This window comes from Aeromonas sp. QDB03 (assembly GCF_027707985.1).
Classification (GTDB): domain Bacteria; phylum Pseudomonadota; class Gammaproteobacteria; order Enterobacterales; family Aeromonadaceae; genus Aeromonas; species Aeromonas hydrophila.
Genome location: NZ_JAPCJG010000002.1, coordinates 854,832 through 910,419, shown reverse-complemented (window position 1 = coordinate 910,419; position 55,588 = coordinate 854,832). Strand labels below are relative to the sequence as shown.

The window sequence follows — 55,588 nt, the reverse complement described above, 5'->3', positions numbered from 1 at the left end:
GGTGGTACGGCTCGGCTGAGGGTGTACCAGGCTGATCCCTACCAGCCCGAAGACGTGCGCAAGGCGCAGGTCAACCGCATAGCCAATGCCTACCGGGCGCTGTCCAAGCTGCCTTTGCATCCCAACATCGTGGCCGCGCGGGATTTCTTCCCGACCGATGACGACAGATCGTTCATACTGATCCTGGACGATGCTCCGGGTCAGGCGTTGACGGTGCACATGGCTCGGCCCCAGTTAGCGCTCACGCTGGACCAAAAGTGGCGTGTTGCCAAAGACCTGTTGGAAGCCTTAGTTCATGCCCATCATCACGGGGTTGTGCATCGCAACCTAACACCGGGTGCGATCTTGATTGGCCAAGATGGCACGACACGCATCACCGATTTTGATTTCGCCAAGCCCGGCGTGGACCGCAGCCGGACGATTGCGACGGACATTGTTGATTTAGTGGAGAAGGCCTATGTAGCGCCCGAGGCGTTCCGGGAGCCGGGTGCCGCATCGACCTCATCGGATATCTTCTCCGCAGGGGTTATCCTTTACGAACTATTCACCGGAGAGCGACCATTTGCCGGTGAGCCCACCACAGTGTGGGATCGGGCCGGGGAGTTCCTCCACAAGCCCTCAGCACTGCGGCCGGAATTGAACGAGGCCTTTGACGCTTGGCTGCAGAGCCTGTGCGCTTTTGATGAGCACCAGCGGCTGACCGCATCGGCAGCGCTGGCTGCTTTGAATGGTTTGCTGCAACCCGTGGCGCAAGCAGCCAGCCAAGCTGCAGAGGCACCGAAGCCCGAGGTCTTTGAAGTCGATGATGCCCAAACCGACTACCTGAACTTGACGGCAGGCCATCGCCTAACCCACAAGTTCATCGTGGAGAAGAAGCTCGGGCGCGGTAGCTTCGGAGTAGTCTACAAGGTGATCGACACCTTGGGTGATGTGGCGCGTACGGTGAAGCTTATCGTCAGTGACCGGCACTCTACCTTGGAGCGCCTGAAGAAGGAATACCGCCATCTGGTGCATATCCCCGAGCACCCTCATGTGGTGCGTGTACTGGATGCGGATGTTATTCCAGGGCGCGACATCCCCTTTCTGGTGTTTGAGTTCGTGGAAGGTGCCGATGTCGGCGACATGATCCACGACCGCCTGTTGTCCCCCGAGGATGCGTTGGAGTTGGGCAAGCAGGTGATTGAGGGCCTGGTGCACCTGCATGCGCAGGGCTTCCATCACTGTGATATTAAGCCGCGCAACATCTTGTGGACGCAAAAGGGCGCCAAGATCATCGACTTCAATGTGTCGGTACGAGCTGACGACAAGGAGTCACGTGGAGGGGGCTCGCGGCGCTATCTACCGCCGGACTTTGACCCGGAGGTCATTCCGCACAACAGTGAGCGCGCGGACCGGGACTTGTATGCGCTGGGCCTGACCTTGTATGAGGCATTGACGGCCCGCTACCCGTGGGATACGACAGAGCCCCCCATCAATAAGCCTGCGCCCGACCCGCGCGAACTGTCGGGCTTTGCCGACCTAGCGCCGGAGCTGGTTAACGTGCTACTTAAGGCCATCGCGCCTCGCAGGTCAGAGCGTTTCCACGCAGCTGTTGAATTTCGCGATGCGTTGGCAGATTTGCGCCATGCTCGTCGAGTGCAGACTGTTAGCCTAGCAACCGTGGTGACGGGTGTGAGCAACGGGCAGCCTGCCTTGGCTAAATCGGCACCTAACTCCAACGCATTCGTTTCACACCTGCTGACTCTTTACAGCCAAAGCCGCCGCAGCAATGCCGGAACGCGGGGCATGGACGCACTTGGTTTCTCTGCCTATGTGGACACCGCGCTGGACCGGGCCTTATTGCCTGCTGTACTGCAGGGTGAGTTCCGGCTTGTGCTGATTTCAGGCAACGCAGGCGATGGCAAGACTGCCTTCTTGCAACGGCTGGAGAAAGAGGTCGAAGCCCGAGGCGGGGTTGTCAATCGTGGTTTGGCAAACGGCAGCGAACTGAGCCTGGAGGGAAATCACTACCTGATCAACTACGACGGCAGCCAAGACGAGGGCAACAAAGACAACAACCAGGTGCTGCTGGACTTCCTAGCCCCGTTCAAGGGCAACGACACAGGGTCCTGGAGGCCACAAGAGACGCGACTGATAGCGATCAACGAAGGCCGCTTGGTGGACTTCTTGGCCGCACATGAGCGGGACTTCTTGGCACTCACGGCCCTTGTTAGACGTGCATTTTCTACCGGAGAAGCTGAATTAGGCGTTGCGGTAGTGAACCTGAACCTGCGTAGTGTTGTGGCCGATGCGGAAGGCGGATCGATTCTGGAGCGCACGCTGCGAAGCATCGTTCGTCCCGAGAACTGGTCCGCATGCGAGCAGTGTGACTTGAAGGACAGCTGCTACGCCTTGCATAACGCGCGCAGCTTCCAGGATGAGATCGCCGGGCCGCGCTTGTTAGAACGCCTCAAGACGCTTTACACGATGGCACACTTGCGCGGGCGTTTGCACATCACCATGCGCGACCTGCGTTCAGCTCTGTCGTTTATGCTGATTGGCAACCGCGACTGTGGTGAAATTCATGCTCTTTACACCTCGGGCAAGCACGATGACTTGGTGCGCAGCTTCTACTTCAACAGTTGGATGGGAGGCGGGCAAGCCACATCAGACCGGCTCTTGACGCTGCTGAGCGATCTGGATATAGGCCAGCAGGAAGATCCCCGCTTCGACCGAGGGCTGGACTTTGTTCAACCTGATGACCGTGCTCTGTTCCGCTTCGAGCGCCGAGGACAGTTTGACTTCGAGGTGTTGAGGCGCCTGTTTAGTGATCTGCCGCGTGGCGTTTCTGACTTGTCAGTCCGCCAACGGGCACGTAAACATCGCGAGTATGTGACTATGGCACGCCGCAAGCATTTCTTTGAGCGGCGTGACGCCAGCTGGGAAAAAATGCTGCCCTATCGCTCCGCCAAGCGCATGGTGGAGATTGTTCGAGGTGAAATGCCCATCGATGAGCTCACGAGTGAAATCCTGCATGCCATCAACAGAGGGGAAGGGCTGCTGCACCCAGAGCGACTTGGAGCCAGCCTAGCCTTGCAGTTGCGGCAGGTCGAACACGGTACGATACGCAGCTACCGGCTCTTCCCTGTGGAGGGTTTTGGGCTTCAGGTACAAGACTTTGCAGCTAAGGCTCGCTTCGTTGAACACCTGCCGACCGGTCTACTGCTGAAGTACCAAGGCCAGGGCTCAGGTGCCATCAGCAGCGAACTGATCATCAACCTCGATGTGTTCGAAATGCTAGTGCGCCTGAATCAAGGCTATCGGCCTAGCGTTGAAGAGATGCAGGGTTTTTATCTCTGTCTCGGTGTGTTCAAGAACAGCCTCAACGCACAGCCGTACCGCGAAATTTTGCTGACCACCACGGGGCACGACTTCTACCGCTTGGCCCGCCATGACGATGGGCGGGTGGAGATGCGATTGCTGCACGGACCGGTGGCTGGTGCGCGCCAAGAAGAAGTCGCAGAGAGCGGCTCTAGGGGGAACTGATGGCATTGCAGAAAAAGGACAGGGAGTTCCGGCTCCCGAAAATCAGCTATCTCGACTTCAAGATGATTGAAATGGATCGGGTGCTCACGGGTCTGTTCGAGCGCTTGGAGCATGGCGGCTACCCGAGCGTTTTCCGCGACAAACGAGAACTGACCGTGGACAAGTTCGTCGATGACATCCTCGATGCCCGCGACAAGTTCTTGGGCTTCACGCAGCATCGAGACATAGTAGAGCGTTGGGTGGAAACGCATCTGATGGACATCGTGAACCGCGGCAAGAAGAACGCTGCTGTGGCGGGGCCACGCCCTCTGCACGGCTACACCTATCGCTTTCGTAATCCGAAGCACTCGCGTGACTACGGGGCTGCACAGCATCTCTATCAGATGCTGCATCACGCACGCCACCTCGCAGGCCACAAGGCCATCGAGCATCTCAAGGGCTTTTTCTTCGACGGGTTCGACAAGCTCACGCGAGAGCTGAACGACAAAGCGCTGACAGACATAGAGACGGCGACGCTGCTGCATTTCTTGTCGCAGAGGAAAGACACGGCAGACACGCGCGCTGGCGGAGATCGGTTCGCACCAGTGTGCATAGGCTCAGCCGATCTGATGGCCGAAGACATTCAGCGACTGTTGTTCTACAAGCCTTTCATGCCGCGCTCGGTGATGGTGGAGTACCTGAAGGTGCTCTTGTCGTTCCACTTGGCGCTGTACCACCTTCGTCTGCTGAAGCTACTGCCTGCCTGGCAGAAGCTTGAGGGAGCCAACTCGCTGTGCGCCGAATCTGCTTGCCCCATGAAGCCCCGTGAGCAACGCGAGCCTCAGGGGGACTGCCCCTACAAGCTGGGACTGTTTGTTGATTTGTCAGGTAGCGCAGAGTCCGCAAGCGCAGCACTGGCTGAGCGCAGCGCAGATGGTTACTACCGGCGCATTCCAGGATTTGTGCGAGCGTACTTCGTCGCCAAGAAGTTGGACGAATTTTCTGAACACCTCGTTCGGCGAGGCAAGCTGATTCGGCCCTTGAATTCCGTGTTCTCGGTGAGAGAGTTGTATAGCCTTCAAGGAGAACCGTTTGAGGAAGAACGGGACAAGTTCTTCGGTGAGCGCCTGGCTGGGTTGCTGGAATCTTTGTCCGAAGGTGATGCAGGCCTGGATACAGAGGTCGAGGCAATAACAAAGATGGGATTATCGGACTTTGAGACCTACATCGAGATTCTGGTGGCTCTGCGTGGTGCCTTCCACCGGAAGTACATCATCGAGTCGTTGGACGCGACGATGCTGAAGAACAAGTCGGGGGCGCTGCTTGCTCAGACCCGCGCGCGAAATGCGCCTCGGCGATTTACTTTGGAGAGCCGCCTGCTGGAGGTGTTGCTGCAGATCGCAGTGTTGAGGCCAGGTGGAGATCTGGGTTACTTCACCGGCGAGATGCGGATCGATGACCTGCTGTCATTCTTGCGCGAACGCTATGGGCTGTACATCGATCAGCTGCCGCTAGGTGAGGGCTCACCGACTATTGACGAACGGAAAGCCCTGCGCAGCAATGTGCAGGCATTTACCGGACGCCTGCGCGAGATTGGCTTCTATCGAGATTTGTCTGATGCTTACGTGACCCAGACAGTGGTGCCGCGCTACACGATTGCAGAACGAAATGAAGGAGCGTGCTCATGAGCCAGGGATTACGTGAACTCACGAGTCAAGAATTGAACGCTGCACTGGAATCTGTTCTGCTTCCAAAGCTATCTCATCTGCTTGCTGCCCGCGAGCTTGGGCATTGCATGCGGGTCACCGACTTGGATCGGGAGCTGATGATCCGTTTGGCTGGTGGTTTGCGGGCTGCAGTGCCGTCAGCGAACGTCGTAGTGTTGGCGGATGAGAGCTTGCGAGTGATGGCGCCGGACATGGCCGTCAGCAGCACCAAACTGGTTGAGTTGCGGAACCCGCTTCCAAACGATGAGCTTAGACCTCCGTTGCTGGTGTTCGTGCCGAATGACCTACGCGCCTCAGCGGAAGATTCATTTGGGGTTGCCACGTTCGAAGAGATTCCCATTGATGGCGCTTATGCAGAGCTGAGCGGACAGTTGCTTGCCCAAGTTCCTGCCAACTTGCGCGTGGCCGTAGAGGCCTGCTTGAGCGAGTTACGGCGGCGTGAATCCCGGTGGCGGTATGCAGATGACGCTGCCGTAGCGCGGTACCTGCTCACTTGCCAGGTCAATGAGTTTGATCCGGACGCCATGGGGGCTGCGCTGTTTGAGCTTGCTCTGGTGCCAGACTTTGAATTGTTCCTGCATGCAGAGAGCGCGCCAATACGGGTGGCTCGCAACCGGGAGTGCGTTGAGCGCGTGACATGGTCGACCAAGACGGAGCGCGTTCGACCACTTGAGCTGGGCTTGCTGGATCCCGTGTTCTGCAAGCAACTGGGTGAATTCTTTTTCCGTATCGGCGTATCCAATCCCAAGGAGTGGACGCAAGCCATCGTTCGCGACCGTGTGAATTGGCGACTTGCGTTCAATAAATGGTTGTTCGAGGACGGAGGTGTTAATCCGGACGCGATCTACATAGGCGATGTCGCGCTGCCTGACCTGCCTGTGGTGAAGGATGATAATGAAGATCCCCGCTTGACCGAGTTGATCGGGCATAAGGTGCTGCCCATCTCAAAGACCGGGCTCAAAAAGTTCAGTGTCTCTTTCCGTGTTGACCCTGTGCCTTCCAAGGTCGAAGGGTTGTCAAGGTTTGTAGCGGAGGTTGTGTCGCGAGACAACGGGCCGACAGGTTTGCGTAGGCGTAAAGCAGCTTGGACCAAAGGAACCGACTCCGGCACGATTGCTTTTTCTTCGATTGGTAAGATCGACTGGGAAGAAGGCTGGCACTACGTGCGTGTGTATGCAGAGACCGAAGACGGTGAACGCATTCCTCTCGCGGACGGAGAAGGCAATCCTATTCAATTCAATGGTGATTTATCTGAGGTGTATGCCAGCTCTAACGAGAGTGATCTCTTCTACGTGGTCACTGATGATGAGGTCGAGGTTGAACCACCACAGCGTGCAGTTCCGCGTGAGGCGAGCTTGATGCATGCATTGCTGCGTGCACGCTTTGCGGCCGTAGCCCAGGATCGCGATCCTGATACCGTTACTGTTACCGGTTGCGGCTGGGTAGAACGCAGTAGCAAGGCCACGGCCAGCGGAGAGACCTTGGAGATTCGCCTGGGTAAGGAGGGTAAGGCGAACGTCTTGGTGTCCAGCCGATTGGCTGACTTGGAGCGAGCGTTTTTAGAAGACCCCGAAGGTCTCAACCGTTTAAGGTTTTCGATCAGTGCTTCGGGTGTTGCAACACGATCCACTACGTCGTTTCAGTGGCCAGTCTCAGACGAGGTTACTCGGTTTCGAGAGGCGCGGGAGACATTGTTCGCCGCTGTACTGAAGGGGGACCAACGGCTGATCATGCAGGCCAGCGATCTTCTGTCCCTTCAGGAGCCGGCACAGAACTATGCCTCCGCCTATCTGGCTTGGATCGACGCAGTGCTTGCTCGTACCAGCTCCACAGAGACGGCCGTTGCGCGGCAAGCTATGGATGAGCTTCGCTATGCGCTTACCATCGATTCGGTGGCCCTCGTGTTGGAAGACTATCAAGGCAGGCGCCGAGATGCTGTTCTGCTGGGGCCAACACATCCGTTGCGTGCCAATTGGCACGTCACGTGGAGCCATCTCGGGCAGGCTTGGATGGAGCAGAGCCGGTCTAGCAACAAGGAGTTCGTAGTCCCCACACGCGACGCGGTGATCAAGCAGTTGGCGCCAGCTGCTTTTCCTCCAGTCGTTCCTTTCGGTGAGGAGCTGGGACGGACAGCGTTGGCTGTAGACAACATCAACCCGTTCTGGTCTTTGTACGCAGCGACCGATGAGAAAGATCCTCGTGGACTGATTGGGGAGGTGTGCGCTGCTCTTGGCCTACCAGAGCCAGCCATCGGTGGTGCGAGCATTGATAGTGCTTATCTTGCCGCGCGCGTGCAGCGTTATCTGGTCCAGCACCCATATGTTGAGACGCTGACGATCAACGCTTTCAATGCGGGGCGCGCCGGTGCGTTGGCCGAGGTGTTGCTGGCACTGCAGCGACATCCTGAGTTCGCCGATCTGCGTTATGACATCCGGCTCTTCGTGCTTGATCCGGGAGCGCCCTCGACCGGGGAAGCTTTGCTGGAACTCTTGTCGCCGGACTCGGGAACCAGCGCAAAGGAGGCTGATGCTTTTTCGACGCCGACCAGCAGCCATCTGCACCCCAAGCTGCGACTGGCCATTCGTGCGATCAAGGAGTTCCGTGAGGACCCGGATTTGCATGCTGCGCACCTCTCCTTCTTGTTCGATCTGTTCCCGGCAGAGGAAATTCGAGCAGTTGATGTTCAAGGCAGTGATGATTCGTCGTTTGTCCATGGACTGGTTCAGCCCTTCGAAGTGGATTATCTGGAGGACGAGCAGTCCATCACTTGGCTACGTCGTCCGCTTCATGGTGTCGCACAGCCGCTAGAGGGGGCAGAGGCGTTATCCGACCTCATGGGGGGCGTGTCCCGTGCGGTTTCGGTCGCTGTGGCGACGCTTGCTCGCAGTCAATACCTACCACATGCACGTCCAGTGGTTGCGTTGAGCTTGTCCGCAGATGAGCGCGCCATGCTTCATCAAGTGCATGAGGTCAGTGACTGGGTGCTCACGATTGATCGGAACTTGGGAATCGAGTTCTTTGACCATCGCAGACATGCCACTCGGCCAGACTACTTGATCGACCACTCGCCTGACATGGCGAACGCGATGAGCCATCGTTTGGCTATTACATCGAGATCTGTTGCAGAGCTTGAGTCTTTGCTGATCCCGATCTTGAGCGAATACGGATTGCCCAACACGGGTCGACATGCCTTGGTAATGCTGGATCAGCTTCGCTCGTTGTCTGGACGGCTGGCTTTGAAGCTACTGTCCTCATCTTCCCAGCGGGCTGAGGCTATGGGTTTGGCGCTTTCGCGCTTGTTCCTCGAACACCAGGGCGTTTTCCAGAACCAAGTCGTCGTGCCGTTAGACGCACACTTGGAGCTGTACAAGGCGTTGAAACAAAGCGCTGAGGAAATGGGCGATGAAGTCAGCTTCCGGCGGACTGACCTTGCCCTGTTCGATCTCGATCCAGCAAGCCGTGTAGTGACGTGCCGGCTGGTCGAAGTGAAGTGCTACAGCCAGGTGGGCGATGTGGCTGCATACGCGCAGTTGAAGGCGTCAATCGCGGATCAGATAGCTCAGTCCGAGCACGTATTGGCCTATCACTTCGACCCCAAGATGGCTGATGTAGATCGGCCTGACCGCCCTATAAAGAATCGAGATCTTGCTGCGCTGCTAGGCTTTTACCTAGATCGCTCTGAGCGCTACGGCGTGGTCTTGCCAGAAGCAGCTGAAGAAGCCCACTACTTCCTGCGACGTCTCGATGAATACCCTTACACCCTGCAATTCACGCGAAGTGCAGTGGTGTTTGACTTCAGCAAGCCAGGTACTGAGCCCGCCGAGCATGAAAACGGCATCGAGTTCTATCGGATCGGTAGTGATTTGATCCGACAGTTGGTTGAGTCGGCCGTTACTGACACCGAAACAGTGGCCAGTATCCAGTACTCACGCTCTACCGACACAGTGAGAGAGGTCACGCTGGAACTGCTTCGTCGCAGGGAGTTGGCACCGGCTGTCCCCACATTTGAAACGGCAGCCTTCCTTAGCCCACCACGGGATCGAACGCTCGCTTGGGACGACCGCCCGAGGGAAAGATTAACGCAACATGAGGTGGCTTCCAGCGTGCCCGTGCGGGAGCTGGAACCAACCACCTTGGCTCAAACGAATTCGAGGTCAATTGACGCCGGACAGGCTGCAAGCCCTGACACATTACTACCGTCTACAGACGCGTCGGGTTCAGATACGACCACGGAACAAGTGCCCTCACCAGTTCTTGTTACGGAGGAGGTGGCTCCCCAGAATGCGTTCGCTACACGGTCGCAGTCTCAAGACAGCGAGGCTACCGATAGCCGAGTGGCCTACGACATCATGCTTGGTACCACAGGAGCAACACCTCAGTACGGCCTGATTGGCGAAGTGTCTGGACGCAAGGTGGCACTTGACCTCAATCAGACCCACACCATCAGCCTGTTCGGCGTTCAGGGGGGTGGGAAGAGCTACACCTTGGGCTGCGTGGCAGAGATGGCTTCGCTGCAGATCCCTGGTATCAACTGCCTGCCCGAGCCGCTGTCTACGGTGATTTTCCACTACAGCCCGACGATGGACTACAAGCCTGAGTTTACGTCGATGGTGGGGGCGAATTCTGTGGAAGATCAGGTTCGTGCGCTGAAGGAGAGCTATGGCGCGGAGCCAAAAGCACTCGCAGATGTCTTGCTTCTTGTTCCAACAGACAAGATCGAAGAGCGTCAGGCCGAGTACCCAGACATCGAAGTACGGCCTTTGCAGTTCTCTGCATCAGAGCTGAAGGCTTCGCACTGGAAGTTTTTGATGGGCGCCGTAGGCAATCAAGCCACCTATATCCGCCAGATCATGCGCATCATGAAGGCGATGCGTGATGACATCACCCTTGAGGGCTTACGTACGGGCATCGACGCATCATCAGTTCCCGAACACCTCAAGGAGTTGGCTCGGATGCGTCTCGATTTAGCCGCTGAGTATATCAATGACGGCACATCTCTTACCGAGGTTGTGAGACCTGGTCGACTGGTCATCGTCGATCTACGAGACGAGTTCATTGAGAAGGACGAGGCTCTCGGACTGTTTGTTGTGCTCCTGCAGTTGTTCGCTGATGCCCGGATAGATGGGCGCAGCTTCAACAAACTGGTGGTGTTCGATGAGGCTCACAAATATATCGAAAGTCCCGATCTGGTTGCAGGGCTCATCGAGGTTGTACGAGAAATGCGGCACAAGGGGGTTAGTATCATGGTGGCGAGCCAGGACCCGCCATCAGTGCCTGTTAGTCTTATTGAGCTTTCAAGCCAGATAATCATGCATAAGTTTAACTCTCCTGCTTGGCTGAAACATATTCAAAAAGCCAATGCCGCTCTTGGTAACTTGACTCCAGAACGTATGTCTCTCCTTAAAGCAGGGGAAGCCTATGTGTGGTCAAGTAAGGCCTCGGATGATTCATTCTCACGAGGTGCAATTAAGATAAAGTGTCGGGCCCGAGTTACACAACATGGTGGTGCAACAAGAGTCGCAGTTGAGGAGCTAACAACATTAAGCTAAAGGCATGGTTGAAATATATCTGGTGATACTGCACCAGCTTGTTGCGTTCAACGCCAAAAAAATAAAACCACAATTAAGGCCCACCAGAGTTGGTGGGCCTTAATTGTATGACAACCTAAAGGTGAGGACTCACTGTAAATGCCCTCGTTCTGCCAGCGACACCACTCCCTCAGTACCGACGACCAGATGATCCAAAATCCGGATATCCACCAGTGCCAGGGCATCCTGTAGGCGCAGGGTGATCTCGATATCTGCCCGGCTGGGTTCCGGGTATCCCGATGGGTGGTTATGCGCCAGCATCAGGGCGGCAGCATTGTGGTGCAGTGCCCGCTTGATGACATCGCGGGGGTAGACGGTTGCAGCGGACAGGGTGCCAAGGAACAGCTCCTCGTAGGCCAGGATCCGGTGTTGGTTATCGAGGAACAGTGCCGCAAAAACTTCGCGCTCCCATGTTTGCAGCAGCCCTTGCAGGGCTTGATGGGCCAAGTGTTTATCGGTAATAGCTTCGCCCTTGGCCAGTTTCTGCCGGGCAACAGCTTGGGCGATGGTGAGCAGGTCATCGTCGGTGACAAGGTCAGTCACCCGGTAGGTGCCGGGGGTCTCCCCGGCGATCAGTTTGTGATGCAACATGATTAGGCTCCATACGCCATCGCCCCACCGCATTGGACGCGACAGGGTAGGCGAGGTAGTTGGTTAATTGGTTATTGCATGGGGTGTGACCGCAGGCTTGGTTGGCGGTGTTCAGGCCGCCAAGGTGTGTAGTCGTGCAGCGGAATGTGGTAACTGGTGGCTAGTAGGGTGCCGAACTGGGTTAGCCAGCGGTGATCCGGGTGGGCGCATAGATTGCACCAGTGCATCGCCCCGTTCATTTTCATAGCGCAGGTAGAGGGCATAACCGTCCACCGGCTTGTCTCGGTCATGCACAGCTTCAATCTGACCATCGTGCTCAAGATAAACCTCCAGCTCGATGGCGATCACGGCGTTAATCATCTTCGCTCTCCTTGTCCGGGATGGGGTCACTTTCCACGGCATAGCCGCGGTGGATGCAGATGCGCTGTAGGTCAGCCAAGAAGCTTGCCAGTACGCGGGGTTGCTCGGTGAGCGGCACTGGCCCTGCTTTACAATGCCAGAAGCAACTGCGTTTGGGGTCGATGCAGATCTCATCTCTAGGTTGGTTCATGGTGTGCGAGTCCTCCGCATTGGTGAGGGTGAGCAACTGCCACTGTGCCCCAGACCAGCGCACTTGTAAGGTGACTGTGCGGGTATGTGGGCGATCCGGTGTCAGGTGAAGCAGCCAACGTTGACCAATGTGGGTGGGGGTTAACTTGGCGCTCGCCGCGACGTGTCCCAGCCACTGACGGGAGTAGTGGGAAAGCGCTAATTCTTGGATCATTGTATCCTCCTAATCTCCTGCGACCGTGACGCTGAAGCATTCCAACCGGCAGTAGGCAATGAAGTTGCGTTGCCAGATATCGAACAACTCCCGCGCTTCGGCCAGTCGCAACGGTCCCCAGCCCAACATGGTGTGTTCCCCATCGAGGAAGTTGAAATCGAGCTCCTTGCAGAGCTCAGCGTTTTGGCCCTGCCCCTGGTAGCTGAAGTCGGTGACGTAATCGAACAGCCAGCCATCGAGCCCACGAATCAGGCGGATCTCAACTGGGTGCACACCGCCTTGTTCGACGCTGTAGCCGGGGTTGCGAAAGTTGAAGGTCAGTTGGGTTAAGCGCTCAATATTGAGCTCGGTTTTAGCTATTTCTTGGTCGAGCAGAACCAGCAATGCTTGGTCAACGGATAGGGCAAAACCGTCCCGGAAAAAGGGAATAGTCATGGTGTTTCCTCATTAAGTTCAAAGCAGGGGGAACCCCCTGCTTTTGCTTTGAAGTGATGGATCAGTCGTTTAACCAATCCCATAGTTTGCTGACGCCATAGGCAGCGACAACGCCCACGGCAAGGGGGGCTAACAGCGGGGCAGCGGCAATACCGGTAACGGGCACCACGGTCGCAGCGGCGCCACTACTGCCAGCAGTCGTGGCCAGCGTGCTGGCAGCAAGTCCTGCTGTTGCACTGGTGGCCGCTTTCCCCAGCGTATGGCGAGCCACTTCGGCTGCCACTACGGTTGCAACTGCGGTCTGCAGCAGCTTGGGGGGACGGGCAAGTCCTTCGATGCACCAGGTAACAAATTGCTCGCCACTGGCAAATGGCTGGCCTTGTGCACCTTCGCTGAGCCGTGCGTAGGCCCGCGTCAGACACTCCTCTCGACTGAACAGCCGTTGGGCATGGGGCTTGACCTCAATGACGCCGTGTTGGCTGAATTCAGTCAGGGATGTCCGCGCCAGTTGGCCTGAGTGCTCTCCTGTAGGGGATGGAAGACAATGAATGACCTGGTCATGGCCAACAAAGATCCCGTGATGGCGGCCTTCAGGTTGTGGTGCAACCAAGTGATCGCCAATAATGAAATGTCGTGTCATGGAGTGATGATCCTCATCAAGGGTTGGAAATGAAAAAGGGCGTCACCGTAATGGTGACGCCCTTTGGCTTTGTTTTTCCTGAGCGGGCTACTTGCCGCTCACGGTGATCTTCAGTGGTTGGTAAAACTTGGGGGTGAAGGTGGAGATGGGGAGCCGGGTAACTTGGTTATGTGCAAAGACCTCGGTCGCCTGAATAATGGCGATGGATTTGGCTTGCTCAACCTGTCCGCAATCAACTTCCGTAAAACCACCACCATAGCGTGTGGCGGAGCTCCCGCCGAAGGGTTCAACCTCCAGCGTCGATTCGGCCAGGGCCTTGCCCTTCTTGTCATTAAACTGCAGCGAGATGTACAAGTGACCAAACTCATCGACTCCACCGCTATCGAGGGAGAAGTGGTACGCACAAACGCCTTGGTTGGCGTAGACAGTGTCAGTGTGCTGGATAGCGAGGTAGCGCTGATCTTGGGCGACACTGGCCGATGTCCATAGTAATCCAGCAAACAGTGGTAATAAATGGTATTTATTCATGTGATACATGGTCGCTCTCATTTAAGGTGCCGACACTCCACTGGTGTATGCTTAATTCAGATAAGGAACGCAGCTTTATGTTTAACATCCGTTGGATGTATCATTGTTGCAGTGCATTAATAATCACACTTGATTTTTTCAGGAAGTTTTACCATATCTTTATCTACATATATCGTAACTTTCTCCGAGTCATCTTTAAAGGTTATCTGAGATGCTTGAAACAATGCATTAATCGCCGTATCCCATTCTGCTTTGTTGCTGGCTTTAATGGATATATTCTTGTCATCAACATTTAAAACAGAGACTCTTTTAAGTTCCAATGAACCATTATGATAAAGCGATATTTTTCCATGTTTTAAATCCCCGGAGGATTCATAAGCGCAATTTATGTGTAAAGTCTTGGCGCTGCCAATTAAATTATAACTATAAATAAAACCATCATCAGAGCGGTAATAGTCTCTCTCATAGTTCCAATATGATTTTCGTGTGCCAGCATTTTCCTCCGCTTTGCTCCAAGATGGTTTTTTACCTTCCTTTCTTGTTTCCTCCCACTTCCAAGCATCCAGTGGATAACGCTTGATGAGCCGGTCACCGACCATGACATCGATGTTGTTCAGCCGATTGTAGGTATTGACCTCGATACTGGCCGAGGTGCTGCAGGTGCCGGTATCGAGCTTTTTAAAGCTGCGGCTAGCGTGTTCGGCAACCAGCAGGTCACCGATGGCACAGCCTGTTTGGGAGCGGTTGTTGACCAAGGCAATGTAGTGGCTGTTTTTGTAGAGCGGCTCACAGGTACTTTTGTTATTGCACGCTTGAGCCAAGGTGGTGCCATCAGTGTCTTGATAGGACCAGATGTCATTGGGGCTGCTGGCCATGGCGCTCGGTGCGGTGAGTGCCAGGGTAAGCAACAGAACGAGTTGTTTCATGAGAACTCCTGTTGGTAGTAAATCGTTGAGAAAGGGATAACCCTATACAGGTCAGGCAGGCAAAAAACGCCCAATATCAACCCATTGGGTTGATGTTCGCCTTTTGCGGTTCTTCATGTCAACGAGTCCACCCCCAACCATAAGGGTTGGTTGGAGGACTTATGACAGATATCAACTTTGAGCAGTTAGCCAAGAGCGTGGGTAAGGCGATTGGGCGTCAGCGTAACCAAGCAGGGTTTACCCAGGAGCAGGTGGCTGAACACCTCAATATCGGGATGGAAGCCGTTTCCCGGATGGAGCGGGGGATTGTGGTGCCGACCGTTGTGCGGTTGGCGGAGTTGGCTCAGCTGTTTGGTTGTGAGCTGGCGGATTTCCTGCGCGAGGCCAGTAACCGCCCGACCGAGCAGGGCATTGTGCTGAGCCAGCAACTGGCCCGGCTCGATGATGCCGACCGAACCCTGTTGCTGGAAACAGTAGAACGGTTGGTGGAGCGGTTAGCTCGTCCCAGCTGATCATCCACCATTCACTGGGGAGGTGATGGGTTCCCTTTCCCCAATTTATTGGTGAGCGGACTCCTTCTTGGTTGTGGTCTCTGTGGTGTTCTGGTTGCTTGGCCTTGTGGTGTGCTATGCGAGGTTGTCGCCTCCGCACTCGCGTTACCATTCGTTTCGTCAGTGCTGGCTTCGGGATAGAACTCCTCCAGCAGCATCGGCACCTCTTCATCGATATCCTCAAATTGGCCGTTACGCAGCAATTCACGCGCGGCCTGCTCCATCTGGTCGATGGCGAGCCCCGCCTCTTGGTCACGCTGGGCCGCCTCCTGTGCCAGCTTGACTGCCTCGGTCAGGTTGGTCTCTTCCCGCAAGGTTAAATCCACGTAGTAGACTGGTGTGCGGTAGGACTGGGTGGTGCTCTTGGCCCGCAACCGCAGGGTGAGCGGCAGATAGCGGGTATGGCCCCCGCTTACTGCCTCCAGGTACTTCAGTCGCGCCGCCAGGGTGCGTACCGAGTTGTAGCCGGTGGTGCGGAAGATAAAACTGCCCAGCTCATCCCCTTGCCCCTCCACAAACAGGTTCAGTCGCCCGTACAGCTTGCAGCCCTGTTGCCCGGCAAAGGCGCAGCGCTCTGGTCCAGGGCAGCTGACCTCCTCCATGCCTTGTGCCCCCACGCGTCTTGCCACCTCCCCATTCCCGACACAGAGCGGCCTGCCGGTTTGCCGGTCAAAGGCGCTGTATTCCGCCCGCAGATTCAAGTCGCTATCGTTGAACAGTACCCGCACCGGAATGGCGCGGATCTTGGTCTGCTCTTGCCCCTGGCCACTTTTCTGCGATGAGTAGTGTTGATGCAGGGGATGGAGCAACCATCCCCCCTTTTGCTGTATCTGGGTGGTGAGGGTGAAACTGTCGTCCTTCTCCGGTACCCACTTATCCTGTTTTTGCACCAGCTTGCCGATGCAGATCCGCCCGATCACGGGCGGGGTAATCGCCAGTCCTTTGATCATGGTGTTTGCCTCAAGGGTTGAATGGTGAAACGGCGCACGCCGGGCACCGGTTTGACGTAACGGGTGAGCAGGTCGGGATGATCCTGACCGAGCTTATCCAGGTCCGGTGCCAGCCGGTCTTTACTGCGCTTCCAGGTGATCTTGCCATCGGCAAACAGCCCGGCAGTGGCTTCACCCAAAGTGGCTTGTAGCCGCTGCTTGAGTTGTGACTCCTGCTGCTCGACAGCCTCCTTTTGCTGACGCAATCGCAGTAGCTCCCCAAACAGCTGGTTGAACTCGGGGGAATCGGAGAGATCCAGCGTCTGGCCATCGTCATGGGGGAAGAGCCAGCTCAGGGCATTGGCGGCATCACTGGATCCGTCAGGCTCAGGCTGCTGATCTTGTTGCACCATCTGCCAGAACTGCGCTTCCCGCTCGGTGAGATCCTGGATCTTCTCTTCGTCACGCTCGATACGGTAAATCCGAAAATCCTGGCCGCCGATCAGCACTGCCACCTCAGCCCAGGCATGGCCGGTGACGGCCAGTTGATGTAGTACCTGACACTGGTAAGCCACTGGCACCCCTTCCTCCCACTGAGGGGCGCTGTGATAGCTGGCGGTCTTGATCTCCAGAATGCCCGGCCCATCGGGATGGCCGACCACCTCCCGATCGAGGTTTGCGAGCATGAAGGGTTGCTCGGGGTGTTGCAGCACCGCATTGACCCGGCGCACCTTATAGCCGGTGCGTTTGGCATAGACCTGCGCCAATACCGGCTCCAGTTCAATGCCCCACAGCACCGCTTCCTTATGGGAGATATCCTCCGGCTCCTTGCGGCCAGTCTTCTCCAACCACAGGCTGAGCGGGCATTTGTAGGGGGATAGCCCCACTGCCACGGCGGCATCGGAGGAGCCAATGCCGAGTTTGCGGATAGCGAGCCACTGCTCGCGGGTTAATTGGGTAGTGGAGGCCAGCCGCAGGGCTTGGCCGTATTTGGCTTTTGCTTTCATGACTATTCCTTGTTGACGGCATAAATGGCGACGCCCGGATTGGCTTGTGCCAGTCCGGGTGAGGTCGTTATGCGGTTTGAATGGGGAAGCGGAATTACTGCAGCAGAGTGAGTGCCTGATTCAGGGCTTGGGATTTGAGTTGGGCGCCCTGACCAAACCAGGCGGAATCGAGCCGGTGGTCTTGGCTGCGAGCGCGGCGGTGGTGATCAACGTATTCTGTTACCGCATTGACCAGCCCCCAGGCGGTATTGCGGGAGCTTGCAAGCTCTGAGCCCATGCCTGCGCCCAGATAGAGCTCATGCAGCCGTTGTACCGGCTTGGTGAGGATGATGTTCTCCTCATCCAGCGGTTGCGCCAGCAAGTCGCTGAAAAAGCGCAGCGCCTCTTCGGGGGGGGCAGGCCGCTGTGCCAGCGCCTTGGTCTGTGCCTTGAACTCATCCCAATGAGAGAGCCCCAGCCCGAGCGACTCTTTGACGGTCGCCGCATCGAATTGAGTGGAGTGGGGCACCTTGATGGCGCCGGTAGCACCGCACAGTGCCATCTGCAGGGTGTTGTTGCATACCACCCGCAGCGAGGTGAACTGTGCCGTGGTGCAGAGTGTGCCGTCGCAGCTGGTCGCCAACAGCAGATAGGACTTTACCAAGTCATTGCCTTTGAGTTTCAGATCCTGGCCGGTCTTAGCCAGTGCCCACAGCTTGCGGCCACCTTTGAGCGAGCCTGCGGTCTCCAGCTCAAAGCCACCGGCTTCTACCAGGTCTTGATAGAAGTGCAGCACCTCGTGAGGCTGTACCACGTTGTAGCGGCTTGAGACCACCGACAGAGGGGTGAGGGTATCGGAGCGATACAGCACCTTGCTATCGCTGTAGGGACGGATATGCAGTGCATCGGAGGCGACGTTAAACATCACGTCGCTCTGCTCGATGGTCCAATCCATCCCGGCTGCCTGTAGCCAGATATCGAGAGATTGTTGCGGGGGCAAAACATTGCCAAGGCCATGCCAGGGCGTTTGACCGGTGTAGGCCATGGTGTCGATCAGGTGAGCCATGAGAAATCTCCAATAAAAAAGGGACTGCACAGAGCAGTCCCTTGAGTAGGTTCATGGAGATAATATATATCTGAAATTAATTCAAATGAGACTTATTTGCCTCTCAGGTTTCTAGCTATGGAATGCGCGCTGTGGTACCCCGTGTGGTACCCCAGGCCAAAAACGACCAAGGGGTTAGCACCATGAAGATGCTAACCCCTTGTTTTATATGGTGCTCCCGACTGGAGTCGAACCAGTGGCCTGTCCCTTAGGAGGGGACCGCTCTATCCTACTGAGCTACGGGAGCATTGTGGCCGGCATTATACAAGAAGCCGCTCCCTTTTAAACCCTTGATTCTTATTCCAATACTGCCAGGTCCCCGATCTGGATGTTAAACGGCGAATATTTGTTCTGGCTGCTGATGATGGCGCCATCCTCGAACACCTGCACCACTTCGAACAGGCCGTCGGCGGGGTTGCGCATCATGCGCGACTTGCCGTAGGGGTCGATGAAATCGGCATCGTGCTGGATGCGGAACTGATCCCCGAGCCGGACGCCGTTGCGGCGGCCCAGATTGATGTGGGGGCCGCGCTCGTTCTGGCCGACCACCCGGGCGGTGACCGGGGCGCAGCTGAGCTGGGCCACCAGATCCTGCACCGCTTCCTGCAACTGGTAGTTGACCTCCTGGCCATAGCTCGACTGCCAGAACTGGCCGCTGCTGCTGCCCACTTGATCCCGCTTGGCGAAGGTCCAGTTGGCCCGGCCCTGGTACTCCTTGCGGCCGAGCAGGCTGCCGTTGATGCCGTCGAACAGATAGAGCTGCATACGAAAGTTGCGGATGGGATCTTCATACCAGCTGGTCAGCTGGTTGCCCTGCGGCTCGAGGGAGAGATCGTCGATGCTGCCGAGCACCAGATACTGGCTGTCGGTGCGCAGGCTGAGGGCCTTGATCTCCTCGAGGGCGCTGCGATCTCCCTGTTGCAGGTGGAGCGGGTCGATGCGCAGGTTCTCGTCCAGCCACTGGCGCACGGCCACCCCTTGCGGCGCGTTGGCCAGGGCCTCGAACATGCGGCGTGACAGGTTGGCGGGCATGTCGTCGAGGGCGCCATAGCTCGCCTGCTCGGGGTAGCGCAGCCGCAGCCGCACCAGCGTCAAATCCTTGGCGTAGTGCTGGGTCTGGCAGATCTGGCGTTCGGCCTGGATGTCTGCCTGCACCGTGATGTACATGCGACCGTTGCGCACCTCTTCCCGCTTGAGCCGATACTGGCGAATATCGCCGCCGGAACGGATCTGGATCTGCTCGGAGCGCAGGCTGCCGTTTTCCAGGCGCTGGATGCTGGAGACGGCGGCGCCGCTGGCCAGCAGAGCCTGCCGCAGGGCATCGCGGGTCGCCTGCTCGCGGGCGTAGACCTCGTCTCCGCCCAGGATGGCGGCACTGCCCTGCGCCTCGATGATCTCGGCCCGGGCCGACAGACTGGCCAGCAGCAGGGTTAACAGCAGCGGTAATTTCATGACAAGCACCTTGAATATGCGGGTCGGCGCGATTCGCCCCTGTCGAAGCGAGGTCGCCGGCCGATACAGATCACAGAACCGTGCCGGTTGCACAGCACTCGCGAATATTTAGCAAGATCCATGCCTCATTCCCGGCTCAAGCTTTGGCCGGTCGAACCGATAACAAATCAGGTGCAGATACAGGAAAGGTATCCATGAACAAACTCATCACGGCGTTGGCGCTCGCCCTGGCATTGGCCGGCTGCGGCTCCGACCCCATCAACCGGGAGCAGGGTGATCCTCGTCAGGCGGCGCAGGGGATGGAACTCAACTGGTTGGTGGCGCGCATGACCGATCAGCTGATGGAGCGCAAGTCGCTCTCCACCCTGACCGAACCCATCGCGGTCTCCTCTTTCGTCGATCTCGATACCCTGCAGGACACCAACTGGATGGGGCAGCAGATCGAGGAGAGCTTTATTTACGAGCTGAACCGGCGCGGGGAAGTGGTGGTGGATTTCAAGCTGACCGGCAGCATCAAGGTCACCCCGCAGGGGGACTTCGTGATGAGCCGCAACTATCGGGATCTCTCCCCCCGGCTGCCCATCTCCCGCATCCTGACCGGCACCTTCAGCCGCAACAAGCAGGGGATCCTGGTCAATGCCCGCATCATCGACCTGCGTACCAAGATGGTGGAGACCACGGCCCAGAGTTTGATCCCGCAAAAATACCTGTTCGGTGCCAACAATTCGTTTGGCCGGGCCTCGATCAACCGCGGTTACCTGATGCGTGACAGCCAGGCGCGTCCCGGCGGCCATCTGGTCAATCTGACGCCCTGACAAGGAGTAGACGTAATGAAAATCCTGTTCGGATGCCTGCTGGCCCTGCTGCTGACGGCGTGCAGCGGCGGCAATCGGGTGGTCAACTATGGCGGCGGCAACAACAAGCCGGATGACTTCCCGGTGCTCAAGGCGGTCGGTTACGCGGTGATCGACATCCAGCCCGGTCCGTCCCAGTCCGAGAAGATGCTGCAGGCCATCCGCGCCTCCAAGATGGATGCCTATCGGGAGCTGGCGGAACAGCTCAACGGCCAGCAGGTGCGCGGCCAGAGCAGCTACAAGGACTTGACCCAGACCTCCAACTCGCTGGACGTGTCGGTGGCCGGCATGGTGCGCGGCGCCAGGGTAGTGGCCTCCTATCCCCGCGGCAACACCTATGCCACCGAGATGGAGCTTGATACCCGTGCCCTCTACAACATCAACCAGCTGATGGCGGGCCAATTCTGACGACGTATCTCAGGCGAATGGACGACAAAAAGGCGACCCGGTAGGTCGCCTTTTTCATTGGCGGTATCGGCCGCCCAGCCTGGCGGATTAGAGTGCTGGCTAGTTGCCCAGCAGCACCGGCGGTACGGCGGTCGGTTTGACGTCTTCGCTCGGGTAGCAACCCAGCACCTTGATGTAGCGGGTGATCTTGGTCAGCTCCATCAGTGCGGCCTGCATGGCCGGGGTCTGCAGGTTGGCGGAGACATCCAGATAGAACATCTCCTCCCACGGGTTGCCCTGCACCGGACGGGATTCGAGCTTGGTCATGTTGATCTCGTTGCTGCGCAGCACCAGCAGCGCCTCCACCAGCGAGCCCGGTTTCTGGGAAGTGGACATGATGAGGGTGGTCTTGGCCGGGATCTGCGGTGCCACGTCGATGGGCTTGCGCGCCACCACGATGAAGCGGCTGTAGTTCTCCTTCTGGTTGGCCAGCTGCTCGGCCAGCACGTCCAGCCCGTACAGCTCGCCGCCGGCGGCGCTGCCGATGGCCGCCGCCTCCGGGCTCGCCAGCTCTTTGACCTTCATCATGGCGCTGGAGGATGAGTCGCAGATCTCGTGGCGCGCCCCTTCCAGCTTGCTGAGGTAGTGGGAGCACTGCTGGAATACCTGCGGGTGGGCATAGAAGGTCTTGATGCGGCCCAGTTCGGTCGGCACGGCGGTGAGGATGCAGTGCTCGATGGGGTAAGTCAGCTCACCGACGATGGAGAGGCTGGTGTGCTGCATTACGTCGTACACCTCGTTGATGGAGCCCGAGCTGGTGTTCTCGATGGGCAGCACCCCGAAGGCGGCACGGCCCGATTCCACCGCATCCAGCACCTCGCGGAAATTCTGGCAGTTCACCTCGATCACCTGATCCTTGTAGCGGGCCAGGTACTTGCGGGCCGCCAGGCTGGAGTAGGAACCGCGCGGTCCCAGGTAGGCGACGCTGGTCATCGGCTCCTGCTGCTCCGGGTTGAGCAGGCTCTGCAGATAGGCCTGCTGGGAGAGCACGGAATCTTCGATGATGGTGTGGTAGATGCGGGTGATGTACTGGGCGTCCAGCCCCAGCACACGCCCTTTCTGGATCAGGGCGACCAGCAGATCCTGCTCGCGCTGGGGATCGCGGATCGGGCGCGGGTTGGCCTGCTTGGCGCGGGCGACCTCGATGCTGAGGGTCTTGCGTTTGGCCAGCAGGGCGAGCAGCTCCTGATCCAACTGGGTGATGTCTTGTCTGATCTCGTCGAGCGTTGCCATGATGGTTCCCTATCCAAGTAATCGATTGTGGTGGCTGCAAAAAAAAACCTCCGCTAGGGGAGGCTCGATTCGTCTTTGCTTTCTGTTTACGCGAGTGCTTCACGTGACGACGGGCCTTCCCTCATGAGGGCCGGATAAACGAGAAAGCAAAAAAGAATGGTGCGTGCATGAGTGTGTCCTTGAGGTAACGCCATAACCATTAAGGGATTTGACCGTGCTATGCAAGTAAAACTTGCCCGGGGGAGGCGAACGGGGCAGGGTAGGGGCGTGAGCCTGCGGGGGAAAAACCGGGTAAAACGGACCCGCTTGCTGTCGTAATGAGGCAGATAGCTGGAGGTGAAGATGGCGATTATTTTCGATCTGGGACGGGTGGTGGTGAGCTGGGATCCGGTCGGTATCGTGCGCTCGGTGCGCGGGGAGCAGGGAGCTGAACAGCTGGCGGAGCGGCTGTTCAACCACCCGGACTGGCTGGAAGTGGACCGTGGCACCCTCTCACTGCACACCATGGCCCGTCAGGCCGAGCATCGCACCGGTCTGAGTACCGCCGAAAATCTGGCGATTTTGCAGGCAGTGCCCGCCTCACTGGTGCCGGATCCCGCTATGCTGAGCCTGATAGAGAGCCTGCATGGGGCGGGTCATACCCTCTACGCACTCTCCAACATGGGGCATGCCAGCATCGACTGGCTGGAGCAGCATCAGCCCTTCTGGCGTTTCTTCAGCGGCAAGGTGGTGTCGGCAAGGGTACGGATGATGAAGCCGGAGCCGGATATCTACCGCTATCTGCTGGTGTCGTTCGACTTGCAGGCCGAGCAGTGCCTGTTCATCGATGACAGCCCGGCCAACGTGACTGCCGCACAGGCGTTGGGGATCGGCGGCCTGGTGTTTACCGATGCATACAGTTGTCGCCAGCAACTGGTGGCGCAGGGTTACCTGCCCGCCTGAATGGCAGGATGTAGAGGGAGAGGGTATGGAGCATGGCCGGTTTCGCAATTGGCTCAGTCATTATCCGGATGCGGGGCTGCTGATCGCCTGTCTGGATGGCAGCGGGTATCAGCTCTGTGTCGAGGCCGACGGCGAGATGCAGTGTCTCACCGACAGCGGAGGGGGCCGGCTGACCTTTGCCTCTCTCGAACAGGCGGAGGGATTTCTGCGCATGCATCAGGTTCATCAGGCGAAACTTCGGATTTATGATGCTCAGCTGGATGAAAATGAAACTAATTGGCATGAAATTATCATTAAATTCTGATTTATCCCTGCCCTTTAAGGGTTTATTCAGGATTGTTGCAGCACAATGGCACCCAATTCATCATCCGGTGCCGTCGTTATGGATGCCAATATCGTTGTGCTGAATCGGGGATACGATCAGACCTTTCAGACCAGGGAACAGTCACTTATCGAGACCCTGGCTGGCTACGGCGAACTGGCGGTCTCCTTCTCCGGTCGACTGGAATCCTGCTACAGCATGGATCTGTGCCGCGCCAGCGGTATCCGGATCCGGGCCATCACCCTGGACAGCCCGACCCGCAGCCGCAAGGAGGTGGCACGCGCCAAGCGCTACTGCCAGCGTTACGGCATCGAGCAGCGGGTGATCAAGACCGATGAGATGATCTTCTGCGATCACCTGCGCCACCTCAACGAGGTGATCGACCCGGTGCGCTACATCTGCCACCTCACTGCGCTGGAAACCGACTGGAGCCACCTGCCCATGCTGCTGCCGGCGCCGGTGGAGGAGCTGCAGGAGTATCTGCGCCGTTTCGGCAGCCTGCCGACCAATACCCTCTGGTTGTTCGCCAAGCAGGGCATGACCCACAGGGACTTTCGCTATGGCTTCAACAAGCGCCAGCTTGGGCGCTGGGGCAAGAGTGCCCACGGCTGCCTGAGCTACCGTTTCTCCGACCCGGAGCTGGTGGAGCGCCGTCATCTGCGAATGGTGGACATGGCGGAGCAGATGCTGGCCGACATGGGGCTGGAGGAGGCCCAGGTGTTTTTTCATACCCTCGCCGATCGGGCCACCACCCTGGCCCGGGTGCGGGTGCCGGCCCGGCTGCGGGCCCAGGCCTTCGATCTGCAGCCGGATATTCTCACCGCCCTCAAGAGCACGGCCTTCGATCTGGTGACGCTGGACATGGCGGCGGAAGAGGAGCGGCAGGAGCTGGTGGTCTAGGCAACCGAGGGCAGGAACGTGAGTGCGGTCATAGGCAAGCCGGGACGGACTCTTTATACTGACGCCCTTTTCCATCGACGCCGAGTCATCACCCTATGAAACCCTTGTCCCGTCTGCTGGTTGCCCTCTGCCTCTCGCCCCTGCTGGTGCAGGCCGCTCCGCTCACCCAGGTGACCCTGCCGGATGGCCGCCAGGTGCAGCTCAACGATGACTTCACCTGGGAATACCTGCTGCTCAAGCCCGCCGCCGATGGCAGCGCGGTGCAGGGCACGGTGGCCGTGCCGGTGCTGACCGAGCAGGCGATGAGCAACCCCGAGCTGCTGGCCCAGGCCGTCAAGGACGGGATCGGCGTCAAGCTGGCCAAGGTGGAGGGCTCGGATCCTCTGCAACTGCAATTCATGGTGAGCAACACCGGTACCCGCAACGTGGTACGGGTGCGTGGCAGCGTCACCCTGTTCAGCGAGCAGGGGGCCCAGCTGGTCAAGCAGGAGGCCCGCTTCTGGGTCGGCGAGAACCGTCTGCCGGAGTCCTATCTGCGCAAGGGGCAGCAGCGCCCCTCCATGGTGCTGGAGGTGCCGCGCCCGGCCGGCCTGACCGGCAAGCCCCTGGTGCGGGTCGAGATTGAGGAAGTGGAGTTCCGCTGATCCCTCATGCAACAGGCTCCTTCGTGGAGCCTGTCTTGATTGTTAACCCGGTAACCACCTGCAACAGTTGCTTACATCTGACATGGTTTGGCAACAGCTTGCCGCTCGGCATTTCTCCCCGCCCTCTGCACAATGACCCCATTCCAGCTAGGTCCCAACTAGCTCAACCTGTGGAGTCATCAAAATGAAAAAAGTTGCACTTTCAGTTCTGGTTCTGGCCGGTTTCGCTTCAACTTCCGCTCTGGCTGAGGATGCCTTCAGCTACGCCAAAGGCGGCCTGACCTGGGCGCACACCAAGTCCGATTACATCGGCGGCAAGGATAGCAACAACCGCGACTTCGGCGGTCTGAACCTGGACCTCTCCAAGAGCTTCGGTTCCAACTTCTACGGTCGTCTGGGCAGCGAGTACACCTCCCGCAACGATGGCAACGACAGCATGGGCATCTCCAGCCTGGGTCTGGGTGTCTACACCCCGCTCAGCACAGGTCTGAACCTGTATGGGGAAGCGGGCCTGATGGGTTACACCATGGAGCGTCAGGTGGCTGCCAACGTCAAAGACAGCGGCTGGGACGTGATCACCCGCAAGAACAGCGGCAGCATGTACGGTGAGGCCGGCCTGCGCTACGACATCGGCGCGGTCGAGCTCTCCACCGGCTACCGCTACGCCAACATGACCGACGACATGCACGATTTCAAAGTGGGCGCCGCCTACAAGGTGAGCCAGAACCTGGCCCTCACCGCCGACTACACCTACCGCAAGTGGGACCTGCAACAGGGCTCCATCACCAGCCTGGGTGTGAAGTACAGCTTCTAATCATCCTTCCTGTAGTGTCTTCATTTTTACCCATGACTTCGGTCATGGGTTTTTTCATTTCCGGTTGATCCAACCTTCACCCTTGCGCCGTATCAGTCCGCAATAGTTATACAACTTCCATTTTTTTGTATAACTGCTATAACTGATTCAGACTTATACAAGGAGTGATTATATGTACAAGATCAAGGTTGGTATCAGCGCCTGCCTGCTGGGGCAGGAGGTACGGTTCGACGGGGGCCACAAGCGTTCCAGCTTCTGCGAGCGGGATCTTGGTGCCCACTTTGACTATCACCCCGTCTGTCCCGAGATGGCCATTGGCCTCGGGGCGCCCCGCGCCGCCATCCGGCTGGTCAAGCGCCACGGCGAGATCCGCGCCGAGGCGAGCAACGGCAGCTTCGATGTCACAGAAAAGCTGATTGCCTTCAGCGAGCAGAAAGCGCGCCAGCTCGACTTCATCTCCGGCTACATCCTCTGCGCCAAATCCCCCAGCTGTGGCATGGAGCGGGTGCGCATCTATGGCGCCAACAACGAGGGGAGTGCCAAGGAGGGGGTCGGCCTGTTTGCCAAGGCGCTGATGGAGGCCAATCCCCTGTTGCCGGTGGAGGAGGATGGCCGCCTGTGCGATCCCATCCTGCGGGAGAACTTCGTGCTGCGGGTCTTTGCCTACCACGATTGGCAGCAGCTCTGCGCCCGCGGCATCACCGCCTCTGCGCTGATCCGCTTCCACTCCCGCTACAAGTATCTGGTGCTCTCCCACGCCACCACCCACTACCGGGCGCTTGGCAAGCTGCTCGGCAATCTGGCCAAGGCCGACCTGCAGCAGGTGGCCGACAACTACATCAAGGGGTTGATGGCGGCGCTGACCCTGCGGGCCAACCGCCGCAGCCACACCAATGTGCTGATGCACCTGCAGGGCTACTTCAAGCGGGTGCTGACTCCGGCCCAGAAGCAGGAACTGTGCGACACCATCGACAAGTACCGTACCGGCGTCTTTCCGCTGCTGGTGCCGCTCACCCTGATCCGCCACTACCTGCGCGAATACCCCAACCCCTATCTCGCCGAGCAGGTGTACCTCAATCCCCATCCCGACACGCTGAAACTGCGCTACGGGCTCTGAATGTTCTGTGCAGGCCCCGGCGGATGGCCGGGGCCTCTCCCTCAACCTTTGCTGGATGCCGTTATGTCTGATTTACCGCACGCCGCTTCTCCTTCGCCGGAGGAGGGGATCTACCCCATTCGCGAGGTCTCCCGCCTCACCGGCGTCAACGCCGTGACCCTGCGCGCCTGGCAGCGCCGCTATGGGCTGGTGCAGCCGGCCCGCACCGAGAAGGGCCACCGCCTCTACAGCGAGCAGGACATTCGCCAGATCGGCGAGATCCTGAGCTGGCTGGAGCGGGGAGTGAGCATCGGACAGGTGAAGGGGCTCCTGAGCGAACCCCAGGCCGAGCCGGTGAGCGATCACTGGCAGCAGACCCTGGAGCAGTTCAGTCAGGCGCTGCTCGCCTTCAACCAGCGCAAGGCGGAGGCCGAGCTCAACGACCTGCTGGCGAGCTACCCGTTCGAACTGGTGCGCAGCCGGGTGCTGCAGCCGCTGGTGGAGCGCTTGCTGGGGCTGTGGCGCGAGCGCCCCGATGGCGAGCTGCTGCAACAGGTGTGGCTGGGCTGGCTGCATACCCGCTTTGCCCGCCACCTCATCGAGCAGGAGAAGGGCATGCCGGTCACCCTAGCGAGCTGGGGACAGGTGGGCCCGCTCGATCTGGTCTGGGCCGCTTACGAGCTGATCGGTCAGGGTTATGAGGTGCAGCTGCTGGGGGCGGTGGAGCCGCGCCATGCCAGCCTGCTGGAGGGGCGCGCCGTCACTCCCTGGCTGGTCATGCTGGGGGCAGGGCTTGGCAAACAGGAACTGGCTGCCGGCTGGCCCGCCGGCACGAGCCTGTTTGGCGAGCTGGGGCGCCTCTACGATGGTGAGTGGCTGCAAGCCCACGGCTGGCAGGCGAGCCTTGCCGAGGCGATGGCGGGCAGGCCTGCGGCGGCTGGCGCCAGCGGACGCGGGAGGAAAAAATCATGAAGCTGGTCTGGTTTCGCAGCGATCTGCGCCTGGCCGACAACCCGGCGCTGCGGCATGGTTGCGCCGGTGATGAGCCGGTCGCCGCGCTCTTTATCCTCACCCCCACCCAGTGGCGGCAGCACAAGCTGGCCCCGGTCCGTCAGCGCTTTATGCTGGCGCAGGTGGATGTGCTGGGCCGCGAGCTGGCGGCGCTCGGCATCCCGCTCCATCTGCTGCGAGTGGAGACTTTTGCCGAGGTGCCGGCAGCGCTGGCAGATCTTTGCCGCGAGCTGGGCGTAACCCAGCTCTACGCCAATCAGGCCATCGAGATCGACGAGCAGCGTCGGGATCAGGCCGTCAGCGCCGCGCTGGCGGAGCAGGCGGTGGGTTGTCATTGGCTCAACGGCTGCTGCGTGCTGCCGCCTGGGCGGGTGCTGACCGGCTCGGGTGAGATGTTCAAGGTTTTCACCCCTTTCAGCCGTGCCTGGCTCAAGGCGCTCGACGAGGATGGTTTTGTCATTCATCGCGCGCCCACTGCCCGCGGTGAGCCGTTGCCGTGGCAGCCGCTGGCGGAGCGGCACTTCGTTGATGCCGCCCTTGGCGAACTGACGGCAGACCCCCGCTGGCAGGTGGGAGAGGCCGAGGCCAGCCGCCGTCTGAATGATTTTCTGGAGCAGGCGGTGCTCGATTATGGCGAGACCCGGGATTTCCCTGCCATCGCAGGCACCTCCGTGCTCTCCCCCTATCTGGCGGCCGGCATCCTCAGCCCGCGCCAGTGTGTGGCGGCGCTCCAGCAGCGGCTTGGCTACCGGCCCCAGTCCAAGGCTCAGCCCGGCTTTGTCTGGCTCAATGAGCTGATCTGGCGCGAGTTCTATCGCCACCTGCTGGTGCTGATCCCGACCCTCTCCATGAATCGCCCCTTCAAGCCGGAGACGGCGGCGTTGCCGTGGAGCTGGGATCCAGATGCCTTTGCCGCCTGGTGCGAGGGACGCACCGGCTACCCCATCGTCGATGCGGCGATGCGCTGCCTCAACGCCACCGGCTGGATGCACAACCGGCTGCGGATGATAGTGGCGAGCTTCCTCACCAAGGATCTCCACATCCACTGGCGGCTCGGGGAGGATTACTTCATGAGCCGGCTGATCGACGGCGATCTGGCGGCCAACAACGGCGGCTGGCAGTGGGCGGCGGGGACCGGCGCCGATGCGGCGCCCTATTTCCGGGTGTTCAACCCCACCACCCAGGGGCAACGATTTGATCCGCAAGGGGAGTTCATTCGTACCTGGGTCTCTGAGCTGGCTGATCTGCCTGCCGCCTATCTGCACCAGCCCCACGACTGGTTGCGGCTCAAGGGGCGACACGATTATCCGGCCCCCATGGTGGACCACGCCGTTGCCCGGGTGAGAGCCATCGAGATGTTTCGCGCCCTGGAGAAATAGCATGGATGAGTCGCTGGCCCGCTTTGTGGCCCTCTATCAGCAGCTAAGCAGAGACGAGCTGCACCGTTTGCCCGAGGTCTACGCAAACGAGGTGGTCTTTACCGATCCTGCTCACCGCATCGAGGGGTTGGCGGCGCTCAGCGACTATTTTGCCGTCCTCTATCAGCGCCTGGCCTACTGCCGTTTCGTCATCACCAGCCAGCTGCTGCAGGGGCGCCAGGCCTGGCTCGGCTGGACCATGACCTTCTCCCATCCCAGATTGCGCGGCGGTGCGACGGTGACGGTGGAGGGGGCCACCCGCCTCGAATTCGACGAGGCGGGCAAGGTGTGCCTGCATCGCGACTACTTCGATCTGGGCGCCATGCTCTACGAGCAGTTGCCGCTGATCGGCCCCCTGGTGCGCACCATCAAGGGGAGGCTGGGCGCATGAGCGGCGGCCGGGTGCTGATCACCGGAGCCACCTCCGGCATCGGCTTTCAGCTGGCGTTCGATTATCGGCGCGCCGGCTGGCAGGTGTGGGGTTGCGGGCGCGATGGCGAGCGGCTGCTGGCACTGGGTCGCCACGGCATCACGCCGCTGCAGTTTGACGGGCGCGATGCAAGCGCCGTGAGCGAGGCGGCCGCCGGCTTGGCTCGGGTCGACCTGGTGATCCTCAATGCCGGCAACTGCGAGTACATGGATGTCGCCGAGGGGTTTGACGGCGCCCTGTTTGCCCGGATCATCGAGACCAACCTCATTGCCACCGGCCACGCCCTGGCCGCCTTCTTGCCGCTGCTCGGGGCAGGCGGACGCCTTGCCATCGTCAGCTCGTCGGTGAGCTGGCTGCCGCTGCCCAGGGCCGAAGCCTATGGTGCCTCCAAGGCGGCCCTCGACTATCTGGCGGATACCCTGCGCCTCGATTTGGCCGGCAAAGGGATCGGCGTGACCCTGATCCGCCCCGGCTTTGTGCAGACCCCGCTCACCGCCAAAAATGATTTTCCCATGCCCTGTCTGGTGACGGTGGAAGAGGCCTCCCGCGCCATCATGGCGGGGCTCACTGCCGGTCGTCACCAGATCCACTTTCCCCGTCGTTTCATCTGGCTGCTGCGCCTGCTTGGCGCGCTGCCGACGGGGCTCTGGCTGCGTCTTGGCCGCACACTCGTTTCGAAAGGACGCCCTTCATGAAGAAAAGGATCGCCATCGTCGGCTCCGGTATTTCAGGTCTGACCGCCGGTTTTCTGCTCCACAAGCTGCACGACATCACCCTGTTCGAGGCGGCACCGACCCTGGGTGGCCACACCGCCACCGTCGACGTCCACCAGGCGGGGCGCAGCTATGCCATCGACACCGGTTTCATCGTCTTCAATGACCGCACCTACCCCAACTTCCTGCGGCTGCTCGAGCGGATCGGGGTGGCGCGGCAGCCGGCCGAGATGAGCTTCTCGGTGAAAAGCCCGCAGGGGCTGGAGTACAACGGCCACAACCTGGATACCCTGTTTGCCCAGCGCAGCAACCTGCTGAGCCCCCGTTTCTACGGCTTCGTCGCCGAGATCCTGCGCTTCAACCGCGAGGCGCGGGCCTGGCTGGCTGATGGTCAACATCAGGGCGAGGGCCCCGAGCTGACCCTGGGGGATTTTCTGCAGGTGGGGGAGTTCAGCGACTACTTCGCCCGCCACTACATTTTGCCGATGGGGGCCGCCATCTGGTCGTCGACCCTGGCCGATATGCGCGCCTTTCCGCTGAGCTTCTTCCTGCGCTTTTTTGCCAACCACGGCCTGCTCGAGGTGGCCAACCGGCCCCAGTGGTATGTGATCCCGGGCGGCTCACGGGAATATATCGGCCCGCTGACGGCCGGCTGGCAGGATCACATTCGTCTGGCCTGTCCGGTGCAGGGGATCCGGCGCCAGGCGGACGGGGTGCTGATCCAGAGCAGCTACGGCGAGGAGCGGTTTGACGAGGTGATCCTCGCCTGTCACAGCGATCAGGCGCTGGCATTGCTGGCGGATCCGGGCGAGCGGGAGCAGGCCATTCTCGGTGCCATGCCCTATCAGGCCAACGACGTCTGGCTGCACACCGATGCGCGCTGCTTGCCTACCCGTCGCAAGGCATGGGCCAGCTGGAACTATCAGCTCGATGGCAACGACGAGGCGCGGCCGCTGGTGAGCTACAACATGAACATATTGCAGGGAGTGAGCTCGCCGCAGCCCTTCTGCGTCAGCCTCAATCCCCTGGGCAAGGTAGACGAGAGCAAGGTGCTGCGCCGCTTCGTCTACCACCATCCGGTGTTCAATCAGGCCTCCATCGCCGCCCAGCAACGGCGGGCCGAGATCTGCGGCCAGCAGCGCACCCACTTCTGCGGTGCCTACTGGTACAACGGCTTTCACGAAGACGGGGTGCGTAGCGCGCTGGACGTGGCCAGACGGTTTGGGGCCGAGCTATGAAGGGTGCAGTCCTGAGCGGCCAGGAGGCGAGTGCCGAGGCCATGACCGGCACCCTCAGCGCCATCTGGCTGGGGTCGGTGCGCCACCGCCGCTTCGCACCGCGCACCCATGCCTTCTCCTACAACCTCTTCATGCTGGGGCTGGATCTCGACGAGTTGGCCACGCTCGATCGCGGGCGCTGGTTCGGGGTGGAGCGAGCAGGGCTGCTCTCGTTTCGTCGTGACGACTACCTGCGCGGCAGCGAGGGGCCGCTCAAGCAGGCGGTGTGGCAGAAGGTGAGCGAACTGGGTGGCGATGCCGAGCCCGAGGGGCGGGTGCTGCTGCTCGGCAACGTGCGCTGTCTGGGGTTCTACTTCAGCCCGGTCAATTTCTACTTCTGCTACCGGCAAGGAGAGGCGCGCTATCTGCTGGCGGAGGTGTCGAACACCCCTTGGAATGAGCGCCACTACTACCTGCTAGATCTGGCGGTGCTGGCCCCCCACGACAAGGATTTTCATGTCTCCCCCTTCATGGGGCTTGCGATGCGCTACCACTGGCGCATTCGTCCACCCGCGCAGGAGACACTGATCCACATCGAGAGTCATCCCGTATCCGGGGAGGCCAAGTTGTTTGACGCCACCCTGGCGCTGCGCCGGGCGCCGCTGTCGCGCAAGGGGCTGGCGGCCCTGCTGGCCCGCTGGCCCTGGATGACCATGAAGGTGCTGCTCGGGATCTACTGGCAGGCCCTGCGTCTTTATATCAAACGAACACCGATTTTTAGCCATCCGGAGAGCCGCTAATGGAACTTGTGCAATCAACCCTCTCTGCCTCTTTCATCGACAAGGGGGCCAGGCAACTGCTGCTCAATCTGCTGGGGCGCCTCGAAAACGGCCAACTGCTGCTGCGGGATGGCGCTGAGCGTCACAGCTTTGGCGTGGCTGGTACCGACCTGCACGCCGAGCTGGTGGTACAGGATCCGGCCTTCTACCGCCGCCTGCTGCTGGGGGGCAGCATCGCCGCCGGGGAAACCTGGGTGGAGGGGCTCTGGACCAGCCCGGATCCGGTGGCGCTGGTGCGGCTGCTGGCCCGCAATCTGGCGCTGCTCGACTCCCTTGAGCGGCGCCTTGGCTGGCTCAGCTTTCCGTTCAACAAGGTGCGCCACTGGCTCAATCGCAATACCCTGACCGGGTCGCGCTCCAACATCGCCGCCCACTACGATCTCGGCAATACCCTCTATCAGGGTTTTCTCGACAGCCATATGCAGTACTCGAGTGCCATCTATCCCCATTCCGAGGCCAGCCTGGAGGAGGGGCAACAGGCCAAGCTGCGCACCATCTGCGAGCGGCTGGCACTCGGCCCTGACGATCATCTGCTGGAGATCGGCACCGGTTGGGGCGGCCTCGCCGTCTATGCGGCCCGTCACTATGGCTGCCGAGTGACCACCACAACCATCTCCCGGGCCCAGCACGATTACGCCAAGGAGTGGATTGCGCGGGAGGGGCTGGGAGATCGCATCACCTTGCTGCTGGAGGACTATCGCAAGCTGGAGGGCAGTTACGACAAGCTGGTCTCCATCGAGATGATCGAAGCGGTGGGCCACGCCTTTCTGCCCGATTATTTCCGCCAGCTGTCGCGGCTGCTCAAACCCGGTGGTCGCCTGCTCATTCAGGCCATCACTATCGCGGATCAACGCCATGCCCAGTACCTGCGCGGGGTGGATTTCATCCAGCGCTACATCTTCCCCGGCGGTTGCCTGCCGAGCGTCTCCCAGATGGCGGGGCTGCTGGCGCGCGAGACCGATATGCAGCTGGTGCGGCTGCACGATCACGGCCACCACTACGCCCGTACGCTGGCTCACTGGTGCGAGCGCTTCCTGGCGCTGGTGCCCGAGCTGCCAGCCCTCGGCTACAGCCAGGACTTCATTCGGTTATGGCACTTCTATTTCGCCTACTGTGAAGGGGGCTTCTGGGAGCGCACCATCAGCCTGGTACAGCTGGAAGCGGCCAAACCGGGCCCACTCGGCTGGAGTGGGGATCTGCCTGTCGGCGGTCGCTGAGCATGTGGCAGTGGGCCCATCTGCTGGGGTTCAACCTCTACTGGTTGCTGGCGGTGAAGTGGCAGCAGCCGGGCCCGCTGCTGGCAATGCTGCTGCTGTACTTTCTCTTCTCACCCAGCCGCCAGCGTGACTGGCGGCTCATCCCGGTCGCTCTTGCCGGCAGCCTGCTCGATGCCTTGTTCTGGCAGCTCGGGCTGTTTGATTTCAACGCCGGTTTTCCGCTCTGGCTGGTGCTGCTCTGGTGCGGTTTTGCCCTGACCCTCTGCCACGGTCTGCGCTGGCTGCGGCCCTTGCCGCGCTGGCAGCAGGGGCTGTTCGGCATGGCTGGGGGGGCCTCCTCCTATGTGGCGGGAGCCGCCATGGGGGCAGTACACTTACCTTGGGGCATCGGGATCAGTGCAGCACTGCTGGCGGTGATCTGGATGTGGTGGTTACCCGTACTCCTGTGGGTAACGGTCAAGCTGGAGGGTGAAGCGAGATGAACACCTTTTCGACCGACACCTTGTTGTTTTCCAAATGGACCAAAGAGAGCCGGCACGAGCTGACCGAGCGTTTCTATCTGGTGGTGGCCTGTCAGCGCGACGCGCAGGGGCAGCTGCAGCAGGTGGTGATGCAGGATATCAACACGCTGCTGGAACAGGAGATGGACTGGCATGAACTCGAAGATCCCGCCCATTGGCACATGGGGTGGAATTAGCCTGCTGCTGGCAGGCTTGAGCCTACCGTTGACCCCTTTCGCCCAGACCGGGCAAGCCCTGGTCACTCCCTGGCAGCAGCTGCAGCCGGTTGGGCGCGGCGAGATGAGCTGGCTCTGGTTCAAGCTCTATGACGCCACCCTCTACAGCGAGAACGGCCGCTATCGGCCGGGTCACTATCCTCAGGCACTGAGCCTCACCTACGCCAGAGCCATCGAGCGGCAAGATCTCTTGAGCGCCACCGCCGCCGAGTGGCAGCGACTGGGGCTGGGCAGCGAGCAGCAGCGTCAGGGCTGGCTTGGTCAGCTCGCCGCGCTCTGGCCCGATGTCCAGGCGGGTGACCGGCTTACCTTCTATGTCGACAGGGGCGGCGCCGGCCATTTCTGGTGGCGGGACAAGCCGCTCGGCACCCTCGCCGATCCGCAATTTTCGGCGGCCTTTCTTGCCATCTGGCTGGCACAAGGGAGCCGCGATCCGGCGCTTACCCGCCGCTTGCGGGGAGAGCGCTGATGCAAAAGGGATTCATGAAATACACCCGCACCTGGCGCTACCTGCTGTTGTTGCCACTGCTGCTGGCTGGTTGCGGCAGCAGTCTGGAGGATTATCGCGGCCAGGGCCCCGAGTGGGATCTCGCTCGCTTCTTCAGTGGCAAGCTGACGGCGCACGGTCTGGTGACCGATCGCAGCGGTGAGGTGACCAGCCGTTTTCGGGTGGAGATGCGCGGGCACTGGCAGCGGGACAAGGGAGAGCTGTTCGAGCAGTTCTATTTTGACGATGGGCGCCAGCAGACCCGCACCTGGTTTTTGAGCAAGGGGGCGGATGGTCACTGGCGCGGCACGGCGGCGGACGTGGTGGGGGAGGCGGTAGGCAAGACGGCAGGCTTTGCCCTCAACTGGCGCTATCAGCTCGATCTGGCGCTGCCTGACGGCAGCGTGGTGCGGGTGAGTTTCGATGACTGGATGTATCTGCTGGATGAAAATCGCCTGCTCAACCGGGCTGCCATCAGCAAGTTCGGCATCCAGCTGGGGGAGGTGATCCTCTACATCGAGCGTCAGTCTGAATGAGCCACCTAGCCCGGCGACTGCTGGGATGATAGCCGCACGCTATCAATCAGTTAGATCTTAACTATTACCTTTTGAGTCTGATGAGTTCTAAGATGACCAGGTCGTCAAATCTGGAGGTGAAACATGAAGAGTCCGATTGGTCTTGATACCGTTCAATCACAAGCGCTGGCCGCCGAGCTGAACAAGTTGCTGGCCAGCTACCAGATCCTTTACATGAACGTTCGCGGCTTCCACTGGAACATCCGCGGCAACCAGTTCTTCGAGCTGCATCTGAAGTTCGAAGAGATTTACAACGACCTGCTGCTGAAGGTCGATGCTCTGGCCGAGCGCATCCTGACCCTGGATGGCGTGCCGCTGCACAGCTTCAGCGACTACCTGAAAGTTTCCGCCATTGCCGAGCAGAAGGGGCTGCACGACGGTCGTGCCTGCGTCGAATCCCTGCTGGAGAGTTTCCGCGAACTGCTGGTGGCCCAGCGCCGTATCCTGGGGCAAGCCGCCGATGCCGGTGATGAAGGGACTGCGTCCATTCTCTCCGACTATGTGCAGCAGCAGGAGAAACTGGTCTGGATGCTGCGCGCTTACCTGGCCTGATAGTTAACCAGGCCGGACGCTGCGAAGCATGCCTGCTTGATGAAGTGAAGGGCTGGATCTGCCTGACTAGACGCCAGCCCGACCCGTTCCATTATCGTGTTCTGTTGCAAACCTGAGTTGTCTCTCCTTTTATCCACCCGCTTGCCGCCCTGTTTGGGCGGCTTTTTTGTTTTTGATCTGCATCAATGAAAATTGAATTGGCAAATTGAATGCCTATTAAGTTCTGAGCCGTAGGAATAGAATCGCCACAAAACAAACAACTGAAATGTCCAATTAGGAGAGGCATGATGTTTTGTGTGCAATGTGAACAGACAATTCGTACCCCGGCAGGCAACGGCTGCGCCTATGCACAAGGTATGTGCGGCAAGACGGCTGAAACCTCGGATCTGCAGGATGTGCTGATCTATACCCTGCAGGGGCTCAGCGCTTGGGCGCTGGCCGCCCGTGAGCACGGCATCGTCGACAGCGAGATCGACGCCTTCGTGCCCAAGGCCTTCTTCGCCACCCTCACCAACGTCAACTTCGACTCCGCCCGCATCGTGGCCTATGTCAATCAGGCGCTGAGCTATCGTCAGCAACTGGCTGCCAAGCTGGCTCCGCTGGCGGTGCAGGCCGATGCACTGCCCGCTGCCGCCCGTTTCGAGCCGGGTGCCGATCTGCTGGCCCAACTGGCCCAGGCACCGCAGACCGCAGTCAACCGTGGCAAGAACGAAGTCAACGAAGACATCATGGGGCTGCGCCTGCTCTGTCTCTACGGCCTCAAGGGCGCCGCTGCCTACATGGAGCACGCCCGGGTGCTGGATCAGCAGGATGCCGGGGTAGCCGCCGAATTCCATCGCATCATGAGCTGGCTCGGCACGGATCCGAGCGATCTGGATCCGCTGTTCAAGTGCGCCATGGACATTGGCCTGCTCAACTTCAAGATCATGGAGATGCTGGATCTCGGTGAAACCACCGCCTTCGGCCACCCCGAGCCGACCCAGGTACGCGTCACTCCGGTACCGGGCAAGTGCATTCTGGTTTCCGGTCACGACATGGTGGATCTCAAGCTCATCCTGGAGCAGACCAAGGGCACCGGCATCAAGGTCTACACCCATGGCGAGATGCTGCCGGCGCTGGCCTACCCCTTCTTCAAGCAGTACCCGCACCTGGTGGGCAACTACGGCTCCGCCTGGCAGAACCAGCAGAAGGAGTTTGCCAACTTCCCGGGTGCCGTGGTGATGACTTCCAACTGCATCATCGACCCGAACGTGGGCAACTACTCGGATCGCATCTTCACTCGCTCCATCGTCGGCTGGCCGGGCGTGACCCACCTGGAAGGGGAAGATTTCTCCGCCGTGATCGCCAAGGCGCAAGCGCTGGAAGGCTTCAAGCACGTTGAGCTGGAGCACTTCATCACCATCGGCTTTGCCCGCAACGCCCTGATGCAGGCTGCCCCGGCGGTGATCGACAAGGTCAAGGCCGGCGAAATCAGCCACTTCTTCCTGGTCGGTGGCTGTGACGGTGACCGTGCCGAGCGCGCCTACTACACCGAGTTTGCCAAGGCGATCCCGCAGGACAGCCTGCTGCTGACCCTGGGTTGCGGCAAGTACAAGTTCAACAAGCTCGACTTCGGCGACATCGGCGGCATTCCCCGTCTGCTGGACGTGGGTCAGTGCAACGATGCCTACTCCGCCATCCAGCTGGCGCTGGCGCTCTCCGAGGCGTTCGAGTGCGGCGTCAACGATCTGCCGCTGACCCTGGTGCTCTCCTGGTTCGAGCAAAAGGCCATCGTCATCCTGCTCACCCTGCTGGCGCTGGGTGTGAAGGACATCCGTACCGGCCCGACCGCCCCGGCCTTCCTGACACCGGCTCTGCTCAAGGTGCTGGAGGAGCAGTTCGGTCTGAAAGGGACCACCACGGCCGAAGCCGATCTCGCCGAGATCCTGGCGGCCTGAGCGGCGCCACATCCGCCTTACACGCTCAGCATGTTGTAAGCCTTTGGCGAGCCTGATGGCTCGCCTTTTTTAACGACCCCTGTCCAACATTTTTCAACAAGAGGAGCCTTGCGATGACCTCCACCTCTCTCACCCTCAGGTGCATCGGCCGCCGGGCGGATACCCACGATGTAGCGAGCTGGCAGTTCGTGCCGCAGACGGGCAGCCTGCCTGCCGTGCTGGCGGGCCAGTGCGTGACGCTGTACACCGAGATTGACGGCCAGCCCCACTGCCGTGCCTATACCCTCTCCTCCAGCCCGCAGGATGCCTGCTGGCAGGTCACCATCAAGGATGTCGGACTGGTCTCCCATCATCTGCATCAAACCCTGCAAGTGGGGGACGAGATCCGGGTGGACGGTCCCTTCGGCGACTTCAACCTGACTGCCTTGCCCTGCGAGCGGCCGCTGCTCTTGAGTGCCGGCTCCGGCATCACCCCCATGTGGGCCATGCTGCGCGACGAGCTGGCAAAACGGCCGGATGCCGACATTCGCTTCATTCACAGCGCCCGCTCGCCGGAGGATGTGATCTTCGCAGACGACTTGGCTGCGCTGGCCGCTGCTCATTCCGGCGTTCGCCACGCTTTAGTGCTGGAGCAAGTACGGGAAGAGGCGCCGACGGCCTATCCCTGGGTTGGCCGGCTCACGCCGGACATGCTGAGGGAGCTGGCACCGGATTTGCTCGCCCGCCATGTCTATCTGTGCGGGCCAGCCCCTTATATGACCGCAGTCTGCACCATGCTGGCGGAGCTGGGGCTGCCGGCAGCGCAGTTGCACCAGGAGTCGTTCGGCCTGCCTGCTGGAGCATCGAGTGCGGCGCCAGTTGCGGCCGGCAGCGACCACTTCTGGCTGACCCTTAAAAAGAGCGGCAAGAAGGTGAAGATCCTGCCGGGTCAGACCCTGCTGGCGGCGCTGGAGGGGGCGGGGGAGACCATGATGGCGGCCTGCCGTGCCGGGGTGTGCGGGGCCTGTCGCTGTACCACGGAGGGCGAAATCGAGCGCCAGAGCGTAATGACCCTGAGCGCGCAGGATCTCGAGCGCGGGGTGGCACTGGCCTGTTCCTGCACCGCCAGCGGGAATGTCAGCATCGACTATTGAGGGCGTCATTGGCATCCCGCTCTTTTCCTGAGAAGGCTGGGCGGGTAGACTCTGCTCCCAGTTTCAGTCGAACACGGGATAAATAATGACAATTCTGGTCACAGGGGGCGCCGGCTATATCGGCTCCCATACCCTGGTTGAACTCTTGAATGCTGGGCAGCAGGTCGTGGTGCTGGACAACCTCTCCAACTCCTCCCCCGAGTCGCTCAAACGGGTCGAGCGGATCACCGGCAAGCCGGTCATCTTCGTCGAAGGGGATGTGCTGGACCGGCTCTGCCTGCAACAGCTGTTTGCCGCCCACCAGATCGAGTCGGTGATCCATTTCGCCGGGCTCAAGGCCGTCGGCGAGTCGAGCCAGATCCCGCTCACCTACTACCAGAACAACATCACCGGCACCCTGGTGTTATGCGAAGAGATGGCTAGGGCCGGCGTGTTCCGGCTGGTCTTCAGCTCCTCGGCCACCGTCTACGGCGATCCGGCCTCGGTACCGCTGCGGGAAGATTTCCCCACCAGCGCCACCAACCCTTATGGCCGCTCCAAGCTGATGGTCGAAGAGATCCTGCGCGATCTCGCCAAGTCCGATCCCCGCTGGGCCATCGTGCTGCTGCGCTACTTCAACCCGGTCGGTGCCCACGAGAGCGGTCTCATCGGGGAAGATCCCAACGGCATTCCCAACAACCTGCTGCCCTATATCAGTCAGGTCGGCGTGGGCAAGCTCAAGGAGCTGGGGGTGTTTGGCAACGACTACCCAACGCCGGATGGTACCGGGGTGCGCGATTACATCCACGTGGTGGATCTCGCCATTGGTCACCTCAAAGCGCTGTCACGCATCGCGTCGGATACCGGGGTCTTTACCTACAACCTGGGGACCGGTCAGGGCTATTCGGTGCTGGAGATGATCAAGGCATTTGAAGCGGCCAGCGGTCGCACCATTCCCTACCAGATCAAGCCCCGTCGCCCCGGCGACATCGCCGAGTGCTGGGCCGAACCGCACAAGGCCCGTGCCGAGCTGGGCTGGCAGGCCGAACGCGGTCTGGAGCGGATGATGGTGGATACCTGGCGCTGGCAAAGCCAGAACCCGAACGGTTATGGTCCTGCTGCGAAGCCGTGATCAAGGGTCATGCGCTGCTCTTCGCTTTGCTGACCGCTTCTTGCGACGGCCCATCAGGCCTGATGGTTTGCAGCATGAATAGCAAAACGCCCCGGCATGCCGGGGCGTTTTTTTATGTGCCGGAGCGGGATTACTGAATGCTCTTGCCGGCGCGCACATCCTTGATGAAGCCTTTCAGGCTGGCCAGATCACGGGGGGCGCCGCGCAGGATCTGATCGCCGATGATGAAGGCCGGTGTGCCCGAGATACTCATGGCTTCGGCCAGTGCCCGGTTGGTGCCGAGATTCTGATCGATGCTGCCATCCTTGATCTTGGCTTCAACCTTGCTCCAGTTGACGCCGGCTGCTTCCGCCAGCTGCTTCACCTGTGCCTCGTCGGCCAGCGGGCCCTGATGGGCGTACAGCTTCTCGTGGAAGGCCTGGTACTTGTCGGGCTGACCCAGCTGTACCGCCAAGGCGGCGCGGGCGGCGAAGTAGGAGGTTTCGCTCAGGATCGGGAACTGCTTGTAGATGTAGCGAATGTCCTTGTCTTCCGCCAGCAGCTGCTTGATCAGCGGGTGGGCGCGTTTGCAGTAGCCGCAGTTGTAGTCGAAGAACTCGACCACGGTCAGGCTGCCCTTGGAATTGCCGCTCTCCGGATCCTGGTTGCTATAGAGCTGCTTGGCGTGTGCCTTGATCAAGGTCTTGTCGCTCTCGGCCTGCTGGCTCTCCTGCTTGGCGCGCAGGGCGTTGGACATCTCGACCAGGATTTCCGGGTTCTTGACCAGATAGTCGCGCACTATCTGTTCCACGTCGCTCTTGGTCAGTTCGCTCGCCTGAACCGGCGCCGCAAGCAGGGTGGCACCCGTCAGGGCGCAAAGCAGGGCATGTTTGATTTTCATAAGTCCATCTTGCTGGGGATTTCGTGATGCTGACTATAGTGGGTGAGTCTGTTTTCAAGTCAAGTTATCTGGTTGAAAAAGCGCTGGTTATGCTCAAATTGGCGGCTTTGTGCATCATTTAGCCCAATAAATCGGCAAACGAGCGGCGAGGGGATTTACAAGGGCGATCACCATGGGTAATATTCGCCGCACTGTCGCGGAGGGGTGGCAGAGCGGCTGAATGCACCGGTCTTGAAAACCGGCGATGGGCGACCATCCGTGGGTTCAAATCCCACCTCCTCCGCCATTTATTCAGCTAAAAAGGCCATCCGAAAGGGTGGCCTTTTTGCTATTCAAATCCTCGCGTTCATTCTGCCTGTGGTCGGGTAAGCCATCTTTATCCACGTATATTCCGACACTTGGCTAAGGCTTGCTGTTTTCCCGCCAGTTTTGCTCAGTGTTCATTGTCAGACCATCACCGGACAACCAAGTGCATTGATCATCTCCTTCGGCCCTGATCTTCGTGCAGGTCGGTGGCTATCTAGTCTTACTGGCTCCTCAGCCACGACCTGGACACCTTCTGTTGCGTGATGCAGGAAGGAGCTGAGGGTTGTTGACCGCCCGTGAGGGGAAGAGCCATGGCAAATGTTGCAATTCTTAGCATCCGTAGGGGTCACGACTGGTCGCTGGCGGAACGCTTGAGGTTTTCTGTAGCATTTCATTACAAAAATTACGATTCGATAGCATAAAGTGTGGGAGAGTTCTGATTTTCCTATGTGCCGGAGTGTGTCATCTGTTGACGCTTGTTAACATTCAGCATGTTTCCATGTTTGGCTAGCCTACCTTGTGCACAATCCTCATACCCCAGAGATGAATACCCTGCACGCGCTGGATCTCATCGGCCAGTTCGAGACGGCCGCTGACGATCGCACCATAGTGACCCTGCTGCGCGAGCTGAGCGGTCGCATGGGATTCGACTATTTTCGCCTGGCCCTGATCTTTCCCAGTACCATCCAGCGCCCGGATGTCATCATTTTCAACGGCTGTCCGCAGGCCTGGGTGGATACCTATACCAGCAGCGGCTTCTTTGCCATCGATCCCATCGTCAAATGCGCCATGACCAGGAGCACTCCTATTCTATGGGCCGATGTGGTGAACGATCAGGAGCGTTGTGATGAGCAGGGCCGGGAGGTGATGCAGCTGGCCAGCGAGTACGGCATTTGCGACGGCATCACCCTGCCCTGGCACGGTGCCAACGGCCATGTCGGCCTGCTCTCTTTTATTACCAGTACGCCTCGTAGCCGCCAGCAATGGCTCTCTGCAGTGCCCTTTATCAGCTGGCTCTCCATGCATATTTTCGAGGCGGTGGCCCGGGTCTGTCTGGCGGGTCTGTCACCGCACGATGCGTTGAGTTTACGGGAGCTGGAAGTGTGTCGCTGGGCGGCGGAGGGCAAGCAGGTGAGCGATATTGCCCAGATCCTGGGGATCACTCCCCGTACCGTGACGTTTCATCTGAACAATGTGGTCAGCAAGCTGGGTGCCAGCAGCAAGAGCCAGGCCATTTCATGGGCATTGAAGCAGGGGATGGTCAGGTTGAATGTGGAGATGGCGTTGGTTGCCAATGTGGATGAAAAGCAGTGATTATGTTTGTCGCAAGCAACTTGTTGCGTAAGTGGCGAGATGTTCCACTGCGAGTGCAAGAACTAATGGTGCAATAGTCTGCTGGTTGCAACTTTTTGCGCCATGTATCCGGCAGGACGACTTGCCAGTTTATTAAGTCTTTGAAAAATAACTATAAAAAAGAGTGGCATGGTCGCTGCTAACTGGTTCGGTCGAGTGTCATTACCGTTCAACCAATCAGGAGCATACTCATGCCAACTCCATGTTATATCAGCATCGAAGGTAAAACCCAGGGCAACCTCACCGCCGGTGCTTTCACTTCCGATTCCGTCGGCAACATCTTCGTGCAGGGCCACGAAGACGAGATGCTGGTACAAGAATTCCAGCACGTCGTGACCGTACCGACTGACCCGCAATCCGGTCAGCCGGCTGGTCAGCGTGTCCACAAGCCGTTCAAGTTCACCGTTGCGCTGAACAAGGCCGTACCGCTGATGTACAACTCGCTGGCCTCCGGCGAAATGTTGCCGAAAGTGACCCTGAAGTGGTACCGCACCTCCGTCGAGGGCAAGCAGGAGCACTTTTTCTCTACCGTGCTGACCGATGCCACCATCGTCGACATCGACTGCCAGATGCCGCACTGCCAGGATCCGGCGAAGTCTGACTTCACCCAACTGATCCAGGTCTCTCTGGCCTATCGCAAGATCAACTGGGAGCACACCGTTGCCGGTACTTCCGGTGCAGACGACTGGCGCGCGCCGATCGAGGCCTAACGCTCGATCTCTTATTGCCGTTATTCCTTGTAGTGCACCCTATGGCCTGACGATGGCAGTGTCAGCTGTCGTCAGGCCCGTGCAAGCTTTCTCCGACCTGTTCAGCTGGATGCGGTCGGAGCTTTTGTGTTTTGCCATATGGCTGCGAGGCGACCTTATTGCAAAGCACAACAGAGGCCAGTCGTCATGTGTTCCACCATTGCATCGTCCGGTGATGTGCTCATCGATCGCGATGGGCTTTTCCCATCTCTCGTGATTTCAGTCAGCTCTGAGTGTTCCCTCGGTGGCAAATTGGCGTCCCGGCAGGATGAGCCGCTGGCCCCCCACGACAAACCCAACAATCCACCCCATCCGCGCAGCATCTCGGGCGGGGTCGGCTGTGGGCTGCGTACTTCGCGGTGTGGTGGCAAGTCCATCGCCGTGACCGGTACCGCCGTCGGCTGTGGCGGCGTGGTGATTGGTTCAGGCAGCGGACAGGCAGGTTAAGGAGCGCTTCATGGCAGACAGCACAGGATTACAATTTACCGTCAAAGTGGGGGCCCTGCCCGAGAACACCTTCGTGGTGGCCGAGTTTGCGCTGGAGGAAGCGCTCAACCGCCCGTTCAACCTGCGCCTGGAGCTGGCGAGTGCCCAGCCCGACATCGACTTTGGTGCCGTGCTGGACCAGCCGTGCGAGCTGCTGGTGTGGTACAACGGTGAGCTGCAGCGCCGGGTGTGCGGGGTGGTCAGTAACTTCGCGCAGGGTGACAGCGGTTTTCGCCGCACCCGCTATCAGCTGCTGGTGCAGCCGGCGCTGTGGCGGCTCTCTTTGCGCCAGAACTCCCGCATCTTCCAGGCACAAAAGCCCGATGAAATCCTCTCCATCCTGCTGCAAGAACACGGCATCACCGACTATGCGTTTGCCCTGAAAAACGAGCACGCCAAGCGGGAGTACTGCGTCCAGTATCGCGAGACCGACCTCGATTTCGTGAACCGGCTCGCCGCCGAGGAGGGGATGTTCTACTTCCACGAGTTTGAAGCGGGCAAGCACCGCATCGTATTTGCCGATGACGCTGCCGCCCTGACCGCCGGCCCCGAGCTCTTCTTTAACCTTGGCAACCGTTCGCTGGAGCAGGGGCCCTACGTCCTTCAGTTCCACTACCGGGAGGCGGTGCGTCCGAGCGATGTGGAGCTCAAAGACTACAGCTTCAAGACCCCGGCTTATGGCCTCTCCCACAAAAAGCAGGGCAGTGAGCTCGAGCACCAGCGCGACACCTACCAGCACTTCGACTATCCGGGTCGCTACAAGCAGGACCCGAGCGGCAAGGCGTTTGTCCAACATCGACTGAATGCGCTGCGCAATGATGCAGTGGCGGGCCAGGCCAAGTCCAACTGCGCCGCCTTGCTGCCGGGCCAGACATTTTCACTCACTGAACACCCGAACGGTAGCTTCAACACTGACTGGCAAATTGTGCGCATCCAGCACACCGGCTTGCAGCCGCAGGCGCTGGAAGAGGAAGGCGGCAGCGGCCCCACCGTCTACCACAACGAATTCGGTGTGGTGAAAGCCAGCACCACCTGGCGGGTGAGCATCGGCAGCCCGGAAGCCCCTCACAAGCCCATGGTGGATGGCCCGCAAATCGCCATGGTGGTGGGCCCCGACGGTGAGGAGATTTACTGCGACGAACACGGCCGGGTGAAGCTGCAGTTCCCGTGGGACCGCTACGGCAGCTCCAACGACCAGAGCTCCTGCTGGGTGCGGGTCTCGCAAGGCTGGGCCGGCGGTCAGTACGGCATGATGGCCATCCCGCGCATCGGCCACGAGGTCATTGTCTCGTTCCTGGAAGGGGACCCCGACCAGCCCATCGTGACCGGTCGCACCTATCATGCCACCAACCGGCCGCCGTACGAGCTGCCGGCCAACAAGACCCGCACCGTGTTGCGCACCGAAACCCACCAAGGGGAGGGTTTCAACGAGCTGCGCTTTGAAGACCAGGCGGGGCAGGAAGAGATTTACATCCACGGTCAGAAAGACCTGAACGTGCTTATCGAGAACGATGCTGCTTGGCACATCAAGCACGACCAGCACACCGATATCGACAACGAGCGGGTGACCCGCATCAAGGCCAACGACCACCTGACGGTGGAGGGTGAGAAACGCGACCAGATAAAAGCCGACTACTCGCTGACGGTGGATGCCAGCCTGCATCAGAAGCTGGGACAGTCCCTGCTGGTGGAGGCGGGGAGTGAGTTGCACCACAAGGCGGGCATGAAAATCGTGATGGAGGCCGGTGCCGAGCTGACCCTCAAGGTGGGCGGCAGCTTTGTGAAGCTGGATGCCGGCGGCGTTACCCTCAGTGGCGGCTCCATCAAGATGAACTCCGGCGGCAGCCCGGGTTCTGGTTCTGGCTGGGGTGGCAAGGCCCCCATCCAGCCAGGCAATGTCGAGGTGCCAACACCACCACCAGCAACATTACCAGCCCCGGCCATTCACAAGAGCATGGAGTCCATGGCACCGTTGGTGAAGCCCTGCCCCTTTGCCCAGGGAGGTAAGGCATGACCTTTCAAGAGTGGCGTAGCCAACATCCCGGCCCACTGTTTGCTATCGTCGATGCTGCGCTCGATACCACCGCCGTGGCGGACTACTGCAACCAGGACGGTAGCAATGCCATCCCCTTGTTTGCCGGTACGGCGTTTGCGGACCAAGCCGAACAAGGCCCCTGGCTACTACCCGACCCTGCTCCCGAGTTTATGGCTGCTCACCCGCAACTGGGCGGCGTATATGTCGCGAGCGATGCCTCTGTCGACGTTGTCCAGCAGCACTGGCAAAGCCTGATAGAGGTAGCCTTCGAAGGGGAAGTGATGTGGCTGCGCTATGCCGATAATCGGGTCTTTCCCAAGATGCTGGGCACCATGAATCAGCAGGAACTCGATGATGTTCTGGGGCCCTGCTCAAGCCTGTGGGCCAACGACAGTGTCTGGCAGCGCACGCCGGATACCGAATTTACTCCCCGCCAAGCCCCCTGGTTTCGCATTCAGCCTCACCACCTGACGCCGCTCTATGACGAAAACCGTCACGCCTACATCCTCTCTCGCCACTTCTGGCAACGGATGGAGGAGATGATGGCGCGTCATCCCAATCCGGAAGCCGCCATTACCACCGTCCTCAAGCAGGCCAATCAAGCTGTGCTGACAGGCGACGTCCTGGATGGCGTGGTAGCTGGCGCTCTCACGCTACAGGCAAGCATGGCGCTGGATGCCATCAGAGCGCCGTTGATGCTGGCCGACGACGAAATGGCTCAGGTGAATAACTGGCTGAAAAAACACCCTGAATTGATAGGAGCCAGCTAATGGCGATTTCTCCCTACTGCATCCCCTGTGAGAAGAACAACTGCTGGATTGAGATAGACGTTCGAGATGAACAGAACCGCTCGTTCAAGGGGCAAAAAGCCACCTTGACCGATGCCAGTGGCACCAGCAAAACCGTGACCCTGAAAGATGGTCCAACCCTGGTACAAGGCTTTGCGGTGGGGCCGGTGACCGTCAAGCTGGAGACCCAACCCTGGCTTAAAGCAGCCCAATCCCGTGAAGCCCTCAAAAAGGGCGAGGCCAGTCAGGTTCCCGCCTACACCGAGAAGTTTTGGGGGCACTGTGACGTGAAGCGCGAGCATGTCAAAGTGACCACCGGCGACCTCTGCCTCACTGACCCAGAACAGCCGCTACCGGAAGGACACAAAGCCGGGCAGGCCCAGCCGCCGCGCTTTATCACCAAGCACTCCTACGTGATTGAGGTGAAGGGATATCAGCTCACCACCCTGCGCATCGGGGTGTTTTTTGATGGCACCTCCAACAACACCTTCAATCATGAAAAGGGGAAAAATGCACTGGAGGCGGCACTGGCCAAGTGCAGCCCGCAAGAGCAGGCGGCGTTACTGGAGCAATGCTTTGAGGGAACGCTGCCGGGTGGTCTCAATAACAGCGAGAAAAACGACGTCACCAATATTGGCAAGGCGCATGACCTCTATCTTCCACCAAGTAAGAGCTCTTTCTTTGTCAAGGTTTATGTTGAAGGTATCGGCACAGCCAAAGGGCAGGATGACACCAAGGCTGGGGCGGGGGCCGATAAGGGCGAGACCTCCAGCACCTCGCGGGTTGAACAGGCGTGCCGCACCCAGATCGTGGCAGAGATAAAAGAACAGCTTGAACGGATACTGCCCACCATCGAGTGCATTCATAAGGTCGAGTTCGATGTGTTTGGTTTTAGCCGGGGGGCCTCAGCCGCCCGCCAGTTTGTCAACCGCATCGACCAGAAGGGTGACCACCCACTGGTGGAGGCGATGGCCGGTTACACAGATATCCGCCTAAAAGCGGGCTTTGACTGGGCCAGTCGCGATGATGTGCGTATCCAGTTTGTCGGGCTGTTTGATACCGTGATCAGCTCCTATCTGTGGGGCAAACGCAGTGTGACGCTGGCCCCTGACTGCGCCGAGCGGGTGGTGCATATTATCGCCGCCGATGAGTGGCGCTATCACTTTGACTTGACCCGGATTAAAAATATGGCCAGCGAGCTGCCCGCCACCTTTACCGAGGTGATCATCCCCGGTGCTCACTCCGATATTGGCGGTGGTTATTACAGCCGTTGGAGTCTACGTGATCCCAACTACGCGTCCCCCGTCATCAACGAAACCAAGGTGATCGCCACCTTCAAGTCAACCGAATCGCGCTACAGCAAGGAAAGAGATTCACATGCGTATAGCCAGGCAACCGCCTATGCTAAAATGCGCGCAGCGCAGGGGTGGGCGAAGGGCGTTGAGCTGCTCTCCTCCTATAACAACACAACGGTATCGGGCTACCTCAATGTGCGCCCCCAACGACCAGGAACCGTGAGCAAAGATGCGTCAGAGCAAGAAGTGAAGGTCGATGTGGTGCTGCACCGGGTGGTGGAGGGGGAGTATTCACGCATTCCGCTCCATATGATGGTAGAAGCAGCACGGGATGCCGGTGTGCCGTTCGAGAAATGGGATCCGACAGATAGGGGGCTGAAGATGGACAGCGCCCTTTCACACCCCACCTTAAAGCTGGCTGTGCTCGATGCACGCTGGGTTGATGCAGCCAAACGGCGCGGCGAGGTGATTGATTTGACTCGCACCCTCTCGCCGCAGGAGTATCACGCACTGCGGCTCGGTTATTTGCACTACAGCGCAGATACCGGGATGGTCAATAAGCCCAATCGGGTTGGCGACCAAGAGGTACGCCGAGTCACAGACAATCAGAAGGGAGGTTATTAATGCGCAGGATATTGTTGTTGCTGCTGTTACCGTTTGTCAGCGCCTGCCAGGCCGCCCCCTCCGCGCCCCACGATCTCGATTGGCGACATATGGTGGGCTCTAATGCGGATCAGATCTGGGTGACGGAGGTGCACTTTTATCGTCAGGGCGAGCTGGTCGATGCCTCAACCAATGGCGCTGCCAGCCGAGTGGATAATGAATCGCTGCGTGAAAAAGATTATCGCTGGCTGATCACGGCTGGCCGCCGTGATATTCATCCCGCCCCTGACCGGGTTGAGGTGGAATGGGTGTCATATCACGACAAGAAACGCTATCGCATCAGCCTTGACTTACCCGCCGCGCAGTTGGAAAGGATGATAGCGCAGCGTTACCGGGTAAAAGTAGGCAAGGAGTGGCGCGAAGAGCGCCGCGATAATATTGGATTGGGTATGGCAACCGGGGGCTATGTCGAGGCGTTTTTGACCGACGTCAGAGTCACCCCCGATATTCTGCTGGCCCGAGGGATAGCAAAAGAGGTGACGGATGATCCCTATGATCAACGTTTTCCCCTTTCCAGCCAATTTGAGAATCGTTGGGCTGACTTTGATGCAAAGTACAACCAAACCTATCAACAATACCCAGTTCCCAGTGGTATGGCCTGGGCCCCGATCATGGACGCTTACCGTGCAGCGCAGCCCAAAACAGATACTGACCCGATCCAATGATGAGCTCCATGCGCAGTGTTCTCTTATTACTGCTGTTGCCGTTAGTCACCGCCTGCCAGGCCGCCCCCTCAGCCCCCCACGACTTGGATTGGGGGCATATGGTGGGCACCAATGCTGATCAGATCTGGGTGGCAGAGGTGCACTTTTATCGTCAGGGCGAGTTGGTGGATGCCTCAACCAATGGGGCTATCAGGTCAGTTAGCGACCAATCTCTCAAAGGGAAAGATTATCGCTGGAGCATAGGCAAGGGCCGCCGTGATATTCACCCAGCTCCCGATCGGGTTGAGGTGGAATGGGTGTCGTATCACGACAAGAAACGCTATAGCATCAGCCTTGACTTACCCGCCGCGCAGTTGGAAAGGATGATAGCGCAGCGTTACCGGGTAAAAGTAGGAAAGGAGTGGCGCGAAGAGCGCCGCGATAATATTGGGTTGGGCATGGCAACCGGGGGCTATGTCGAGGCGTTTTTGAGAGACCCTCGTGTTACCCCCGATATCTTGCTAGCCCGAGGGATCGCAAAAGAGGTGACGGATGATCCCTATGCTCAACGTTTTCCCCTTTCCAGCCAATTTGAGAATCGTTGGGCTGACTTTGATGCAAAGTACAACCAAACCTATCAACAATACCCAGTTCCCAGTGGTCTGGCTTGGGCTCCCATCATGGATGCCTATCGTGCCGCGCAACCCAAGACGGATACCGACCCAGTAAGGTAATACCATGGATCTCTCCCATCTAGAGCAGGATGTACCAACACAGAGATGAAATATATCGTCGCATTGTTGGGGTTCTGTCTGTCATTGATGACCTGTGCGGCCCCCCAATCTCTGCTTAAATTTGCTTGGGATTATGGTACAGGCAGCAATATAGATCTTACTAAGAACACCAAGACAGAGTTCTATCTTGGAGGGAAGCAAGTTTATGCCGACCGTTTGGCTGGTGGCGGAGCTGGAGGTCTACTTGCCGATCGAATCAAGGCGCAACGTTACTATTGGGCGGGCGGTAGTGGTCTGCCTACCGACGGTGTTCCCATCCCCGATAAAGCGGTGATTGAGATGGTTTCCTTCCATGATCGCAAGCGCTACCGCATAAAGGTGGACTTACCTGCCAATCTGGAGCAGCAGATGCGTCAAGTCTACTCTGTTGAGGGTCGTTATGACCGGCGTAGCTGGCTCTATTTGGGCCTAGCGCCAGGCGGCTATTTTGAGGTGTTACTTAAGGGAGATAGGCTAAATGTTAAGCCAGATATTCTGCTTGCTCGTGGTATTGCCGAAGTAGTGATCGATGATTGGTATGACCAGAGAGTACCGATAGCGCGCCAATATGATATGGATGATTTCGACAAGAAATATGGCGCGTTATTTAAGCAATACCCAGTTCCTAGCGGGATGGATTGGGCTCCCATCATGGATGCCTACCGTGCTACCCAACCCGTCACCGATGTGAATCCTGTGTCTGAATAGCCACTCGTTTCATCTCAACCGGCGATAAAGGTGGGCTGAATTATTAAGTAGACCAATATTTGTACGCTATGTAATGCGGCACCAATGCCCCCATCAGTTTATGCCGATGGGGGTTTTTGTGTGTCTTTCAATGATGGCTGGGGATCAGCCCAATCAGATGTTGCAGGCTTTTCTGGCGGGGATGGCGGCGGGTGGCGAGGCTGATGCGGGTGGTGAGCGGCTCGGTGGCGATGGGGTGATAGCTGACGCCGTGGGGGTGCAGCTCGCTCACCGAGCGCGGGATGATGGCTACCCCGAAGCCGGCCTGCACCATGCCGACGGTGGAGATCACCTGCGGGCTCTGGCTGCCGAGACGGGGGCTGAAGCCGGCCCGCTGGCAGCGCTGGGTGATGGCGTCATGCAGCCCGGGCCCGAGCTCGCGGGGGAACAGGATGAAGGGATCCTGCGCCAGCGCCTCGATAGGAATGGCACCACTGCCGGCCAGCGGATGGTGCGGGGGCAGGGCAATCAGCATCTCCTCCTCGTCTATCAGGTGGTGGGCCAGCGCCGAGCTACTGCTGCAGGGCAGACGCAGAATGGCGGCATCCAGCTCTTCGCTCACCAGGTCGCGCACCAGATTGGGCATGCTGTTCTCGATGGGGTGTAGGCTGACCTCCGGCCAGGCCTGGCGAAAGTCGTGGATGAGTTGCAACACGCTCGGGTGCAGCACGGTGGAGCCGGCAAAGCCGAGGCGCAGCGAGCCCAGCTGGCCACGAGCGATACGCCTGGCCTTCTGCATGGCCTGCTCGGTCTGCGCCAGTATCCCCTTGGCATCCTGATAGAGGCTCAGCCCCGCCTCGGTCAGCTCCACACTGCGGGTCAGCCGGTGAAACAGCGGCGTGCCCACCTCCTGTTCGAATTTGCGGATCTGCTGGCTGAGCGGCGGCTGGGCCATGCCCAGCGCCTCGGCGGCGCGGGTAAAGCTCTGTTTGTCTGCCACGGCCACTAGGTAGCGCAGGTAACGGAATTCCATATCTGGTACGTCTCGAAGCTGATGGGTTTGGATATTGGTATCAAACTGTGATCTTGGTCACTATTGAATCCTGATTTGCCAACCTAACAGGATTGGAGGTGAAATCCAAATGGAAACCAATTCATCATGTGACTGCGCCATCGAAATCAGCCAGCAGTTTGCCCGCTGGCAGGCTCGCCAGGGCGGCGGCGAGGTCTACCAGAGCTCCCTGATTAGTGCCCTGCTGGCGGGGGTTTACGAGGGGGAGACCACCATGGCGGACCTGCTGCGCCACGGTGACTTTGGCCTCGGGACCTTCAATCGACTCGACGGCGAGCTGATTGCATTCGAGCGCCAGATCCACCAGCTCAAGGCTGACGGCTCGGCCCGCCCGGCCAAGGCCGAGCAGAAGACCCCGTTTGCGGTGATGACCCACTTTCGCCCCTGCCTGCAGCGTCGCTTCGATCATCCCCTGAGCCGCGAGGAGATCCACCAGTGGGTGGATAGGTTGGTGGGCACCGACAACGTCTTCGTCGCCTTTCGGCTCGACGGTCTGTTCGAACAGGCGCAGGTGCGCACCGTCCCCTGTCAGAGTCCTCCCTACAAACCCATGCTGGAGGCCATCGAGGCCCAGCCGCTGTTCTCGTTCAGCCAGCGGCGCGGCACCCTGGTCGGCTTTCGTTGCCCGCCCTTCGTGCAGGGGATCAACGTGGCCGGTTATCACGAGCACTTCATCACCGAGGATCGCCGGGGGGGCGGCCACATCCTCGACTACGCCATGGGCTACGGCCAGCTGCAGCTGTCGGTGGTGCAACACCTCAATATCGAGCTGCCTCGCAATCCGGCCTTTCAACAGGCTGACCTCAATCCCGCCGATCTGGACCGCGCCATCCGCGCCGCCGAAGGCTGAGCCCTTCGCTTAACAAGGAGTGACATCATGGAAAATCAACACTGGGCCTGTGGGGCCGAACTGGTGGTGCACCATCTGGAGGCACAAGGGGTCAAGCAGGTATTCGGCATTCCCGGGGCCAAGATCGACAGGGTATTCGATGCGCTGGAGGACTCCCCCATCGAGACCATAGTGGTGCGTCACGAGGCTAATGCCGCCTTTATGGCTGCCGCCGTCGGCCGGCTGACCGGCAAGGCCGGGGTGGCGCTGGTGACCTCGGGGCCGGGTTGTGCCAATCTCATCACCGGTCTTGCCACCGCCACCTCGGAAGGGGATGCCATGGTGGCGCTGGGCGGTGCCGTGCGGCGAGCTGACGGCCTCAAGCTGACCCACCAGAGCCTGGATACTGTCAGTCTGTGCCGGCCGGTCACCAAGTTCAGTGCCCAGGTGGGCACCGGCTCCGCCCTCTCCGAGGTGATGGCCAACGCCTTTCGCAGCGCCGAGCTGGGGCGGCCCGGGGCGGCCTTCGTCAGCCTGCCGATGGACATCATCAACGAGCCGACCGACGGCGCCATTCTGGTGCCGAGCGCCATCCCGGAGCCGGGAGCGGCCGACGAGCGCGGCATCGATCGGGCGCTGAGCCTGCTGGCGCAGGCTCGCAAACCGGTGGTGCTGCTCGGCCTGCTGGCCAGCCGGCCGGAGAACTCCCTCGCGGTGCGCGCCTTCCTCGACAAGAGCCGGTTGCCGGTGACCGGCACCAATCAGGCGGCCGGGGTGGTGGATACCCACCATTTCGATGACTTCGCCGGACGGGTGGGGCTGTTCAACAACCAGCCGGGGGACAAGCTGCTGCAGGATGCGGATCTGGTGATCTGCATCGGCTACAGCCCCATCGAATACGATCCCGTGTTGTGGAACGGCACCGGTGAGCGCAAGCTGCTGCACATCGATGCGCTGCCGGCGGAGATCGACAGCAGCTACTGCCCGGCGGTAGAGCTGGTGGGCTCCATCAGCGCCAACCTGGCGCGGCTGACCCGGATGCTGCACCAGCCGCTGGCGCGGGATCCGGCCATTACCGCGCTGCTCGGCGAGATCCGCGACCAGCGCCATCAGCTCGCCGAACATGCCGGCCGGCTGGGAGGCACCCCCATCCATCCGCTGCGCATCGTCAAGGAGCTGCAGGACATCATCGGGCAGGACATGACCCTGTGTGTGGACATGGGCAGCTTCCACATCTGGATTGCCCGCTACCTCTACAGCTTCCGGGCCCGCCAGGTGCTCATCTCCAACGGCCAGCAGACCATGGGGGTAGCGCTGCCCTGGGCCATCGGGGCCGCCATGGTGCGCCCGGGGGAGAAGATCATCTCGGTGTCTGGCGATGGCAGCTTCATGCAGTCGAGTATGGAGCTGGAGACCGCGGTGCGGCTCAAGTCCAACATAGTGCACATCATCTGGGTTGATAACGGCTACAACATGGTGGCGATGCAGGAGGAGAAAAAGTACAGCCGCAGCTCAGGGGTGAGTTTCGGCCCCATCAACTTCAAGGCCTATGCCGAATCGTTCGGGGCGGCCGGGTTTGCCGTCACCTGTGCCGAGGATCTGCGGGCGACCCTGCGCGCCGCCATGGCGGTGAGCGGGCCGGCGGTGGTGGCCATCCCGGTGGATTACAGCGACAACCACCTGCTGATGGAGCAGCTCAGGCCCGAAATGCTCAGTTGAGCCGGATCTGAGGGAGGCTGCGAAGCGGCCCGACCAACGCAGAGCGCCCCTTGCCAATCGGCAAGGGGCGCTCCGTCATTGCGAGAGGGCAATTTACTCAGGGCATGAACGAGGGGGGCAACACCATGGGGCCGGCCACCGCACAGGCAGCCTCGTCACCGCGCAGCACCCGCACTAGCTCGAGGGCGAACTCGATGGCGGTGCCCGGCCCCTGGCTGGTGACAAGGTGATGAGCCTGATCGGTCACTACCCGCGCGTTACTGAGCTGCGCCGCAGGGAGGCGGGCCTGAAAGCCGGGATGGCAGGTGGCGCTGGCATCCCCCAGCAGATCGTGATGCAGCAGCACCACGGCGGGGGCGGCGCAGATGGCTGCCCGCCAGCGCTGCGCTGCCGCCTGCGCCTTGAGCAGGGCGATGGCGCGCGGCGTATCGCGGATAACCTCGCTGCCGGGCAGGCCACCTGGCACCACAATGGCCTCGAACTCTTGATCCACCAGCTCGTCGAGGTGGCAATCCGCCACCAGCTGTACGCCGCGGGAGGCGCGGATCTGGCGCTGCCCGGCGGGGCAGCAGGAGGCCAGCACCACCTCGATGGCCCCGCGCACCAGGGTATCGACGATGGCGACCGTCTCGATCTCTTCTGACCCGGGGGCCACCAGTACCAGTACGCTCATCCGTTGCTCCTTGCGTTGGCCAGCCCGCCGGGCTCACTGCTTCTCTTTGATGGCCTGATAGAGACCTTGATTGACCGGCACCGCGATGCCGTGGCAAGCGGCCCGGGCCAGCAGGAAGCCGGTGATGGCCTCAATCTCGGTCTCGCGCCCCTGCTCCATGTCCTGATACATGGAAGAGTAATTGTCGGCGGTGAGCTCCACCACCGTCATGACCCGGCGCAGCAGCTCGTCGCTGCCGGTGGGTTGGCCTTCGGCCTGCATCACGTCGGCCACTTCCACGCAG

54 protein-coding genes, 2 tRNA genes and 1 other annotated feature (2 of these 57 only partly in view) are annotated in these 55,588 nt (G+C 59.8%); of the genes, 39 read left to right on the top strand and 17 right to left on the bottom strand.

Features of this window, described 5'->3' with window-relative positions:
• The 3 genes in view from mads6 to mads8 are tightly spaced (each overlapping or abutting the next) and all read left to right on the top strand, a layout consistent with a single transcriptional unit that may run on beyond the window.
• Positions 1-3,525, top strand: partial view of a methylation-associated defense system protein kinase MAD6 gene (mads6, locus tag PG900_RS08895; protein ID WP_270831293.1) — the 3' portion only. Its footprint begins 639 nt before the window's first position; only the last 3,525 of its 4,164 coding nucleotides appear in the window; its start codon lies beyond the left edge, outside the window; its stop codon occupies positions 3,523-3,525.
• Complete coding sequence (gene mads7, locus PG900_RS08890; RefSeq protein ID WP_270831292.1) at positions 3,525-5,192, top strand: methylation-associated defense system protein MAD7; 1,668 nt, start codon at positions 3,525-3,527, stop codon at positions 5,190-5,192. The genes mads6 and mads7 overlap by 1 nt, the downstream gene beginning before the upstream one ends.
• Complete coding sequence (gene mads8, locus PG900_RS08885) at positions 5,189-10,780, top strand: methylation-associated defense system ATP-binding protein MAD8 (RefSeq protein ID WP_270831291.1); 5,592 nt, start codon at positions 5,189-5,191, stop codon at positions 10,778-10,780. Before mads7 ends, mads8 begins: the two co-directional genes overlap by 4 nt.
• A gap of 129 nt (positions 10,781-10,909) precedes the next feature.
• Here the strand turns inward: mads8 and radC are convergent, their stop codons facing one another.
• The 7 genes from radC to PG900_RS08850 form a co-directional block, all read right to left on the bottom strand.
• The gene (gene radC / locus PG900_RS08880) at positions 10,910-11,410 is read right to left on the bottom strand and encodes a RadC family protein (RefSeq protein WP_201996039.1); all 501 of its coding nucleotides are present in this window, start codon (positions 11,408-11,410) and stop codon (positions 10,910-10,912) included.
• Positions 11,411-11,521: 111 nt separating this feature from the next.
• The gene (locus PG900_RS08875) at positions 11,522-11,770 is read right to left on the bottom strand and encodes a hypothetical protein (protein WP_231939774.1); all 249 of its coding nucleotides are present in this window, start codon (positions 11,768-11,770) and stop codon (positions 11,522-11,524) included.
• The gene (locus tag PG900_RS08870; protein ID WP_064337147.1) at positions 11,763-12,173 is read right to left on the bottom strand and encodes a hypothetical protein; all 411 of its coding nucleotides are present in this window, start codon (positions 12,171-12,173) and stop codon (positions 11,763-11,765) included. The genes PG900_RS08875 and PG900_RS08870 overlap by 8 nt, the downstream gene beginning before the upstream one ends.
• 9 nt (positions 12,174-12,182) lie before the next feature.
• A complete protein-coding gene (locus tag PG900_RS08865) occupies positions 12,183-12,608 on the bottom strand; it encodes a DUF2787 domain-containing protein (protein ID WP_065017497.1) in 426 nt (141 codons plus the stop codon).
• A 61-nt stretch (positions 12,609-12,669) separates the two neighbouring features.
• Positions 12,670-13,248, bottom strand: coding sequence for a lecithin retinol acyltransferase family protein (locus PG900_RS08860; protein WP_270831290.1), 579 nt, complete (start codon positions 13,246-13,248; stop codon positions 12,670-12,672).
• Positions 13,249-13,335: 87 nt separating this feature from the next.
• Complete coding sequence (locus PG900_RS08855) at positions 13,336-13,785, bottom strand: IrmA family protein (protein WP_042061748.1); 450 nt, start codon at positions 13,783-13,785, stop codon at positions 13,336-13,338.
• Between the two features lie 107 nt (positions 13,786-13,892).
• Positions 13,893-14,702 (bottom strand): hypothetical protein, encoded by an 810-nt coding sequence (locus PG900_RS08850; protein WP_270831289.1) that lies wholly within the window; start codon positions 14,700-14,702, stop codon positions 13,893-13,895.
• 161 nt (positions 14,703-14,863) lie between these two features.
• On the opposite strand from PG900_RS08850, the gene PG900_RS08845 reads away from it, so the two are divergent.
• Entirely contained in the window at positions 14,864-15,214 is a 351-nt protein-coding gene (locus PG900_RS08845) for a helix-turn-helix domain-containing protein (protein ID WP_042058285.1), read from the top strand.
• An 11-nt stretch (positions 15,215-15,225) separates the two neighbouring features.
• Here the strand turns inward: PG900_RS08845 and PG900_RS08840 are convergent, their stop codons facing one another.
• From PG900_RS08840 to PG900_RS08820, 5 genes are all read right to left on the bottom strand, one after another.
• Positions 15,226-16,203, bottom strand: coding sequence for a recombination directionality factor (locus tag PG900_RS08840; protein ID WP_270831288.1), 978 nt, complete (start codon positions 16,201-16,203; stop codon positions 15,226-15,228).
• Positions 16,200-17,189: a YqaJ viral recombinase family nuclease gene (locus tag PG900_RS08835; RefSeq protein WP_270831287.1), complete on the bottom strand. Its 990-nt coding sequence runs from the start codon at positions 17,187-17,189 to the stop codon at positions 16,200-16,202. Before PG900_RS08835 ends, PG900_RS08840 begins: the two co-directional genes overlap by 4 nt.
• 94 nt (positions 17,190-17,283) lie before the next feature.
• Positions 17,284-18,234 carry a DUF932 domain-containing protein gene (locus PG900_RS08830; protein ID WP_270831286.1) on the bottom strand — a complete coding sequence of 317 codons (951 nt, stop codon included), beginning with the start codon at positions 18,232-18,234 and terminating at the stop codon, positions 17,284-17,286.
• 209 nt (positions 18,235-18,443) lie between these two features.
• Positions 18,444-18,520, bottom strand: a tRNA-Arg gene (locus tag PG900_RS08825).
• A 50-nt stretch (positions 18,521-18,570) separates the two neighbouring features.
• Positions 18,571-19,725: a flagellar assembly protein FlgT gene (locus tag PG900_RS08820; protein WP_016349806.1), complete on the bottom strand. Its 1,155-nt coding sequence runs from the start codon at positions 19,723-19,725 to the stop codon at positions 18,571-18,573.
• Between the two features lie 194 nt (positions 19,726-19,919).
• Between PG900_RS08820 and PG900_RS08815 the strand changes: the two genes are divergently transcribed.
• Both PG900_RS08815 and PG900_RS08810 read left to right on the top strand, forming a co-directional pair.
• Positions 19,920-20,540, top strand: a complete 621-nt coding sequence (locus tag PG900_RS08815) for a FlgO family outer membrane protein (RefSeq protein ID WP_016349807.1) — start codon at positions 19,920-19,922, stop codon at positions 20,538-20,540.
• 15 nt (positions 20,541-20,555) lie between these two features.
• On the top strand, positions 20,556-20,987 hold the full coding sequence (locus PG900_RS08810) for an LPP20 family lipoprotein (RefSeq protein ID WP_011705018.1): 432 nt from the start codon (positions 20,556-20,558) through the stop codon (positions 20,985-20,987).
• A gap of 99 nt (positions 20,988-21,086) precedes the next feature.
• Here the strand turns inward: PG900_RS08810 and pheA are convergent, their stop codons facing one another.
• Positions 21,087-22,259, bottom strand: a complete 1,173-nt coding sequence (gene pheA, locus PG900_RS08805; protein ID WP_011705019.1) for a prephenate dehydratase — start codon at positions 22,257-22,259, stop codon at positions 21,087-21,089.
• A gap of 38 nt (positions 22,260-22,297) precedes the next feature.
• Positions 22,298-22,432, bottom strand: a sequence feature (Phe leader region).
• A 169-nt stretch (positions 22,433-22,601) separates the two neighbouring features.
• Here pheA and PG900_RS08800 point away from each other — a divergent pair.
• From PG900_RS08800 to galE, 21 genes are all read left to right on the top strand, one after another.
• Positions 22,602-23,201, top strand: coding sequence for an HAD family hydrolase (locus PG900_RS08800; protein WP_270831285.1), 600 nt, complete (start codon positions 22,602-22,604; stop codon positions 23,199-23,201).
• A gap of 25 nt (positions 23,202-23,226) precedes the next feature.
• Positions 23,227-23,505: a DUF6482 family protein gene (locus tag PG900_RS08795; RefSeq protein WP_011705022.1), complete on the top strand. Its 279-nt coding sequence runs from the start codon at positions 23,227-23,229 to the stop codon at positions 23,503-23,505.
• Between the two features lie 45 nt (positions 23,506-23,550).
• The gene (locus PG900_RS08790) at positions 23,551-24,423 is read left to right on the top strand and encodes a hypothetical protein (protein ID WP_011705023.1); all 873 of its coding nucleotides are present in this window, start codon (positions 23,551-23,553) and stop codon (positions 24,421-24,423) included.
• 95 nt (positions 24,424-24,518) lie between these two features.
• Positions 24,519-25,067: a DUF3157 family protein gene (locus tag PG900_RS08785; protein WP_016349812.1), complete on the top strand. Its 549-nt coding sequence runs from the start codon at positions 24,519-24,521 to the stop codon at positions 25,065-25,067.
• 184 nt (positions 25,068-25,251) lie between these two features.
• On the top strand, positions 25,252-25,881 hold the full coding sequence (locus tag PG900_RS08780) for an outer membrane beta-barrel protein (RefSeq protein WP_011705025.1): 630 nt from the start codon (positions 25,252-25,254) through the stop codon (positions 25,879-25,881).
• Between the two features lie 172 nt (positions 25,882-26,053).
• The gene (locus tag PG900_RS08775) at positions 26,054-26,998 is read left to right on the top strand and encodes a YbgA family protein (RefSeq protein WP_270831284.1); all 945 of its coding nucleotides are present in this window, start codon (positions 26,054-26,056) and stop codon (positions 26,996-26,998) included.
• 63 nt (positions 26,999-27,061) lie between these two features.
• Positions 27,062-27,949: a MerR family transcriptional regulator gene (locus tag PG900_RS08770; RefSeq protein ID WP_270831283.1), complete on the top strand. Its 888-nt coding sequence runs from the start codon at positions 27,062-27,064 to the stop codon at positions 27,947-27,949.
• Positions 27,946-29,367, top strand: coding sequence for a deoxyribodipyrimidine photo-lyase (gene phrB / locus PG900_RS08765; RefSeq protein ID WP_270831282.1), 1,422 nt, complete (start codon positions 27,946-27,948; stop codon positions 29,365-29,367). The genes PG900_RS08770 and phrB overlap by 4 nt, the downstream gene beginning before the upstream one ends.
• A 1-nt stretch (position 29,368) precedes the next feature.
• Positions 29,369-29,797 (top strand): nuclear transport factor 2 family protein, encoded by a 429-nt coding sequence (locus tag PG900_RS08760; protein WP_103827283.1) that lies wholly within the window; start codon positions 29,369-29,371, stop codon positions 29,795-29,797.
• A complete protein-coding gene (locus tag PG900_RS08755; protein WP_270831281.1) occupies positions 29,794-30,531 on the top strand; it encodes an SDR family NAD(P)-dependent oxidoreductase in 738 nt (245 codons plus the stop codon). Before PG900_RS08760 ends, PG900_RS08755 begins: the two co-directional genes overlap by 4 nt.
• Positions 30,528-31,787, top strand: coding sequence for an NAD(P)/FAD-dependent oxidoreductase (locus tag PG900_RS08750; protein ID WP_270831280.1), 1,260 nt, complete (start codon positions 30,528-30,530; stop codon positions 31,785-31,787). Before PG900_RS08755 ends, PG900_RS08750 begins: the two co-directional genes overlap by 4 nt.
• Positions 31,784-32,566, top strand: a complete 783-nt coding sequence (locus PG900_RS08745) for a DUF1365 domain-containing protein (protein ID WP_270831279.1) — start codon at positions 31,784-31,786, stop codon at positions 32,564-32,566. The genes PG900_RS08750 and PG900_RS08745 overlap by 4 nt, the downstream gene beginning before the upstream one ends.
• Complete coding sequence (locus tag PG900_RS08740; protein WP_270831278.1) at positions 32,566-33,822, top strand: SAM-dependent methyltransferase; 1,257 nt, start codon at positions 32,566-32,568, stop codon at positions 33,820-33,822. Before PG900_RS08745 ends, PG900_RS08740 begins: the two co-directional genes overlap by 1 nt.
• Before the next feature lie 2 nt (positions 33,823-33,824).
• Positions 33,825-34,304 (top strand): DUF2878 domain-containing protein, encoded by a 480-nt coding sequence (locus PG900_RS08735; protein WP_270831277.1) that lies wholly within the window; start codon positions 33,825-33,827, stop codon positions 34,302-34,304.
• Positions 34,301-34,519 carry a TIGR02450 family Trp-rich protein gene (locus tag PG900_RS08730; protein ID WP_011705034.1) on the top strand — a complete coding sequence of 73 codons (219 nt, stop codon included), beginning with the start codon at positions 34,301-34,303 and terminating at the stop codon, positions 34,517-34,519. The genes PG900_RS08735 and PG900_RS08730 overlap by 4 nt, the downstream gene beginning before the upstream one ends.
• Positions 34,476-35,027 carry a chalcone isomerase family protein gene (locus tag PG900_RS08725; RefSeq protein ID WP_270831276.1) on the top strand — a complete coding sequence of 184 codons (552 nt, stop codon included), beginning with the start codon at positions 34,476-34,478 and terminating at the stop codon, positions 35,025-35,027. Before PG900_RS08730 ends, PG900_RS08725 begins: the two co-directional genes overlap by 44 nt.
• Positions 35,027-35,581, top strand: coding sequence for a DUF3833 domain-containing protein (locus PG900_RS08720; protein ID WP_270831275.1), 555 nt, complete (start codon positions 35,027-35,029; stop codon positions 35,579-35,581). Before PG900_RS08725 ends, PG900_RS08720 begins: the two co-directional genes overlap by 1 nt.
• A 123-nt stretch (positions 35,582-35,704) precedes the next feature.
• Positions 35,705-36,172: a Dps family protein gene (locus PG900_RS08715; protein WP_270831274.1), complete on the top strand. Its 468-nt coding sequence runs from the start codon at positions 35,705-35,707 to the stop codon at positions 36,170-36,172.
• Between the two features lie 287 nt (positions 36,173-36,459).
• Positions 36,460-38,109: a hydroxylamine reductase gene (gene hcp / locus PG900_RS08710; RefSeq protein WP_043168651.1), complete on the top strand. Its 1,650-nt coding sequence runs from the start codon at positions 36,460-36,462 to the stop codon at positions 38,107-38,109.
• Positions 38,110-38,222: 113 nt separating this feature from the next.
• Positions 38,223-39,242 carry a hybrid-cluster NAD(P)-dependent oxidoreductase gene (locus tag PG900_RS08705; RefSeq protein ID WP_270831273.1) on the top strand — a complete coding sequence of 340 codons (1,020 nt, stop codon included), beginning with the start codon at positions 38,223-38,225 and terminating at the stop codon, positions 39,240-39,242.
• A gap of 85 nt (positions 39,243-39,327) precedes the next feature.
• Positions 39,328-40,353: a UDP-glucose 4-epimerase GalE gene (galE, locus tag PG900_RS08700; RefSeq protein ID WP_270831272.1), complete on the top strand. Its 1,026-nt coding sequence runs from the start codon at positions 39,328-39,330 to the stop codon at positions 40,351-40,353.
• Between the two features lie 130 nt (positions 40,354-40,483).
• Here galE and PG900_RS08695 read toward each other — a convergent pair whose 3' ends face one another.
• On the bottom strand, positions 40,484-41,233 hold the full coding sequence (locus PG900_RS08695) for a DsbA family protein (protein WP_270831271.1): 750 nt from the start codon (positions 41,231-41,233) through the stop codon (positions 40,484-40,486).
• A 198-nt stretch (positions 41,234-41,431) separates the two neighbouring features.
• On the opposite strand from PG900_RS08695, the gene PG900_RS08690 reads away from it, so the two are divergent.
• The 10 genes from PG900_RS08690 to PG900_RS08645 all read left to right on the top strand — a co-directional run bounded on the left by PG900_RS08690 (position 41,432) and on the right by PG900_RS08645 (position 51,033).
• A tRNA-Ser gene (locus PG900_RS08690) sits at positions 41,432-41,519 on the top strand.
• A gap of 563 nt (positions 41,520-42,082) precedes the next feature.
• The gene (locus PG900_RS08685) at positions 42,083-42,853 is read left to right on the top strand and encodes a LuxR family transcriptional regulator (protein ID WP_270831270.1); all 771 of its coding nucleotides are present in this window, start codon (positions 42,083-42,085) and stop codon (positions 42,851-42,853) included.
• Between the two features lie 230 nt (positions 42,854-43,083).
• A complete protein-coding gene (gene hcp1 / locus PG900_RS08680) occupies positions 43,084-43,602 on the top strand; it encodes a type VI secretion system effector Hcp1 (RefSeq protein WP_270802719.1) in 519 nt (172 codons plus the stop codon).
• Between the two features lie 186 nt (positions 43,603-43,788).
• Complete coding sequence (locus PG900_RS08675) at positions 43,789-44,088, top strand: hypothetical protein (protein ID WP_270802721.1); 300 nt, start codon at positions 43,789-43,791, stop codon at positions 44,086-44,088.
• Positions 44,089-44,098: 10 nt separating this feature from the next.
• Positions 44,099-46,141: a type VI secretion system Vgr family protein gene (locus tag PG900_RS08670; protein WP_270831269.1), complete on the top strand. Its 2,043-nt coding sequence runs from the start codon at positions 44,099-44,101 to the stop codon at positions 46,139-46,141.
• Positions 46,138-46,932: a DUF4123 domain-containing protein gene (locus PG900_RS08665; protein WP_270799553.1), complete on the top strand. Its 795-nt coding sequence runs from the start codon at positions 46,138-46,140 to the stop codon at positions 46,930-46,932. The genes PG900_RS08670 and PG900_RS08665 overlap by 4 nt, the downstream gene beginning before the upstream one ends.
• Positions 46,932-48,869, top strand: coding sequence for a T6SS phospholipase effector Tle1-like catalytic domain-containing protein (locus PG900_RS08660; protein WP_270799551.1), 1,938 nt, complete (start codon positions 46,932-46,934; stop codon positions 48,867-48,869). Before PG900_RS08665 ends, PG900_RS08660 begins: the two co-directional genes overlap by 1 nt.
• Entirely contained in the window at positions 48,869-49,573 is a 705-nt protein-coding gene (locus PG900_RS08655) for a DUF2931 family protein (RefSeq protein WP_270799549.1), read from the top strand. The genes PG900_RS08660 and PG900_RS08655 overlap by 1 nt, the downstream gene beginning before the upstream one ends.
• 8 nt (positions 49,574-49,581) lie before the next feature.
• Positions 49,582-50,286, top strand: coding sequence for a DUF2931 family protein (locus PG900_RS08650; protein ID WP_270799547.1), 705 nt, complete (start codon positions 49,582-49,584; stop codon positions 50,284-50,286).
• 45 nt (positions 50,287-50,331) lie between these two features.
• Positions 50,332-51,033, top strand: coding sequence for a DUF2931 family protein (locus PG900_RS08645; RefSeq protein WP_270799545.1), 702 nt, complete (start codon positions 50,332-50,334; stop codon positions 51,031-51,033).
• Positions 51,034-51,160: 127 nt separating this feature from the next.
• Here PG900_RS08645 and PG900_RS08640 read toward each other — a convergent pair whose 3' ends face one another.
• Entirely contained in the window at positions 51,161-52,045 is an 885-nt protein-coding gene (locus PG900_RS08640; RefSeq protein WP_187268114.1) for a LysR family transcriptional regulator, read from the bottom strand.
• 109 nt (positions 52,046-52,154) lie between these two features.
• Between PG900_RS08640 and budA the strand changes: the two genes are divergently transcribed.
• Both budA and alsS read left to right on the top strand, forming a co-directional pair.
• A complete protein-coding gene (budA, locus tag PG900_RS08635) occupies positions 52,155-52,934 on the top strand; it encodes an acetolactate decarboxylase (protein WP_270831268.1) in 780 nt (259 codons plus the stop codon).
• Between the two features lie 27 nt (positions 52,935-52,961).
• Positions 52,962-54,632, top strand: a complete 1,671-nt coding sequence (gene alsS, locus PG900_RS08630; RefSeq protein WP_270831267.1) for an acetolactate synthase AlsS — start codon at positions 52,962-52,964, stop codon at positions 54,630-54,632.
• Positions 54,633-54,729: 97 nt separating this feature from the next.
• Here alsS and PG900_RS08625 read toward each other — a convergent pair whose 3' ends face one another.
• Positions 54,730-55,305, bottom strand: a complete 576-nt coding sequence (locus PG900_RS08625; RefSeq protein ID WP_270831266.1) for a DJ-1 family glyoxalase III — start codon at positions 55,303-55,305, stop codon at positions 54,730-54,732.
• A 33-nt stretch (positions 55,306-55,338) separates the two neighbouring features.
• Positions 55,339-55,588, bottom strand: the 3' portion of a protein-coding gene (locus tag PG900_RS08620; protein ID WP_024945712.1) for a ketopantoate reductase family protein. Its footprint extends 698 nt past the window's final position; 250 of the gene's 948 nt are visible here — the last part of the coding sequence; the start codon falls outside the window, past its right edge; the stop codon is at positions 55,339-55,341.

What these genes read in the sequence shown, in the direction of transcription:
- PG900_RS08860 (WP_270831290.1), bottom strand. Translation starts at nt 13,248, where the DNA reads ATGACACGACATTTCATTATTGGCGATCACTTGGTTGCACCACAACCT.
- PG900_RS08770 (WP_270831283.1), top strand. Translation starts at nt 27,062, where the DNA reads ATGTCTGATTTACCGCACGCCGCTTCTCCTTCGCCGGAGGAGGGGATC.
- PG900_RS08695 (WP_270831271.1), bottom strand. Translation starts at nt 41,233, where the DNA reads ATGAAAATCAAACATGCCCTGCTTTGCGCCCTGACGGGTGCCACCCTG.
- PG900_RS08650 (WP_270799547.1), top strand. Translation starts at nt 49,582, where the DNA reads ATGCGCAGTGTTCTCTTATTACTGCTGTTGCCGTTAGTCACCGCCTGC.
- PG900_RS08715 (WP_270831274.1), top strand. Translation starts at nt 35,705, where the DNA reads ATGAAGAGTCCGATTGGTCTTGATACCGTTCAATCACAAGCGCTGGCC.
- galE (WP_270831272.1), top strand. Translation starts at nt 39,328, where the DNA reads ATGACAATTCTGGTCACAGGGGGCGCCGGCTATATCGGCTCCCATACC.
- PG900_RS08660 (WP_270799551.1), top strand. Translation starts at nt 46,932, where the DNA reads ATGGCGATTTCTCCCTACTGCATCCCCTGTGAGAAGAACAACTGCTGG.
- PG900_RS08780 (WP_011705025.1), top strand. Translation starts at nt 25,252, where the DNA reads ATGAAAAAAGTTGCACTTTCAGTTCTGGTTCTGGCCGGTTTCGCTTCA.
- budA (WP_270831268.1), top strand. Translation starts at nt 52,155, where the DNA reads ATGGAAACCAATTCATCATGTGACTGCGCCATCGAAATCAGCCAGCAG.
- PG900_RS08760 (WP_103827283.1), top strand. Translation starts at nt 29,369, where the DNA reads ATGGATGAGTCGCTGGCCCGCTTTGTGGCCCTCTATCAGCAGCTAAGC.
- PG900_RS08675 (WP_270802721.1), top strand. Translation starts at nt 43,789, where the DNA reads ATGTGTTCCACCATTGCATCGTCCGGTGATGTGCTCATCGATCGCGAT.
- PG900_RS08755 (WP_270831281.1), top strand. Translation starts at nt 29,794, where the DNA reads ATGAGCGGCGGCCGGGTGCTGATCACCGGAGCCACCTCCGGCATCGGC.
- PG900_RS08655 (WP_270799549.1), top strand. Translation starts at nt 48,869, where the DNA reads ATGCGCAGGATATTGTTGTTGCTGCTGTTACCGTTTGTCAGCGCCTGC.
- PG900_RS08820 (WP_016349806.1), bottom strand. Translation starts at nt 19,725, where the DNA reads ATGAAATTACCGCTGCTGTTAACCCTGCTGCTGGCCAGTCTGTCGGCC.
- PG900_RS08740 (WP_270831278.1), top strand. Translation starts at nt 32,566, where the DNA reads ATGGAACTTGTGCAATCAACCCTCTCTGCCTCTTTCATCGACAAGGGG.
- PG900_RS08645 (WP_270799545.1), top strand. Translation starts at nt 50,332, where the DNA reads ATGAAATATATCGTCGCATTGTTGGGGTTCTGTCTGTCATTGATGACC.
- PG900_RS08795 (WP_011705022.1), top strand. Translation starts at nt 23,227, where the DNA reads ATGGAGCATGGCCGGTTTCGCAATTGGCTCAGTCATTATCCGGATGCG.
- hcp1 (WP_270802719.1), top strand. Translation starts at nt 43,084, where the DNA reads ATGCCAACTCCATGTTATATCAGCATCGAAGGTAAAACCCAGGGCAAC.
- PG900_RS08850 (WP_270831289.1), bottom strand. Translation starts at nt 14,702, where the DNA reads ATGAAACAACTCGTTCTGTTGCTTACCCTGGCACTCACCGCACCGAGC.
- PG900_RS08730 (WP_011705034.1), top strand. Translation starts at nt 34,301, where the DNA reads ATGAACACCTTTTCGACCGACACCTTGTTGTTTTCCAAATGGACCAAA.
- PG900_RS08785 (WP_016349812.1), top strand. Translation starts at nt 24,519, where the DNA reads ATGAAACCCTTGTCCCGTCTGCTGGTTGCCCTCTGCCTCTCGCCCCTG.
- PG900_RS08875 (WP_231939774.1), bottom strand. Translation starts at nt 11,770, where the DNA reads ATGATTAACGCCGTGATCGCCATCGAGCTGGAGGTTTATCTTGAGCAC.
- PG900_RS08775 (WP_270831284.1), top strand. Translation starts at nt 26,054, where the DNA reads ATGTACAAGATCAAGGTTGGTATCAGCGCCTGCCTGCTGGGGCAGGAG.
- PG900_RS08745 (WP_270831279.1), top strand. Translation starts at nt 31,784, where the DNA reads ATGAAGGGTGCAGTCCTGAGCGGCCAGGAGGCGAGTGCCGAGGCCATG.
- PG900_RS08750 (WP_270831280.1), top strand. Translation starts at nt 30,528, where the DNA reads ATGAAGAAAAGGATCGCCATCGTCGGCTCCGGTATTTCAGGTCTGACC.
- PG900_RS08735 (WP_270831277.1), top strand. Translation starts at nt 33,825, where the DNA reads ATGTGGCAGTGGGCCCATCTGCTGGGGTTCAACCTCTACTGGTTGCTG.
- mads7 (WP_270831292.1), top strand. Translation starts at nt 3,525, where the DNA reads ATGGCATTGCAGAAAAAGGACAGGGAGTTCCGGCTCCCGAAAATCAGC.
- PG900_RS08855 (WP_042061748.1), bottom strand. Translation starts at nt 13,785, where the DNA reads ATGTATCACATGAATAAATACCATTTATTACCACTGTTTGCTGGATTA.
- phrB (WP_270831282.1), top strand. Translation starts at nt 27,946, where the DNA reads ATGAAGCTGGTCTGGTTTCGCAGCGATCTGCGCCTGGCCGACAACCCG.
- hcp (WP_043168651.1), top strand. Translation starts at nt 36,460, where the DNA reads ATGTTTTGTGTGCAATGTGAACAGACAATTCGTACCCCGGCAGGCAAC.
- PG900_RS08815 (WP_016349807.1), top strand. Translation starts at nt 19,920, where the DNA reads ATGAACAAACTCATCACGGCGTTGGCGCTCGCCCTGGCATTGGCCGGC.
- PG900_RS08640 (WP_187268114.1), bottom strand. Translation starts at nt 52,045, where the DNA reads ATGGAATTCCGTTACCTGCGCTACCTAGTGGCCGTGGCAGACAAACAG.
- mads8 (WP_270831291.1), top strand. Translation starts at nt 5,189, where the DNA reads ATGAGCCAGGGATTACGTGAACTCACGAGTCAAGAATTGAACGCTGCA.
- PG900_RS08720 (WP_270831275.1), top strand. Translation starts at nt 35,027, where the DNA reads ATGCAAAAGGGATTCATGAAATACACCCGCACCTGGCGCTACCTGCTG.
- PG900_RS08705 (WP_270831273.1), top strand. Translation starts at nt 38,223, where the DNA reads ATGACCTCCACCTCTCTCACCCTCAGGTGCATCGGCCGCCGGGCGGAT.
- PG900_RS08800 (WP_270831285.1), top strand. Translation starts at nt 22,602, where the DNA reads ATGGCGATTATTTTCGATCTGGGACGGGTGGTGGTGAGCTGGGATCCG.
- PG900_RS08725 (WP_270831276.1), top strand. Translation starts at nt 34,476, where the DNA reads ATGAACTCGAAGATCCCGCCCATTGGCACATGGGGTGGAATTAGCCTG.
- PG900_RS08830 (WP_270831286.1), bottom strand. Translation starts at nt 18,234, where the DNA reads ATGGCTCACCTGATCGACACCATGGCCTACACCGGTCAAACGCCCTGG.
- PG900_RS08810 (WP_011705018.1), top strand. Translation starts at nt 20,556, where the DNA reads ATGAAAATCCTGTTCGGATGCCTGCTGGCCCTGCTGCTGACGGCGTGC.
- PG900_RS08840 (WP_270831288.1), bottom strand. Translation starts at nt 16,203, where the DNA reads ATGATCAAAGGACTGGCGATTACCCCGCCCGTGATCGGGCGGATCTGC.
- pheA (WP_011705019.1), bottom strand. Translation starts at nt 22,259, where the DNA reads ATGGCAACGCTCGACGAGATCAGACAAGACATCACCCAGTTGGATCAG.
- alsS (WP_270831267.1), top strand. Translation starts at nt 52,962, where the DNA reads ATGGAAAATCAACACTGGGCCTGTGGGGCCGAACTGGTGGTGCACCAT.
- radC (WP_201996039.1), bottom strand. Translation starts at nt 11,410, where the DNA reads ATGTTGCATCACAAACTGATCGCCGGGGAGACCCCCGGCACCTACCGG.
- PG900_RS08665 (WP_270799553.1), top strand. Translation starts at nt 46,138, where the DNA reads ATGACCTTTCAAGAGTGGCGTAGCCAACATCCCGGCCCACTGTTTGCT.
- PG900_RS08670 (WP_270831269.1), top strand. Translation starts at nt 44,099, where the DNA reads ATGGCAGACAGCACAGGATTACAATTTACCGTCAAAGTGGGGGCCCTG.
- PG900_RS08845 (WP_042058285.1), top strand. Translation starts at nt 14,864, where the DNA reads ATGACAGATATCAACTTTGAGCAGTTAGCCAAGAGCGTGGGTAAGGCG.
- PG900_RS08790 (WP_011705023.1), top strand. Translation starts at nt 23,551, where the DNA reads ATGGCACCCAATTCATCATCCGGTGCCGTCGTTATGGATGCCAATATC.
- PG900_RS08870 (WP_064337147.1), bottom strand. Translation starts at nt 12,173, where the DNA reads ATGATCCAAGAATTAGCGCTTTCCCACTACTCCCGTCAGTGGCTGGGA.
- PG900_RS08625 (WP_270831266.1), bottom strand. Translation starts at nt 55,305, where the DNA reads ATGAGCGTACTGGTACTGGTGGCCCCCGGGTCAGAAGAGATCGAGACG.
- PG900_RS08865 (WP_065017497.1), bottom strand. Translation starts at nt 12,608, where the DNA reads ATGACTATTCCCTTTTTCCGGGACGGTTTTGCCCTATCCGTTGACCAA.
- PG900_RS08835 (WP_270831287.1), bottom strand. Translation starts at nt 17,189, where the DNA reads ATGAAAGCAAAAGCCAAATACGGCCAAGCCCTGCGGCTGGCCTCCACT.
- PG900_RS08685 (WP_270831270.1), top strand. Translation starts at nt 42,083, where the DNA reads ATGAATACCCTGCACGCGCTGGATCTCATCGGCCAGTTCGAGACGGCC.